The organism is Sphaerochaeta associata (assembly GCF_022869165.1).
GTDB classification, from domain to species: Bacteria; Spirochaetota; Spirochaetia; order Sphaerochaetales; family Sphaerochaetaceae; genus Sphaerochaeta; species Sphaerochaeta associata.
In genome coordinates, this window is the sequence record NZ_CP094929.1 from 1,612,805 (window position 1) to 1,670,475 (window position 57,671).

The 57,671-nt window shown below is 49.4% G+C and carries 55 protein-coding genes, 2 tRNA genes and 1 other RNA gene (2 of these 58 running past the window's edge); 34 read left to right on the plus strand and 24 right to left on the minus strand.

Features of this window, described 5'->3' with window-relative positions; translation table 11 throughout:
• The 10 genes from MUG09_RS07460 to MUG09_RS07505 all read left to right on the plus strand — a co-directional run.
• Positions 1 to 54, plus strand: partial view of an RnfABCDGE type electron transport complex subunit B gene (locus MUG09_RS07460; protein WP_244775028.1) — the 3' end only. Its footprint begins 747 nt before the window's first position; the window shows 54 of its 801 coding nt (coding positions 748-801); its start codon lies off the left edge, out of view; its stop codon occupies positions 52 to 54.
• Positions 55 to 57: 3 nt separating this feature from the next.
• Positions 58 to 1,959, plus strand: a complete 1,902-nt coding sequence (locus MUG09_RS07465) for an alpha-amylase/4-alpha-glucanotransferase domain-containing protein (protein WP_283401293.1) — start codon at positions 58 to 60, stop codon at positions 1,957 to 1,959.
• 21 nt (positions 1,960 to 1,980) lie between these two features.
• Positions 1,981 to 3,085, plus strand: a protein-coding gene (gene prfB, locus MUG09_RS07470) for a peptide chain release factor 2 (RefSeq protein WP_244775032.1) whose coding sequence is annotated in 2 segments (ribosomal slippage) — positions 1,981 to 2,049 and positions 2,051 to 3,085 — 1,104 coding nt in all. Because the reading frame shifts where the segments join, the coding sequence is not laid out codon by codon here.
• A 3-nt stretch (positions 3,086 to 3,088) separates the two neighbouring features.
• On the plus strand, positions 3,089 to 4,351 hold the full coding sequence (locus MUG09_RS07475) for a hypothetical protein (RefSeq protein ID WP_244775035.1): 1,263 nt from the start codon (positions 3,089 to 3,091) through the stop codon (positions 4,349 to 4,351).
• Positions 4,352 to 4,371: 20 nt separating this feature from the next.
• Positions 4,372 to 5,247 carry a signal recognition particle-docking protein FtsY gene (gene ftsY, locus MUG09_RS07480; protein ID WP_244775037.1) on the plus strand — a complete coding sequence of 292 codons (876 nt, stop codon included), beginning with the start codon at positions 4,372 to 4,374 and terminating at the stop codon, positions 5,245 to 5,247.
• Position 5,248: 1 nt separating this feature from the next.
• Positions 5,249 to 6,211 (plus strand): hypothetical protein, encoded by a 963-nt coding sequence (locus MUG09_RS07485; protein WP_244775040.1) that lies wholly within the window; start codon positions 5,249 to 5,251, stop codon positions 6,209 to 6,211.
• A gap of 1 nt (position 6,212) precedes the next feature.
• Complete coding sequence (locus MUG09_RS07490) at positions 6,213 to 7,382, plus strand: ABC transporter permease (protein ID WP_244775042.1); 1,170 nt, start codon at positions 6,213 to 6,215, stop codon at positions 7,380 to 7,382.
• Positions 7,366 to 8,064 carry an ABC transporter ATP-binding protein gene (locus MUG09_RS07495; RefSeq protein ID WP_244775044.1) on the plus strand — a complete coding sequence of 233 codons (699 nt, stop codon included), beginning with the start codon at positions 7,366 to 7,368 and terminating at the stop codon, positions 8,062 to 8,064. The genes MUG09_RS07490 and MUG09_RS07495 overlap by 17 nt, the downstream gene beginning before the upstream one ends.
• Positions 8,061 to 9,233, plus strand: coding sequence for an ABC transporter permease (locus tag MUG09_RS07500; RefSeq protein WP_244775046.1), 1,173 nt, complete (start codon positions 8,061 to 8,063; stop codon positions 9,231 to 9,233). The genes MUG09_RS07495 and MUG09_RS07500 overlap by 4 nt, the downstream gene beginning before the upstream one ends.
• Before the next feature lie 26 nt (positions 9,234 to 9,259).
• Positions 9,260 to 10,183: a ribonuclease Z gene (locus MUG09_RS07505; protein WP_244775047.1), complete on the plus strand. Its 924-nt coding sequence runs from the start codon at positions 9,260 to 9,262 to the stop codon at positions 10,181 to 10,183.
• Here the strand turns inward: MUG09_RS07505 and MUG09_RS07510 are convergent.
• Entirely contained in the window at positions 10,180 to 11,058 is an 879-nt protein-coding gene (locus MUG09_RS07510) for a hypothetical protein (protein WP_244775049.1), read from the minus strand. The genes MUG09_RS07505 and MUG09_RS07510 overlap by 4 nt on opposite strands.
• 74 nt (positions 11,059 to 11,132) lie before the next feature.
• Here MUG09_RS07510 and MUG09_RS07515 point away from each other — a divergent pair, with 74 nt between their 5' ends.
• Positions 11,133 to 11,564, plus strand: coding sequence for a septum formation initiator family protein (locus MUG09_RS07515; protein ID WP_244775051.1), 432 nt, complete (start codon positions 11,133 to 11,135; stop codon positions 11,562 to 11,564).
• Positions 11,545 to 12,147, plus strand: a complete 603-nt coding sequence (locus MUG09_RS07520) for an L-threonylcarbamoyladenylate synthase (RefSeq protein WP_244775053.1) — start codon at positions 11,545 to 11,547, stop codon at positions 12,145 to 12,147. Before MUG09_RS07515 ends, MUG09_RS07520 begins: the two co-directional genes overlap by 20 nt.
• On the opposite strand, the gene MUG09_RS07525 is transcribed toward MUG09_RS07520, so the two are convergent.
• Positions 12,144 to 13,463, minus strand: coding sequence for a DUF1015 domain-containing protein (locus MUG09_RS07525; RefSeq protein WP_244775055.1), 1,320 nt, complete (start codon positions 13,461 to 13,463; stop codon positions 12,144 to 12,146). The two genes, MUG09_RS07520 and MUG09_RS07525, sit on opposite strands and share 4 nt — an antisense overlap.
• Before the next feature lie 78 nt (positions 13,464 to 13,541).
• On the opposite strand from MUG09_RS07525, the gene MUG09_RS07530 reads away from it, so the two are divergent.
• From MUG09_RS07530 to MUG09_RS07565, 8 genes are all read left to right on the plus strand, one after another.
• Positions 13,542 to 14,174 carry a thiamine diphosphokinase gene (locus tag MUG09_RS07530; RefSeq protein ID WP_244775057.1) on the plus strand — a complete coding sequence of 211 codons (633 nt, stop codon included), beginning with the start codon at positions 13,542 to 13,544 and terminating at the stop codon, positions 14,172 to 14,174.
• A 16-nt stretch (positions 14,175 to 14,190) separates the two neighbouring features.
• Positions 14,191 to 14,532: a hypothetical protein gene (locus tag MUG09_RS07535; protein ID WP_244775059.1), complete on the plus strand. Its 342-nt coding sequence runs from the start codon at positions 14,191 to 14,193 to the stop codon at positions 14,530 to 14,532.
• A gap of 12 nt (positions 14,533 to 14,544) precedes the next feature.
• Complete coding sequence (gene aroH, locus MUG09_RS07540; protein WP_244775062.1) at positions 14,545 to 14,916, plus strand: chorismate mutase; 372 nt, start codon at positions 14,545 to 14,547, stop codon at positions 14,914 to 14,916.
• A 209-nt stretch (positions 14,917 to 15,125) separates the two neighbouring features.
• Entirely contained in the window at positions 15,126 to 16,154 is a 1,029-nt protein-coding gene (locus MUG09_RS07545) for a Bug family tripartite tricarboxylate transporter substrate binding protein (protein ID WP_244775064.1), read from the plus strand.
• A gap of 8 nt (positions 16,155 to 16,162) precedes the next feature.
• Positions 16,163 to 16,606 (plus strand): tripartite tricarboxylate transporter TctB family protein, encoded by a 444-nt coding sequence (locus tag MUG09_RS07550; protein ID WP_244775066.1) that lies wholly within the window; start codon positions 16,163 to 16,165, stop codon positions 16,604 to 16,606.
• Positions 16,607 to 16,618: 12 nt separating this feature from the next.
• Positions 16,619 to 18,106, plus strand: coding sequence for a tripartite tricarboxylate transporter permease (locus MUG09_RS07555; protein WP_244775069.1), 1,488 nt, complete (start codon positions 16,619 to 16,621; stop codon positions 18,104 to 18,106).
• Entirely contained in the window at positions 18,103 to 19,401 is a 1,299-nt protein-coding gene (aroA, locus tag MUG09_RS07560) for a 3-phosphoshikimate 1-carboxyvinyltransferase (RefSeq protein ID WP_244775071.1), read from the plus strand. Before MUG09_RS07555 ends, aroA begins: the two co-directional genes overlap by 4 nt.
• Positions 19,398 to 20,456, plus strand: coding sequence for a LacI family DNA-binding transcriptional regulator (locus MUG09_RS07565; protein WP_244775073.1), 1,059 nt, complete (start codon positions 19,398 to 19,400; stop codon positions 20,454 to 20,456). The genes aroA and MUG09_RS07565 overlap by 4 nt, the downstream gene beginning before the upstream one ends.
• Before the next feature lie 41 nt (positions 20,457 to 20,497).
• Here MUG09_RS07565 and MUG09_RS07570 read toward each other — a convergent pair.
• Positions 20,498 to 20,569 (minus strand) — tRNA-Thr (locus tag MUG09_RS07570).
• Positions 20,570 to 20,701: 132 nt separating this feature from the next.
• On the opposite strand from MUG09_RS07570, the gene MUG09_RS07575 reads away from it, so the two are divergent.
• The 8 genes from MUG09_RS07575 to MUG09_RS07610 all read left to right on the plus strand — a co-directional run bounded on the left by MUG09_RS07575 (position 20,702) and on the right by MUG09_RS07610 (position 29,646).
• A tRNA-Tyr gene (locus tag MUG09_RS07575) sits at positions 20,702 to 20,783 on the plus strand.
• A 62-nt stretch (positions 20,784 to 20,845) separates the two neighbouring features.
• Positions 20,846 to 21,286 (plus strand): YkgJ family cysteine cluster protein, encoded by a 441-nt coding sequence (locus MUG09_RS07580; protein ID WP_244775075.1) that lies wholly within the window; start codon positions 20,846 to 20,848, stop codon positions 21,284 to 21,286.
• An 8-nt stretch (positions 21,287 to 21,294) separates the two neighbouring features.
• Positions 21,295 to 23,091: a DNA primase gene (gene dnaG, locus MUG09_RS07585; RefSeq protein ID WP_244775076.1), complete on the plus strand. Its 1,797-nt coding sequence runs from the start codon at positions 21,295 to 21,297 to the stop codon at positions 23,089 to 23,091.
• A 22-nt stretch (positions 23,092 to 23,113) separates the two neighbouring features.
• Positions 23,114 to 25,171: an RNA polymerase sigma factor RpoD gene (gene rpoD / locus MUG09_RS07590; RefSeq protein ID WP_244775077.1), complete on the plus strand. Its 2,058-nt coding sequence runs from the start codon at positions 23,114 to 23,116 to the stop codon at positions 25,169 to 25,171.
• 17 nt (positions 25,172 to 25,188) lie between these two features.
• A complete protein-coding gene (locus MUG09_RS07595) occupies positions 25,189 to 26,007 on the plus strand; it encodes a zinc ribbon domain-containing protein (RefSeq protein ID WP_244775078.1) in 819 nt (272 codons plus the stop codon).
• 8 nt (positions 26,008 to 26,015) lie between these two features.
• Positions 26,016 to 26,356, plus strand: an RNA gene (gene rnpB / locus MUG09_RS07600) — RNase P RNA component class A.
• 27 nt (positions 26,357 to 26,383) lie between these two features.
• Positions 26,384 to 27,151, plus strand: a complete 768-nt coding sequence (locus MUG09_RS07605) for a hypothetical protein (protein WP_244775079.1) — start codon at positions 26,384 to 26,386, stop codon at positions 27,149 to 27,151.
• Positions 27,152 to 27,165: 14 nt separating this feature from the next.
• Complete coding sequence (locus tag MUG09_RS07610) at positions 27,166 to 29,646, plus strand: TIGR03936 family radical SAM-associated protein (protein ID WP_244775080.1); 2,481 nt, start codon at positions 27,166 to 27,168, stop codon at positions 29,644 to 29,646.
• Here the strand turns inward: MUG09_RS07610 and MUG09_RS07615 are convergent.
• Together MUG09_RS07615 and mazG are read right to left on the minus strand one after the other, a co-directional pair.
• The gene (locus MUG09_RS07615) at positions 29,635 to 30,279 is read right to left on the minus strand and encodes a GntR family transcriptional regulator (RefSeq protein ID WP_244775082.1); all 645 of its coding nucleotides are present in this window, start codon (positions 30,277 to 30,279) and stop codon (positions 29,635 to 29,637) included. The two genes, MUG09_RS07610 and MUG09_RS07615, sit on opposite strands and share 12 nt — an antisense overlap.
• A 3-nt stretch (positions 30,280 to 30,282) precedes the next feature.
• Positions 30,283 to 31,119: a nucleoside triphosphate pyrophosphohydrolase gene (gene mazG, locus MUG09_RS07620; RefSeq protein WP_244775084.1), complete on the minus strand. Its 837-nt coding sequence runs from the start codon at positions 31,117 to 31,119 to the stop codon at positions 30,283 to 30,285.
• 106 nt (positions 31,120 to 31,225) lie between these two features.
• Here mazG and MUG09_RS07625 point away from each other — a divergent pair, with 106 nt between their 5' ends.
• From MUG09_RS07625 to glmS, 4 genes are all read left to right on the plus strand, one after another.
• Positions 31,226 to 31,603 (plus strand): GntR family transcriptional regulator, encoded by a 378-nt coding sequence (locus MUG09_RS07625; protein WP_244775087.1) that lies wholly within the window; start codon positions 31,226 to 31,228, stop codon positions 31,601 to 31,603.
• Position 31,604: 1 nt separating this feature from the next.
• Complete coding sequence (locus tag MUG09_RS07630) at positions 31,605 to 32,456, plus strand: ABC transporter ATP-binding protein (RefSeq protein ID WP_244775089.1); 852 nt, start codon at positions 31,605 to 31,607, stop codon at positions 32,454 to 32,456.
• The gene (locus tag MUG09_RS07635; protein ID WP_244775091.1) at positions 32,453 to 33,061 is read left to right on the plus strand and encodes an ABC-2 transporter permease; all 609 of its coding nucleotides are present in this window, start codon (positions 32,453 to 32,455) and stop codon (positions 33,059 to 33,061) included. The genes MUG09_RS07630 and MUG09_RS07635 overlap by 4 nt, the downstream gene beginning before the upstream one ends.
• A gap of 71 nt (positions 33,062 to 33,132) precedes the next feature.
• Positions 33,133 to 34,932, plus strand: coding sequence for a glutamine--fructose-6-phosphate transaminase (isomerizing) (gene glmS / locus MUG09_RS07640; RefSeq protein ID WP_244775093.1), 1,800 nt, complete (start codon positions 33,133 to 33,135; stop codon positions 34,930 to 34,932).
• Positions 34,933 to 35,048: 116 nt separating this feature from the next.
• Here the strand turns inward: glmS and MUG09_RS07645 are convergent, their stop codons facing one another.
• The 10 genes from MUG09_RS07645 to rpe form a co-directional block, all read right to left on the minus strand.
• On the minus strand, positions 35,049 to 35,750 hold the full coding sequence (locus MUG09_RS07645) for a hypothetical protein (protein ID WP_244775096.1): 702 nt from the start codon (positions 35,748 to 35,750) through the stop codon (positions 35,049 to 35,051).
• 53 nt (positions 35,751 to 35,803) lie between these two features.
• Entirely contained in the window at positions 35,804 to 36,493 is a 690-nt protein-coding gene (locus MUG09_RS07650; protein ID WP_244775098.1) for a tetratricopeptide repeat protein, read from the minus strand.
• Between the two features lie 70 nt (positions 36,494 to 36,563).
• Positions 36,564 to 38,279, minus strand: a complete 1,716-nt coding sequence (locus MUG09_RS07655; protein WP_244775101.1) for a S1 RNA-binding domain-containing protein — start codon at positions 38,277 to 38,279, stop codon at positions 36,564 to 36,566.
• Between the two features lie 30 nt (positions 38,280 to 38,309).
• On the minus strand, positions 38,310 to 38,954 hold the full coding sequence (gene cmk / locus MUG09_RS07660; protein ID WP_244775104.1) for a (d)CMP kinase: 645 nt from the start codon (positions 38,952 to 38,954) through the stop codon (positions 38,310 to 38,312).
• Positions 38,948 to 39,700 carry a pseudouridine synthase gene (locus MUG09_RS07665; protein WP_244775106.1) on the minus strand — a complete coding sequence of 251 codons (753 nt, stop codon included), beginning with the start codon at positions 39,698 to 39,700 and terminating at the stop codon, positions 38,948 to 38,950. The genes cmk and MUG09_RS07665 overlap by 7 nt, the downstream gene beginning before the upstream one ends.
• The gene (scpB, locus tag MUG09_RS07670; RefSeq protein ID WP_244775108.1) at positions 39,697 to 40,302 is read right to left on the minus strand and encodes an SMC-Scp complex subunit ScpB; all 606 of its coding nucleotides are present in this window, start codon (positions 40,300 to 40,302) and stop codon (positions 39,697 to 39,699) included. The genes MUG09_RS07665 and scpB overlap by 4 nt, the downstream gene beginning before the upstream one ends.
• An 11-nt stretch (positions 40,303 to 40,313) precedes the next feature.
• A complete protein-coding gene (locus MUG09_RS07675) occupies positions 40,314 to 41,282 on the minus strand; it encodes a segregation and condensation protein A (RefSeq protein ID WP_244775110.1) in 969 nt (322 codons plus the stop codon).
• Positions 41,283 to 41,358: 76 nt separating this feature from the next.
• Positions 41,359 to 42,444, minus strand: coding sequence for a recombinase RecA (gene recA, locus MUG09_RS07680; protein ID WP_244775113.1), 1,086 nt, complete (start codon positions 42,442 to 42,444; stop codon positions 41,359 to 41,361).
• A gap of 67 nt (positions 42,445 to 42,511) precedes the next feature.
• Complete coding sequence (gene dtd, locus MUG09_RS07685) at positions 42,512 to 42,949, minus strand: D-aminoacyl-tRNA deacylase (RefSeq protein ID WP_244775115.1); 438 nt, start codon at positions 42,947 to 42,949, stop codon at positions 42,512 to 42,514.
• Positions 42,946 to 43,614: a ribulose-phosphate 3-epimerase gene (rpe, locus tag MUG09_RS07690; RefSeq protein ID WP_244775118.1), complete on the minus strand. Its 669-nt coding sequence runs from the start codon at positions 43,612 to 43,614 to the stop codon at positions 42,946 to 42,948. Before rpe ends, dtd begins: the two co-directional genes overlap by 4 nt.
• A 227-nt stretch (positions 43,615 to 43,841) precedes the next feature.
• Here rpe and greA point away from each other — a divergent pair, with 227 nt between their 5' ends.
• Complete coding sequence (gene greA, locus MUG09_RS07695) at positions 43,842 to 46,562, plus strand: transcription elongation factor GreA (RefSeq protein WP_244775121.1); 2,721 nt, start codon at positions 43,842 to 43,844, stop codon at positions 46,560 to 46,562.
• 65 nt (positions 46,563 to 46,627) lie between these two features.
• Positions 46,628 to 48,331, plus strand: coding sequence for a glycoside hydrolase family 2 protein (locus MUG09_RS07700; RefSeq protein WP_244775123.1), 1,704 nt, complete (start codon positions 46,628 to 46,630; stop codon positions 48,329 to 48,331).
• Here the strand turns inward: MUG09_RS07700 and murJ are convergent.
• From murJ to truB, 9 genes are all read right to left on the minus strand, one after another.
• On the minus strand, positions 48,266 to 49,855 hold the full coding sequence (murJ, locus tag MUG09_RS07705; protein WP_244775125.1) for a murein biosynthesis integral membrane protein MurJ: 1,590 nt from the start codon (positions 49,853 to 49,855) through the stop codon (positions 48,266 to 48,268). The two genes, MUG09_RS07700 and murJ, sit on opposite strands and share 66 nt — an antisense overlap.
• Positions 49,833 to 50,954, minus strand: coding sequence for a tRNA guanosine(34) transglycosylase Tgt (tgt, locus tag MUG09_RS07710; protein ID WP_244775127.1), 1,122 nt, complete (start codon positions 50,952 to 50,954; stop codon positions 49,833 to 49,835). The genes murJ and tgt overlap by 23 nt, the downstream gene beginning before the upstream one ends.
• 9 nt (positions 50,955 to 50,963) lie before the next feature.
• Positions 50,964 to 52,049 (minus strand): LptF/LptG family permease, encoded by a 1,086-nt coding sequence (locus MUG09_RS07715; protein ID WP_244775130.1) that lies wholly within the window; start codon positions 52,047 to 52,049, stop codon positions 50,964 to 50,966.
• Positions 52,046 to 53,308 (minus strand): LptF/LptG family permease, encoded by a 1,263-nt coding sequence (locus MUG09_RS07720; protein WP_244775132.1) that lies wholly within the window; start codon positions 53,306 to 53,308, stop codon positions 52,046 to 52,048. Before MUG09_RS07720 ends, MUG09_RS07715 begins: the two co-directional genes overlap by 4 nt.
• Positions 53,309 to 53,310: 2 nt before the next feature.
• Positions 53,311 to 53,760 carry a dUTP diphosphatase gene (gene dut / locus MUG09_RS07725; protein ID WP_244775134.1) on the minus strand — a complete coding sequence of 150 codons (450 nt, stop codon included), beginning with the start codon at positions 53,758 to 53,760 and terminating at the stop codon, positions 53,311 to 53,313.
• Between the two features lies 1 nt (position 53,761).
• Positions 53,762 to 55,870, minus strand: coding sequence for a polyribonucleotide nucleotidyltransferase (pnp, locus tag MUG09_RS07730; RefSeq protein WP_244775137.1), 2,109 nt, complete (start codon positions 55,868 to 55,870; stop codon positions 53,762 to 53,764).
• A gap of 120 nt (positions 55,871 to 55,990) precedes the next feature.
• Entirely contained in the window at positions 55,991 to 56,257 is a 267-nt protein-coding gene (rpsO, locus tag MUG09_RS07735; protein ID WP_244775139.1) for a 30S ribosomal protein S15, read from the minus strand.
• Positions 56,254 to 57,090, minus strand: a complete 837-nt coding sequence (locus MUG09_RS07740) for an FAD synthetase family protein (RefSeq protein WP_244775142.1) — start codon at positions 57,088 to 57,090, stop codon at positions 56,254 to 56,256. Before MUG09_RS07740 ends, rpsO begins: the two co-directional genes overlap by 4 nt.
• Positions 57,087 to 57,671, minus strand: partial view of a tRNA pseudouridine(55) synthase TruB gene (truB, locus tag MUG09_RS07745; RefSeq protein WP_244775144.1) — the 3' portion only. 309 nt of this gene lie beyond the right edge of the window; 585 of the gene's 894 nt are visible here — the last part of the coding sequence; the start codon falls outside the window, past its right edge; it ends in the stop codon at positions 57,087 to 57,089. Before truB ends, MUG09_RS07740 begins: the two co-directional genes overlap by 4 nt.

Sequence of the window (57,671 nt, forward strand, 5' to 3'; positions counted from 1 at the left end):
CAGATAGCAGAGGCTGCCCAGGCGTGTCCGACCAAGATAATTATCAAGCGGTAAGGGATGAAAGTACTGATAGGTGCCTACAGTCAACTTAGCCAAGGTGTACCAGTGCCCGCATTCGAGCGGGCACTTACTGCTGTATTCAAGCCTCTTTTGACACTTTTACACCATAGCGAGGGGGCGGTACTTCAATTATCACTGGGAGTACCTGTGCTTGAGTGGCTGGAATTGACCCAACAGCCGGTGAACCTTTTGCTTGCCGATCTTGCAAGAAGAGGCAAGGTGGAGCTGCTTACCGGTTCCTATCACCAAAGCATTCTCAGCCTGCTTTCCCCGAAGGATCGATCCAATCAAATCGAGCTTACCACTACATACTTGCGCAAACGGTATGGACAACGCTCAAAAACATTGTTCAGCTATGCCCAGGTTTTCAATCCACACTACATCAATACGATGAATTTGTGTTGCATTGATTCACTGGTAATCTCTTCATACGATTGCGACAAACCCAAACAACAGTTTACGGAGCCTTTCTCCATGCAGGAGATGGGAAAGTCCATTTCGGTAATTCCGACAAGCTCCACCATCAATTCACTCATTCGCAAGTTTGCCGAGAAAGAGATTGGTTTTGGCAACCTGCTTGATCAAGTACGTTCGATGTTCGAAGCAAAACCCCCATTTGTAATGGCGATGATAAATATCGACCAGCTTTTACAGGGCGGCATTACGGAGGAACAAACAAACCTTTTGTTCACCATGCTCTTGCAGTACGGTTCACAGAGCATCGAGGAAGCCCATTCTTTGGAAGAGCTCCCTCAAAAAGGGTATCTGCAGGCAGGGTGGTACGGCTTCGATTCCACCAAAGCCGATTTATGTTGCATCAACGACCTGTTTGTCAAAGACGAGAGTTTATCGTATCTGTATGGACGATACACCTCCATGGTCGAAATAGCCCGAACGTATAAGAAGGATAAGGATGTCCGTAAGCGTCTGGAGCACTTGATACAGAAGCTTTCAACGGGAACGGTGTATCTTTGTGATGCAAATGCAACCATGCTTCGAAGCTCGGTGAGAAAGCTGTTTTGGAGATACATCAGTGAAGCGGACAGCGTTCTTTCAGCATTGAAGGATTTTTCCTATCCTGTTGTCACCGACTTCGACCACGATGAATTGGATGAGTACCTGGTAATCGGCAAATACCTGAGTTGCGTCATCGATTCCAAGGGGGGAAGCCTTGCCGAGTTGACCTACCTCCCATCGCTTTACAATTATGGAGACACACTTTCCCCGCTTCAGGGATTTGGAAGCAGTCTGCATAATCAGCATCCTGCGCTGCAAGGCAGAAAACAACGCTTGTTCAGCGATGTGTTTCTTCCCTTTGAATCAGTGCTCGATGAATATGCAAAGACCGACGAACAATCCTGTCTTGATATGAGCACGACGGTGTACAACCTTTCTGTGCTCGATCGGAGAAATACAGAATTTCGCGCAATAGCGACCACTGATGCTTCTCCAATCATCGGAGGGGAGGTTGGACTCTCCAAACACTTCAAGATTCGGCAGAATACGGTTCTGCTTGATGTTACCCTGACCAATCTCAGCGAACATCCGGTCAGTTTCCGGTATGGTTGCGAGATACCTCTCTCGATAGCATCGTTCAAGAATCCCATTCCTTTTTTCCAACTCGAAAATAAGAAGAATGTTCTGCATGAGGATGATGAGATTATCCTCAAACAGGTTAAATCCATCCGGATGTATGATGAACCGAACAGCACCTCCCTGACATTGGTAGCCGATACCCGCTTTACCTTACTGAAAGAAGACTATACTATTGAAATCCCCACCGTCCTCGGCGTGGAACAGCTGTATCAACATACGTTGTTCATGACTTCCTGGCCCATCCAATTGGAGAGCGGAGCAGAGAAAAAAATTACCCTTGGACTCAGGGTGGAACGAAAATAACCATCTCTAAGGAGTGAGCCCATGTTTTTCCAGAATAAATCCCTGTTTGAAAGTGTTAAAGAAGAAGCCTATACCGTATGGAGGCGGCTTTGACCCGGATCATATGCTCTCTGAAATCCAGGTCTTGGAAGCAAAAACCCTTGAACCCGGCTTTTGGGATGACCGAAAGGGTGCCGAGCAGTTATTTGCAGAGCTGAACGGCCTTAAGGATTCATACTATCCGTGGAAAGAGTTGATGGATTCCATCTCCGAAATGTCGGAATTACTGGAAATCTATGCAGATGAACCGGAGAATCCTGAGGAAGAAGCTCAGATAGACGAGCAGATCAAGGAACTGAAGGAACAGTACAGCCAACTCAAGCTGAAAACGCTGCTTGACGGCAAGTTTGACAAGAATGATTGCTTTTTGACCATTCACGCCGGAGCAGGGGGGAACGAGGCCAGCGACTGGGCTAATATGTTGATGCGCATGTATCTTCGGTATTGCGAACGCAACGGCTTCAAGAGCCAGGTTCTCGACTTGTTGGAGGATGAGGGTGGTATCAAAAGTGCCACCATCAAGGTATCCGGACCTTATAGTTTCGGGTATCTCAAAGGCGAGGCTGGAGTACATCGCTTGGTCCGCATCAGTCCTTTTGACTCGCAAAAACGCAGACACACCTCTTTTACCAGTGTTTATGCCTCTCCTGTCATCGATGACACCATTGAGATCGACCTCAAGCCAGAGGACTACCGTTTGGACACCTATCGTGCCGGCGGTGCCGGGGGGCAGCACGTCAATAAGACCGACAGTGCGGTGCGTATCACCCACTATGCCACAGGGATTGTGGTTCAGTGTCAGAATGAGCGAAGCCAGGTAATGAACAAGGATGTTGCGTTCAAGATGCTCAAGAGCCGGCTTTACGAGTACTATCGTGAGGAGAAGGAGAAGGAGCACCAGAAGGACGCCATCGAGAAGAAGGAAATTACCTGGGGAAGCCAGATTCGTTCCTATGTGTTCCAGCCCTATACAATGGTCAAGGATCATAGGACCAGTGTAACGGTAGGCAATATCCAGGCGGTTATGGATGGAGAAATCGGGGATTTTATTGAAGGTTATCTCCAATGGGCCCAAAAGGAGGAGTAGCCTATGGCCAGGCGAACAGCCTTGCTGACACTCCTTATAGTAATCATGGTTCCTCTTTTCGGTGTTGGGGAGGCAGGGCCGATCTTTCGCATCGGTCTTGTCCTTCTCGATGAAAATCTGGAGGGTTTGGCCGAGGTGGTCTCCACTTCGGCCGGTACCTATGGTTCATCCATCTATTTGGATGCACGGCAGCAACAAGTTCTCCTGGAAAAAGAGAAGAAAAGCCTGGAACAGAAAAGACTTGATGCAATACATGCTGCGTACGGCAAACAGGACGCCGGTATTCTGAACACGGCTTTGCGTGTAGAGCAGCAAGAGCTTGGCGACGTGCCGAACATCCGCACGTGTGAATACACGATAGAGGCGTATGACGAGGCCCTTGCCGCTCTGGTCCGCTCCGATGAGCAGGCCCTTGTTTGGTTCATGCAACATAGCCTGTACGATGGGCTTTTCTTGATTCAATCCGAAAAGTTGGGTGATCTGCAGCGGATACGGATCGAATTTGTATCCACTGATCGGATATTGTTGCTTGACCGATTGGTACAGTATGGCTCCTACCAGAGCCTGGGCTCTGAGTTGGATGAGCAGATATTTCGTCTGTTTGCGGCTTCCGACCAAGGAGCCCTGCTCTTTGAGAAAGGCATTGGTGCTTTTTCTGTATTCGTTGATGGCGCGAAGGAAGCAGTTGCCGATTCACCTATTTTCCTTGATAGTGGTGCACATGAACTGCTGATCTCAGCTGAAGGGTATGAGACGTCGCTTCTGTCGGTTGTCCTGGAGCCGAAAAAAATCAAGGTCCTGTCCTTTTCCTTGGAAAAAATAAAGCATCCTGTACTGCAGATCAACTCCACCAGTGGCAAAGCCAATTGGTTTGTAGATGGCCGGCAAGCGGGCATCGGTCTCTCCATTTCACTTGCAGACCCGTCATACCCGTTGGTCCTGACAGGTACCAAGGATGGGTTTGCCAACCGGATCATACAGTTGGACACTCCGGTAAAAAAGTTGGAAGTGGCGTTCCAACCTGTGCTTCTCTCCGATGAGGTTCTTGTGTTGGAGAGTCAAAAGGACTTTTATAAACGTCTGAGAAATACTATCTTGTTGTTTGGAGCCTATGTAGGCTGTACTGCGTTGTCCAAGACATTCAATTCCACAGAGCCTCTTTGGCAGGTGGGCTTGGTTGCCACCAGTTCGCTTGCCTTGGTATCCGGTGTGGCCTTGGTGATGGAACTTGCTTCGTATGCAGCCCGATCAGGTTCAAGCTTTTGATGATAGATTAGGAGATTTATATGCTGAAAGGATTTGGAGCGAAACTGAAAGCGCTCTTCGGGATGAATACCTTTGATGAAGGTTACTTCGAGAACCTTGAGGATTTTCTGATAGAAGGAGATTTGGGGGCAAAGCTCGCAACCCAAATCTCTGACGAGGTTCGCAAACTTGCCAAGAGCGAGAAACCAAAAACCCAAAAGGATTTGCAGATATTGGTAAAACGTTTGCTTTCCGATAAGATCCGTATCTTCGATCCGGGTCTGGAAGAAGGGAGCCTGACTGTTTATTTGATTCTCGGAGTGAACGGGGTCGGCAAGACCACTTCGATAGCAAAACTAGCCCAGTATTACAAAAATCAAGGAAAGCAGGTCCTGCTTGCCGCAGCCGATACATTCCGCGCTGCAGCCATCGACCAATTGGAAGTTCACGCCCAGCGGCTTGGCTGCAGGATTGTGAAGCAGAAAAGCGGCAGTGATCCGGGTTCTGTGGTGTTTGATGCCATCACCTCGGCCCAAGCAAGGGGCGAAGATCTAATACTCGTCGATACTGCAGGAAGAATGCACAATAAGGAGAATCTTCTAAGAGAGCTCTCCAAGATCGACAAAATCGTAAAAGGAAGGGGCATCGAGGACGTTCATTACAAGAAGTTCTTGGTCATAGATTCTACCACCGGACAAAATGGGATCAGCCAGGCGGAGCTTTTCAATCAGGCGGTGAAGCTTGATGCCTTGATTCTCACCAAATATGATAGTCTTGCAAAGGGTGGAGCACTTGTGCAGATCGGTGAGAAACAGAATATTCCCATCGCATTTGTCGGGACCGGAGAGACATACAAGGACATCCATCCCTTTGACAAGGATGAGTTCCTTGATACGCTGGTCGGGTTGACCGACTAAGATGAAACGCCTGTTGCTCGCCTGCACGATTCTGTTCTGTCTTTCCGGCCTGCCTGCAATCTCCATGCGGCTATCCAACAGCATCGGGCAGGACAAGGGAGAGTGGACAGGTGAGGGCTCTTTTTATCTTGCACACCTTCCGAATCAGACTCAGCTGCACGGGCCTGAAGGATTGGTCTGGACAAAACAGCTGTTTGAATCCGAAGAGGATCAGATACTGGTAACGCGCTATGCTGACGGTACTGCGGACACGATTGAGGTATTTTCAAATTCGCTCTTGATGCGACTGCAGTCAGAACAGGACGTTACGTATTATCAGTATGCACCAGACGGCCGTCTCATGCAGGCGACCACCGTCATCGACGGCCGACTTTCTCAGGCCAGGCTCTACAGCTACAGCAGTGACTCACTTGCTTCAATCATCACCATCGCCGAAAACCTGAGCGAAATGCGTACCTTCGGCATGTTCAAGGACCAGGCTTACTTCGCCTTTTCAGACAAGGATGGGGGACAGTTGTTTACCACCCTAGCGAATGGAAGAACCATTGGAGAATATTGGATAGGTGATGAAAAGCAGGAACAGGTTTCAGTGACCACCTATGAGGATGGAGGTTTCTCCATCCTGAGAAAGAGTGGAGAGGTACAAACTCTTGAAGAGTATGATCGATCGGCACTGTTGGTTTCCTCCAAAACTCCTTCCTATCTCGTCGAATACCGGTATAATGAACATCGAACAGTTATTGAAGAGCGAATCACAGAAGCGGACGGCAGGATGACCATCAAGACATATGATGAGGGAAAGCTTGTCGTATCTACAGAATCATTTGGGGGACGCGTGGTGAAGACAATCCGGTACAACGAGGACGGAAGCAGCGTACAGACTCTCTACAGCGAGGGAAATCCATATGCTGATGTAACCTATGCCGTTGATGGAAAGCGTGTCCTCTCCATCTCCTATTATTGATATGCAGGTACTTCTTCTGCTTTGCACCCGTTATGCTTTCTCCAAGCAGAATAGGCACAGGGGAACCAGTATCCGTATTACCATCGGTCTGGGCCTTTGCCTGTTCGCCATCATAGCGGTTTTGTCTTTCATGCAAGCCCTTCAACGGGACCAGTTCGACGATATCCGGACATTTGAATCCTTCGACCTGCAGGTTGTTCTCTCCACAAGCGATGAAGCTGCCGCCAGGCATGCTGCAGATGAGATTGAAGCCCTCGCCTCCGTTGATAACGCATTCATCTACGCAGACATACCTGTCATAACGCAGGCGACAGCCGGCGATACGGTTGCCGGAAGAATCAGGGGATTGGAGGCTGAAGGCAGGTTTCTTTCGCAGCTGAACAGTTATCGGGGAGAACTCTTTGTGCCGGGTTTCCTTGCTTCCTCCTACTCAAACAGCAGAACCCATGCCCTCAAGGATGAGGTCAAGGTCACCCTGCTCAAGAAAGGTCGACAGGCGACTGTTATACCAAGCCAGAAAAACATGGTGATAGGCTCCCTCTATTATACAAGCAGCTATGATTTCGATCGGGCGACCTTCCTTTGTGATATAGAGACGCTTCTTTCCTTGAATCCGGACGTTCAGCTGAAGATTGGAATCTTTACACAGAACGATGTCCTTGAGGTAAAACGGCACATCCTTGATCTGGGGTATGAGGAAGTCGCCACCTACAAGGAGTTGAATGCATCGTTGTACGGTGCCATGGAGCTCGAGCAAAAGATGATGACCCTCATGCTTTTTCTGATGGTGTTGGTCATTCTGGTACATATCAGAAGCAGCAGCAGGCGATTGCTTTTGGCCAAGCAACGAGAGATAGCAATGCTCAGGTCGATGGGATTGACAAAAAAACAGGTGCAATCACTCTTTGTCCTGCAATCCCTTTTGGTTACGCTCATCGGTTGCGTGGTTGGCCTGGTGTTCTCCTATTCGGCCGTAGCCCTTTACCCCATGCTCTCCAATGTCGTATACCAATCCATGGGTGTGCACCTGATATTGGAGATCAGAACGTACGAAGTGGTGTTTTTGGTAGTCTCAATCCTGGTATTCAGCATGCTTGCTTCCTTTCAAGGAACGCATAGAATTCTGAAAGCCGATATTATGGAGATGTTTGCGCATGATGAAGTCATCTGAAGTATTATCCCTGAAGCAGGTTTCCAAAAGCTTTCCGGCAACCCTCAGGGGGGGGCAGCCCATCCACATTCTCCAGCAGGTGGATCTTTCACTGTCCGACTCCACCAGTGTCGCTATCACAGGGCGAAGCGGAAGCGGAAAATCGACGCTTCTGCAAATAAGCGCAGGGTTGCTTTCGTGTGACAGCGGGCAGGTGATTTTTGAGAATCGGGAACTCTCGACGCTCGATGACGTGAGGCTGAGCATGCTGCGCTGCAGGCGGATGGGCTTCATCTTCCAAAGCAGCCTCCTGCTTGATGATTTCAATGCCCTTGAGAATGTGCAGATTCCCGCCATGATCGCCGGTTGTTCGGAGAAAGAGGCACAAAAACGTGCATTGAACCTACTGCAAACCGTCGGGCTTGCTGACAGGTTGTACCATACCAGCGACCAGCTTTCAGGAGGTGAGCGCCAGCGGGTAGCCATTGCACGGGCTTTGGTGAATGAACCTGCGGTAATCTTTGCAGATGAACCAACGGGTTCGCTGGATGAACGGAACGCCCAGCTGGTGGAGGACCTCCTGCTCAATTTGGTGGCAGAGCGCAAGGTGGCTCTGATGCTCATCACCCACAACAACGTTTTCGCAGCTCGTTGTGACTTCGTGTACCATCTGCATAACAGAAATCTGGAGGTGGATGCTTGAAAGGTTCCCTCTTTCACCTCATGGTCCTGCGAAAGCTTGGATATCGAGGAAGTCGAGCAGCAAAAAAACGAATACTGTTCAACATTCTGCTGATCAGCTTGGTCGTAGCTTCCTTGGTCTTTGCCCAGATATTTGTCGTGTCCATGAGTCGCGGCATAGCCGACAAGTATGCCCTGCTAGGGAACGGGCACTTGCAGATTCATGAGCATACCGGTCTGGAACTTGGTCCGATTGAAGGCCTTTTGGATACACAACTGGTAGCACAAAGCCATGCGCTCATCTACAGCCCCGAGGCTAACAAGATGGTACGGCTCAAGGGCGTAGGTTCTGAGTATTTCAATGAAATGAGGCTGGAACAGCTCAGTATGGGAACCCCGGAGGCTGGACAAGCAACCAATCTTCCCCAAATCCTGATAAGTACCACCTTGGCCGAAGAATTGGGTGTCACGGTCAATGACCGGGTCGCCCTCATGCTGGTAAGTCAGAACAGCATACGGCCCCAATTGTGCGTGATACACAATCTGTACGACTCCGGATATCAGGAGCTCGATGCCAATCTTGTATTCTGCGACTACGAGCTCGTGCATCGGCTCTTCGGGGGTAAGGAAGAGACGTACTATGAGCTGCTGGTGGAACAATCACGGATGCAGAGCATCAAGGGCGACCTTCAGATGCAGGGATATTCGGTGACTTCCTGGGATGAGGAGAATTACAGTGTGGCAACCAACCTCAATACAAGCCGGCAGGCTGTGTTGGGTGTCATGGTTGTTGTTGCCATTCTTTGCGGTTATTTCATCAGTGAACTGTCCCGGGAACTGGTGGAGGACGATAAGCACAAGATCGCGATGCTTACGCTCCTCGGGGCAAGAAGAGTATTCATCCGCAAGGTCTATTTCTCAACGGTCATGCTGGTCACCTTGGTATCCATCCTTGCAGGAACCATGGCGGGGATGTTGCTTGCAAGCAACCTCGGTCCGTTGCTTTCGTACATCGCTGACAAGTCGATTCCCTCCCTTTCCTACTATCTATTGGATTTTTCCATCTCCATCCCGGCCTCCGACATCCTGTCAATAATTTTGGTATTGCTTTTTGTCAGCATGATTTCAGTGCAGTGGAGCCTCAGAAGGGTAAAGGTAATTGAACCTCTTTCCTGTACACACTTTGACTAACTACGGTTTTCAGCTATACTGACTGCATGAATTTTGAAGTATTTGTTCTGGGGACCAGCGGCATGATGCCTCTTCCCAATAGGTATCTTACCAGCGCGATGGTTCGCCGGGACGGGGAGCTTTTTCTGTTTGACTGCGGAGAGGGAACCCAGGTTTCGCTGAAGATGTTGAATCTCAAATGGAAAAAAATCCACTCCATATTTATCAGTCATATGCATGCAGACCATGTCACCGGCCTTCCAGGAATCCTGATGCTCTCAAGCCAGGTCGACCGTAATGAGCCTCTTACCATTTACGGTCCTGCGAAACTCAAGGAGTATATCGACGCCAATCGGCGCATTCTCGATATGTACATCAATTATGAGATCATCGTGAAGGTTGCAGAGCAGGGAGTCATCCTCGAGACAGAGGATTTCACTGTCTCCGCCTTCCCGTTGCACCATACAAAACCTTGTGTAGGGTATGTCATGCAGGAGAAGGACCGCCCCGGTGAATTCCACCCTGATACGGCGCGGCAACTGGGTGTTCCCATGGGTCCGATGTGGGGCAGGCTGCAAAAGGGCCTTGCGGTAACGCTGGGCGATGGTACGGTCGTAGAAAGTCACCAAGTAATGGGCCAGAAGCGGGAAGGGCGTAAATTCAGCTACGTAACCGATTCAATCTATCTTCCTTCCATCGCAGATCATGTGAGAAAAAGCGACCTGTTGCTTTGCGAGGGCATGTTCACCGCCGATATGGCTGAGACGGCTTTTGAGAAAAAGCATATGACGGCCGAACATGCTGCGAGGATTGCCAAAGAGGCGGAGGTGGCGCAGCTCGGCCTTTTACACTACAGTCCCCGCTACAGCGACCGTGAACTCAAGTACTTGCTCAAGGATGCAAAAAAAGTCTTCGGGCCGTCAATTCTGACCAAAGACCGTATGTGTTTTGATATTCCGCTGAAAAGTTAATTCTCGCTCACGTTGCAGGCGGCCTCAGCTTCATGCAGCAGCTGATTGCTGTCGATCATTCTCCCGTTGCGTGATGCAAATCCAATCTGCAAGGATGAGCCTGAGAACTCCTTCTTGCAACTTTCGATCATGGTGAGGGTGAATGAGCGGGCTTCGTCTGCATTGTAGAAGGGAAGGACCATGGCAATCCTGCCGCCTTCGAGGGTGAAACTGTAAGCAAGTTCCCCGCTTTGCATCATGAGCTTGTTTGCTATCAGGGAAGCCGGTCCCTCGGTGACCTCTATCAACACCAACGTAAGGTCGTAATCCATGTCCTTGGAGTTGTCAAGCTCAACAGAAAGAATTGAAGCGAAGTCTGTCTTGTAGACGATCTGTTCTGCAACGGGTTCTTCTGCTACAGCGGGTTCTACGACTTTTTGAACTTCGATATCCCGTTCAATGCGGGGCATCGCAACGACAGGTTTGATGACCGGTTCTATTTCCAGCTTCTCTTCCTGAATTTCAACCGGTTGTACTTTCTGAGACACTGATTCAACTTTTTGCTGGCCGAATGCAAGTTGATCGCTGTGTAAATGGGCGGGATCGTCATGAGGAAGCGTGTAGAACGGCTTGTCATAGGCATTGGGTGGAAGCTTATCCACCTGATCTGCATAATCCTCATCCCTGCGGCGTGCCACAAGGACACCGATTTCAATCATTACCAGACCGATGAGCAGGGGAAAAAGCTTGACCAAGAGTCCGTACAACATCTCTTGATTGATGTCATACAACGGAAGGAGGAATCGAGATGCCAGATACAGGACTGCAAGCAACAGAAAAACGGTAAGGAACAAACTCAAAATGATTTGCCGTCCATAGTGTTTGTTTTCAGACATCGCAACCTCCAAGCAAACTTTACACCGATACTATAGCTATAGTATCATACTTATTATATAGATTGAAGGATTGCATGACAAGAAAATTCCCGCTGATATTCGCTTTGAGCCTAGCTATATCCTTCCCGTTGCTTCTTTCCGTCTTCGGGGAGGGAGGTTTTCTCCATAACCAGGCCCTGCGCAAGGAAATCGAACGCCTGCGCTATTCACAGCAAGTCCTTTCGTTGCAGGTAGACTCCTTGACCATGCAGCGGGAGCGGATGGGGGAGCGCGATGCAATCCAGGACGCCGCCTTCAAATACGGTTACCAACGTGAGGGCGAGCAAGTCTTTTATTTCGACCTTGGTGATGAGGCTTTGGCCATGGCAGCTCCTGTTACCGCAGGAGAGCCTTACAGCCGCCCATCCTTTGAAGGTTTGCCAACCATCTTCGTTTTCCTTATGGCACTAGCATTATCAACCCTACTTACGATATGCTATGCATTGCTTGAACGTAAACGGAGATAGAATTGTGGGTTGGATGGTTGAGGAAGCGCAGCTGCTCTACAAGACGGTGGATTCCACCATTGATCGGGTGGTGCGGTATTTGCAGGAGGATAATCTCTTGGTTCTCCCCTGTGACACGATATATGGCTTGAGCGGCCGATATGCAACAACTTTTGACAAATTGTGTGCTCTCAAGAAGACTACCGGACAACACCAATTCATCGTGCTTGCCACCTTGGAGCAGGCGCATCAGCTTTGCAAGGTACCGCCGATTCTGGAAAAACACTGGCCTTGTGCACTGACAGTCATTCTGGAAAACCACGAGGGCGGGCAAAGTACCGCCATCAGGGTTCCAAACGACCCATTCATTCAGACGATCCTCACCAAACTCGGCAGGCCCATCTACTCCACCAGTGTCAATGATACTGGCTTCACCATCACCAATATAACCGATATCATCTTTACGTATAAGCAGAAAGTAAAGGCCATAGTCATCGATCCGGATAGAGGAAGGGATACTCCCTCCACCCTGATCGATTGCACGAAAGCGCCCTATGAGCTTGTACGCTGCGGCGCTTACGATGCGTCACAGCTGCTTGTTTAGTTCTGGATGCGTCGAGCCTCCATATAATATCGCTTCTCATGCGCCTCTCCCATGGAGAAGGTTTTCCGCGGAAGCGCATTATCCTTGATGATGGTATCAAAGAAGGTGGCCTTGGAAACATCGGGAAGAATGAGAGCGATGTTTCCTTTTTTCCGCCCGAGATTAGCAGACACATCGACGCCGTGGATATAATCCACAGTTGCAAGCTTGTGTGCAAGCAGCGAATCGATGACAAGCTGCAGTGTGCCTGCGGCAATGGACGCTTTTGGCTGTTGCAGAACGAACACCGAACATCCATCGGCATCACAGTACCCGAATTTTTGCAGACCATCGTTCACATTGATCTGTGCCACCACTTCTTCTTTGGAAGGGACTTTCTTTTCAACATACGAGGTGCATACCTTGGCAATCTCTTGAAGGAACGTCTCCTTGGAGAGATTGAAGAGAACGCGGTGAATTGGTTCAAATTCGAGGCCTGGATCAAAAATGTTTTCCAGTTCCACCAGTGCATACCGGGCAGGATGGTTTTTCAATTCTTCTTCGCTCAAGGGTTGCTTGATGTCCATCCAGCAGCTTTTCGCCGTTGCCAGGCTATGGTTTCCATCGCCCATGGCAAAGAGCAGGGGATTGGAGGGGTCCAAGGCGTCATGCATGGCTTTTACTGCCAGTGCAATGGCTTCAAGGTCCTCCTGCCGGTCGACGACCCATGCGCTGAGATGCCCTCCGCCGGCCATCAATTCAGTATCATATGCTTTTTTCAGCTGCTCGGTTTTCTTTGTCAACGGCTCGATGATCGAACGTTTCTCGTCGTTTATCAACACCATGATATGTGGCAGCTCCAGCGGAGCGTTGCGCCTGATCTCCTTTCTCGGAGGGATGCGGCTCAGAATCGTCCCTTCGGTTGCCCTGATCAAGGTTCTTGAGTCCTTGGCATAGTCGTAGTGTTCCAGATCCAGGGCGACCAGCAACCCCCATCTTCCATTCGGACAATTGTCCGTTGTACGATGGACAAGGAAAAAACAGTTTGGATAGGTGGTGAAAATACCGTTTTTAATATAATCCTGCATCGCAGAATTGATTGATCTGATGCGTTTCTCGGGATCTGCTTCCTCCAGGTAGACTTCCGGGTAGATCAGGTGCAGGGTGGATGGATCGTTTTTTACATATTCGGCTGCTTGTTCCCAATACTCGGGTTCTGAAGTATACTGATCACAAGCAACGACAGCCCATTTGGTCAGGTCGGTTCCTGGTTTAGGAATCATGATATCGGCACATTTGAGTGCATACTGGGCCAAGTGTTGAGCAACGTTGGACATGCTGTAACCTCTTTGATTTATGGATGTGGTAATATACTATTCCAATATTGCCAGATACGCAACATAAAGTGAGAAAATATGAGTAAAGCAATTATATATACAGGTGGCGGTGCTCCAGCATCCATTCCTTTTGGATTGGTGCAGAAGGGTGATTACGTCATCGCCGCCGACAGCGGGTATGATACAGCACGCAAGCTCGGCACGCATGTCGACCTGTGTGTCGGCGATTTTGACTCCACATCCCTTTCAAATGAAATCCAAAACCGGGTCCATGAAAGAAGTCTTCGTGACAAAGACGAAAGCGATACCGAGTTGGCAATCAAGAAAGCGATCAGCATGGGGTATGACTCGTATTGTCTTGTGGGTGGAGGAGGCTTTCGAATGGATCACCTGTTTGCAACATTCAGCCTGTTCGACCGGTTTGGCCCCCCCGATCTTTGGTATACTGGATACGAGGAAGTACATCTGGTGCGCGGGTACCAGCGTTTCGAAGGTCTGAAGGCAGGGCGGCATGTCAGTCTTTTCCCAACCAGTTTCACCAAGGAAGCGTTTATAACCGCAAAGCAGTTGCAATGGCCTTTGGAAAACCATCGATTGTCGATGGATACCCTTTCGCTCTCAAACCGCACCACTGATTCCTTCCTGGATGTATTTGCAAAACAGGGGGGGGTACTGTTTGTCAGCTTCCCGGTTGCAGACAAGCTGCCCTAGATGCTATTCTCTGTGTATGTTGCAGACCAGACGATTGCTGGCATTTTCCAGCCGGGTACACACCTATACACTCCTTTTGTATCTGTTTTTCTTTCTTGTGTACCTGCTAGGCAGTTTTTTTTCAGTAACCGTTGAGTTCGTCACTCTCTTGCAGTTCTTTTTGTATTTGATCAGCTGGACCAGCTTGCTGTTCGGTGTCTGGATATTGGTTTTCTCCTGTATCGTATGGGCAGGCGACCGCGTATTTCCCGTCTCATCAGTGCTCCTTACCATCGCAAGAATGTTCTGCATACTTGCCTTGGGCTTTGTGGTGGCCTTGTTGGAGACGTTGTTCCAGAAGGGGCTGGTGATCAGTTGAATGAGGAGTACTATGCATAAACCAACCATATGTGCCATTCGTGGTGCGATTTGTGTAGCAAAGGATGAACCGCTATACATAGAAGCTGCCGCCTGCAGGCTCTACAAGGCTATTCTTGAGCAAAACAATCTGGATGAAGAGAATGTCGCGAGTCTTCTGATCACCCAAACCAGTGATTTGAAGAGCAGAAATCCAGCAACCGGCCTGAGAAAAGGCGGGTATTGCAGCACCACGCCGTTGTTCTGCATGCAGGAGCTTGAGATTGAAGGGATGCTGGAGCGCGTCATCCGCATGCTTCTCATCCTCAACTTCCATACAGACAAAACCAAGGCGGTGTTCATGGATGGGGCGGAAAGACTTCGTCCTGATTTGCAAAAACAATAATTATAGTGTGCTTGGTATTGTATTCAGGTTTTATTTTGTGCATTTAAATGAAAATTTACAGATTGCGATGTAAAAGAAAACCTTTTCTATTTGTTTATCCACTATAAAATATATTTCTTTATCTGGTTTTTAACGAATAATTATTGCATAAATACTCAAGAAATTGCATACTAAATGGTAATTTACACAATACACTTTAGGAGGCTTCCATGAATCGTCGAATTACCATCGCTCTTATGCTCTTTTGCACCTTTGGATTGTTTGCGGCAGGAGTTGCCGAGCAAACTTCCCCGGTATATCCACAAAAACCCATCACCATGATTGTTCCATACGGAGCGGGTGGGACGACCGACATCAGTGGAAGGCAGTTGGCCATCCAACTGGAAAAGCATCTGGGCAAGAGCATCACGGTGATCAATCAGGGTGGGGCGAGCGGTTCCATCGGGGCACGGACGGTGCTCGATGCAAAAAGCGATGGATATACCGTTCTCTTTACGGCTGAATCATTGGGAACCCAACGTGTCATGGGGCTCAGTGAGATGAGTTATGATGATTTCACCCCCATCATGGTTGCAGTCAACGATCCTAAAGTAATTGTTGTCCATAAGGATTCACCCTATCAAACGCTGCAGGATTTGGTAAACGATATCAAGAGCCGTCCCGGCAAGGTGAAAATGTCCTATACAGGACCTGGTGGTTCTGGGCACGTCCAGGCGCTCATCTACAACAAAATGGGTTTGGACATGGCCTTGACTGCATACCCCGGTGGTGCCGACTGCATTGTAGCCGTTCTTGGCAGACAGGTTGAGTTTACCAATTCCAACTACTCAACGGTGACCGGATATTTGGAAAGCGGGGATCTCAAACTGTTGGGAATCTCTGCACTCCAGAGATTGGAGGCACATCCCGAAGTCCCGACGCTCGATGAGATTCTTCCCGGTTCACAGAAGTATCTGGGCAATCCCTTTACTCCGCTCTCCTTGCTTGTGAAAGCCGATGTTCCTGCCACTGTTGTCCAGATTCTTCGGGAAGCTGCCTCCAAGGCGGTCCAAGAGCAGGCATGGAAGGACTTTGTTGCGAAAAACTCATTGGACAAGCTGTATGAGAAGTACCCGGACGAGGCTTCCATGCGCTCCTTCTTCACCGAGTGGGAATCCCTTGTTTCTTGGTTGTTGTATGACAACGGAGCTGCAAAAATCAGTCCTGAGAAGTTCGGCATCAAGAAGTTGCATTACTAGGAGCTCCAATGACCACGCACCACAAGCACAGTATGACATGCTATGAGGGCATTGCATTTCTCCTGCTCTCCGTCAGTCTTATCGTGTACTCACTAGTCAATCATGCAGAGGCTCAAGTTGAGTGGAAACAGTCACCGTATCTGTTTCCACTGTTGATAGCCGTGTTTTTGCTTCCACTCTCCCTGTCTGTGATAAAACAGGGAGCGAAGCAGTGCCCGCAGGAATCGGGGAAGTTTCAAGGAAAACCAACGCTGGTAATGGTTGCAGCAACCGCTCTTTACATTGCAAGTATGGGCCTGCTTGGATTTTTGGTCAGCACCGCTCTTTTCTTGCTGTTCATCATTCGGTATCTGGGAGAGAAACGATGGGTTGTGACCATCAGCATTGCCATCCTTTTTCCTGTGGTGCTGTATCTGCTATTCGCCATGCTTTTGCATGTGATGCTGCCATAGGAGTTCAATGCAATGGTTGATGTGTTGGGAATTCTTTCGTTCGCCTTTGATTTCAGGTTTGTTCTTCTGGTTTTCGTTGGATCGGTCGCCGGCTTGTTCGTCGGTGCAATCCCCGGTTTATCGGTCTCCATGGCAACGGCCCTGTTGGTCTCCATCACCTATTCGTGGCAGACCACCGATGCGCTTGCCACCATCATGGGTGTGTATGTGGTCGGGGTTTTCTCCGGAGCGCTGTCGGCAATCCTGATCAATATCCCAGGAGCCCCTTCATCGGTGGTTACCACCCTCGACGGCTTCCCCTTGGCAAAACGCGGGCAGTCATACCAGGCGCTGTCGTACGCCATCATGTACTCATTCATTGGGACATTGTTCGGCTTCATAGCTCTATTGCTGGTGGCAAAGCCTATTTCATCCCTTGCCTTGCGGTTCACTCCCATGGATTACTTTTTGCTGGCCTTGTTCGGCCTCACAACAGTCGGTTCGCTGACAAGCAAGCAGTTCTCCAAAGGCTTGATCAGCGCAGCCTTGGGGTTGTTGTTCAGCATGATCGGCATCGACTCGGTCATGGGTACCGCCCGCATGACCTTCGGAATTCGCAATCTGCAGGCCGGTATCAATATTGTTCCGGCACTGGTGGGTTTGTTTGGGTTTTCCGAAGTGCTGATGAGCCTCTCAGTTTCTCTTGAGGACGGGGAAGTAGCCAAAATGTCCAAGACCCCGATACGGCTCAAAGAGTTGCTTCGTCACGCTCCTCTTTCACTCTGGTATGCCACCATCGGCGTTTTTGTCGGGGCACTGCCCGGGGCCGGAGGCCCGGTGGCCGCCTTCTTGGCCTACAGTCAGGCAAAACGAGTGGTCAAGCATCCATCCGTTCCCTTCGGCGAGGGGGCGGTTGAGGGTATCGTCGCAAGTGAAACTGCCAATAATGCCTGTATCGGCGGGGCGATGATACCAATGCTTACGTTGGCTATTCCCGGTGATGCCGTAACGGCGATTATTCTCTCGGTGTTCTATGTGCACGGGTTGCGACCGGGACCCATGTTCATCCAGACCAACAGTGATATGTTCCAGGCGATTCTTGCCGGTGGTTTTGTGGGAAGCTTCTTCCTGTTGTTGCTGGGCTATCTGGCGGCGCCGAGAATCAGCAAGGTGCTTACCATTCCCAAGAGGGTCCTGCTGCCGTTGGTGACCGTTTTGTGCGTCATCGGCTCGTTTGCCGCTAACAACCGGAGCTTCGATGTCCTTTTGATGTTCCTATTCGGAATCCTGGGCTTCTTCATGCGACGTCGTTCCTACTCGGTGGCTCCGATGACACTTGCCATCGTGCTGGGAGGCATGATGGATTCCAATTTCAGAAGGGCAGTGAGTCTGGCATCCAGTGAAGACAACAAGCTTCTTGCTCTTTTCGGCCGGCCGATTACCATGATTCTGCTGCTCCTCTTGTTGATAACCCTTGCTACCAACAGCAATCTTTTCAATCGTCGAAGGAAATCCAAATGAATGTACATGTCAAACCCGGCTTCTTGAAGGGGAGCCTCCAAGTCCCAGGTTCGAAGAGTCATACCATCCGTTCGGTGCTGCTTGCCACCCTTGCCGGTGGCAGGACGTGCATAGAGAATCCTCTTGCAAGCGGCGACGGACTGAGTGCCCTGGCAGCAAGCCGTGCCTTTGGGGCGATTGTCAAGGAAGAAGAGAATCGTTGGGTTGTTCAGGGAAGGGGAGGCATCCTGCAGGTTCCCTCCAATGTGTTGGACACCGGGAACTCGGGGACCACTACCTGTCTGTTTACATCGGTGGCCTCCTTGGTGGACGGCTATACGGTAATCACCGGTGATGAACAGATTCGAAGACGGCCCATCATGCCTTTGGTCGACGCATTGAATGCTTTGGGCGCCACGGCATTTCTTACCAGGGGAGGCCAAGGCTGCCCCCCTGTGGTGGTGAAGGGAGTCCTGCAAGGAGGGACGGTGACCATCGAGGGTAAAAACAGCCAATATGTCTCAAGTCTGCTGTTGTCCGCCCCTCTGGCGAAGCGTACAACGGTGATACAGGTCGTCAACGCCTTGGAAAAACCGTATGTTCAACTTACGCTCGATTGGATGAAACGTCTTGGTATAGAGGTGGCAAATCCAGCGGACTATACGCAATTTGTTGTTGAAGGGGGACAGCAGTATCAATCGGGTGATTTTACAATACCCTCCGACTGGTCTGCAGTCGCCTTTCCGTTGGTTGCTGCTGCGATTACCCGGTCGGATTTGGTGCTTACCGGTCTGGACTTCTCCGATTCCCAAGGGGATAAGCGTGTAGTTGATATTCTCGCCCGATTCGGGGCGAATGTGTACAGGCAGAATGAGAGCGAACTGCACATTGTCGGAGGAGAAAGACTGAAGGGCGGCTTGACCATCGATCTTTCAGACATTCCCGACGCCCTTCCGGCTTTATCCGTTCTTGCGACCCAGGCTGAAGGGCGGACGGTATTTGTCAATTTGGAGCATGTCAGGCAGAAAGAGACTGACCGGGTGGCCGAAATGACTGCAAAATTGAATTCGCTCGGTTGTTCACTGCACATTGAGCAGGACTCTTTGGTGGTGGATGGCCCGACTGCTATTCAGGGTGGAATAGTCTCATCTTCAGGCGATCATCGTATTGCGATGGCATTGGTGGCCGCCGGTCTTGCCGCGGAAGGCGAGGTTGTCATTACTGATGCACAGTGTGCCGATGTCTCTTTTCCGGGATTCTTCTCGAAGTTTGCAGCCTGTGGTGCCGGTCTTTTGATTGAGGAGGCGCAGGATTGAACACGAAGAAAGTAACGATCACCGATGTCGCCAAGGAGGCGGGGCTCTCCATAGCAACCGTCTCCCGGGTTATCAATCATGCACGAAATGTCGATCCTGAATCTGAAAAATTAATTCGTCACGCAATGAAAAAGCTAGGATATGTTCCCGCTGTAAAAAAGCAGAAACTCTCGTTGATGGCCTTGATAGTTCCAAGTCTGGAGAACCACTTTTTTTCGGCGGTTGTCGAAGGCGTGATGAGGGAGGCCAACAAGATGCTTTGTCATGTTGTAGTGTACTCCTCGAATGGAAGCGCCGAGCAGGAGGCCCAGTGTCTCATGCGTGCCGCCTCCCTTGGTATCTCGGCCCTCCTGTTCTGTCCTCTTTCCGATTCTTCGGCTGCTATGCTTCCAGATTTGTTCGACCCGGATTTTCCCCTGGTAATCGTGTATCGGAGAGATTACCTGAAGGGAGCAAGTCATATCTATTACAATAATGTGGAAGGCGGGTACATTGCAGCCAAGTACCTGCTCAGGGGCAATCATCGGCATATTGCCTTCTTTGCCAGTTTCTGGCAGCAACCCAAAGAGAGTATAGCCGACTTGATCGCGTATCTCGACCATCCGAACCGCGGCAGCTACTCATCACTGGACCGCCTCGAAGGATACAGGCGGGCTCTGGCGGAATTTTCGCTTCCTCTCGATCAATCGTTGATTTGCATGACCGGCTATGACTTTCCAAGCGGCTATGCAACAGCGAGGGATTTCCTCTCAAGACTGAGGGATTTCGATGCGATCATTTGCTGCAACGATGCGGTTGCAGCAGGCGTCCTGCAGGCTCTGGATGAACAGCACATCGCCGTTCCCCAGCAGGTTTCCATTCTTGGATACGACGATTCATTTCTTTCAGAAATTGCACGTCCGTCGTTGAGCAGCATTCACCAGGACCCTCAGAAACTGGGAAAGAGGGCGTTTGAGCAACTACAACTCATCCTGGGTGGAAAAAAGTGCGATGATATCATCCTGCAACCGAGTTTGAAAATCCGCAGTTCCTCACGGATGCGTGAACTTGACTGAAAACAATAAAAAAGCATACCAGAATTTCTGATATGCTTGCGAGCCGACTGTCAGGATTGAACTGACGACCCCGAGATTACAAGTCACGTGCTCTACCGCTGAGCTAAGTCGGCTTGGACTGTTGCAATATACCGACAGAAAAACTCTCTGTCAAGCCATGCGAAAAACTCAGTGATGTCAGTTTTTTTCTATCAGCGGTTGACAAAAGATACAATACTTTGTAATGTACGGTTGTCTTTTGGCATGGAGAGGTTCCCGAGCGGCCAAAGGGGGCAGACTGTAAATCTGTTGGTTACACCTTCGAAGGTTCGAATCCTTCTCTCTCCACTTGGAGGCCTTCTTCTTTGAGGAAGGCCTCTTTTCCGTTCTCTATGATGAAAGAGGTGCTGATGCGTTGTTTTTATGAGAAAGGCTTGGCGTTTACCTGTGTTTCCGGTTGCAATTATTGTTGCAGTTGTGAGCCCGGTTATGTGTTCCTTTCCCAAGAGGATCTACAGAGGCTCTGCGCATTCACTTCGATGGACGAAGAACGTTTCATCCGCACCTATTGCCGTTTGGTGAACATGGGCTCATTCAGTATGGTCAGTTTGCTGGAAAAAGAGAATTACGACTGTATTTTCCTTACGAAACAGGGTTGTTCGGTCTACGAAGCGAGACCCAGACAATGTCGCACCTATCCTTTCTGGAGGAGCGTAATGGAAAACGAAGAGAGTTGGGAAGCAGAGAAGGCATCTTGCCCGGGAATCGGTAAAGGAAAGGTCTACTCAAAAACGGAAATCGATGAGATTCTCCGTCAGCAGACCGGACAAGAACCGATTATCCGTTTGTAGGGCATCCTATGGCAAAAGTGTCCGATTCAGTCCTTGAGCAGATCAAGGCACGCATTCCCATCAGTGAAGTCGTCTCAGACTATGTAACCCTCTCATCCAGAGGAGGCAGGCTTTGGGGCCTGTGTCCCTTTCATCAGGAAAAGACGCCTTCATTCTCCGTAGTCGACGACCAAGGCTTCTACTACTGCTTCAGTTGCAAGAAGGGCGGGTCCATGTTCGACTTCGTCATGGAGATGGAGAAGGTCCCGTTCATTGAATCGGTAAAAATCCTTGCAAAGAAGGCCGGCGTCGAACTTGCAGAGGAGAGTCCGGAGGATAAGAAGTCCAGGGATCTGAATGAAACGCTGTACGACCTATACGACAAGATAGCAGGCTCCTTCCATTTTTTGCTTACATCATCACCACAAGGCGAGCATGCCAGGGCGTACCTGCGCGAGCGAAATGTGTCAGAGGCCATGTGGGAAACCTTCAATCTCGGCTATGCTCCACAGGACAGCTCCTGGTTGTATACCTTTCTTACAAAACGGCATTACAGTGACGAACTCTTGGCAAGAAGCGGTCTGTTCAGCCAGAACAATCCAACGTATCCGTTGTTTCGCGACCGGCTGATGTTTCCGATCCGCAGCTGGCAGGGTAAGACGGTGGCCTTCGGAGGCCGGGACCTTACCTTCACTTCAAAAGCAAAATACATCAATACCCCTGAAACAGCAATTTATAGTAAGAAACACCATCTGTTTGGTCTTTATGAGTCGCTCGATACGATAAAAAAAGGGCAAAAAGCCATCCTGTGCGAAGGAAATTTCGATGTGGTGGCTTTGCACCAGAGCGGCTTCACCAATGCCATGGCTCCTTTGGGGACCAGCTTCACCGAAGAGCAGGCCAAGCTGCTGCGCCGTTACTGCACCTCCGTTGAAATTCTCTTTGACAGTGATCGGGCGGGACAGAGTGCAACGGCAAAATCGCTGGTGATCGCCCAGAATATCGGCATGGAGAATTCGGTTCTCACCCTGGGCTCTGCGAAGGATGCATCAGAGTTGGTGCAGCATGAGGGTGAGGAGGCTCTGAAAAGAGCATTACAACAGCCGCAGCAAGGGTTTCGTTATCTTGTAAACAATGCCGTAAACCAGTATGATATACTGACGCCCAAAGGCAAAACCGCGGTATTTAACGCTGTGAGACCATATTTGGACGCTACTGTGTCGTCTATTGAGAAGCAAGATCTGATCAAGGGACTGGCAGCAGTTTTGAATGTTGACGAATCGTCGATACTTGACGATTATTCACGGAATGCTCCTGCCGCAGTGAAAACGGTGGTGGCAACAGGAGAGACGCGGGTCAAACCACTCAATCCTGCAACAATCTCCGTGGATTTGTATGCGATGTTGACATTGGTCAATAATAGGGAGTTATACCTGCAGACACGGTATAAGATTGCTGTTGAGGACTTGGAAGATACAGAAGCAGAAGCACTGTATGACGTATTGGAGGAAGCTGCGAGAGAAGAAGTCGGCAAGCATGATGAATACATCCTGCAAATGATAGATGATGAGCAGCTTCGCAGCGATGTCGCTTCATCCTTTACCATGGAGGAGTTCAAGCTTGCTCCCCAACGAGTGCTCAATGAAGCGGTGAATCGGATTCAATTGAGGACGTACGAGAAAAAGCGGTTGAGTAATAAACGGCTCTTGGATATCAGTCTCTTGGATGGTACCGGGGATGAAGGAATTGAGGAATTGCTTCGGGAAAAGACGGAGATTGATGCAAAGATTGCTCAACTCAAGAGAATTCTCGAGCAGGATATTTAAACAGGGTAGGTAGATAATACAGATGCTTGATGAAAACATTTCGCAGGCCATAGTCAAGGACATGGTGGCGCGTTCAGCAGAGACCGGACATGTGACGAAAGAGGATATCAGAAAGGCTCTTGGTACACAGAATGCCACGGATGAGGCTGTCGATGAAATCATGCAGACCCTCAGTGAATTGGAGATAATCGTTACCGAAAGTGATGAGGCTCCAGCTGCAGGTCTCTACGCCGAAGGACCGTCCGAGGATGAAATCGATACCGACCTGGATGATGAGCCGGACGATGTCGACCTGCTTGAGGACGACCTTGAGGACGATCTTTCCGTTGACGCTCTGATTGATGACTTTTCCGGCCATCACGATGATAAGCCTGAAGCAAAAAAAAGCGGCGGCGAGGAAAGTGATGACGAAGATGAGGAAGATGATGCTGTCCTTGATGATGATGAGGAGCAGTCTCCCTCGATGAAACATGCCTGGAGCGGCATGGGAACCGATGATGATACGGTAGGTGGCAGCGACCACTTTGTAGATATATCCAGTCTTGACGACCACGACGGCGACATCGAACACATCCGTCACAACACCATATTGGGAACCGATAAGAGTGATTCAAGTGGTGATGACCCTATTCGCCTCTATCTGCGTGAGATCGGCAAGGAGAATCTGCTTACTGCAGACCAAGAGGTTGAGCTCAGCAAGAAGATGGAAGACGGTGCCTTGATCATCAAGGAGGTCATTCAGGAAAGCGGGGTTTTAATCACCCGTTTCCATGAGATCGTCAAGACGCTCAATACCAAGATTGAAGGCCAGGAAGAAGAGTACAACGCCAAGGACTACAAGGAGCTTGTCACCAACCAGAAGCGGTTCACCCAATTCTACAAGGAACAGATAAAGGATGTGCAGGCGGGCCTGAAGAACTATATTGCAAAGAAAGAGCAGATGATCAGCAGCGGAGAGGATGTACTGCATGATGAGGCGTTGATCAAGACGCGCATCACGTTGCTGAAGAAACTTGCGAAAGTGGATTTGCAGCCCGAGGAAATCACCTCCTTCACTCACGATTTCGTCGATGCAGAGAATAGGATTCGTTCCTATAAGGAGAAGAAACAGCAGCTTGAGAACAAGTTGCATATTTCTTCGGCCAAGGAATTGAGGCAGCTCGGACGCGATCTGGCAACCCAGTCCCGAAGTGCAAAAATCGAAGAGGAACTCCATCTGTCCAGCGATACCATCAAGGATCTGATCCGTGAACTTCAACTTACAGAGAAGGATTTGAGACAGATTGAGTATCAGTTCGAGGAGACATGCGATAACATCCTGCTACACTCCACCAAGATCAAGTACGGCCAGAAGATGATGAAGGATGCCAAGGACCGATTGATCCGGGCCAACCTCAGGTTGGTCGTATCCATTGCAAAGAAGTACACCAACCGTGGCCTGCACTTCTTTGATTTGGTTCAGGAAGGCAACATCGGCTTGATCAAGGCCGTAGAGAAATTCGAGTACCGCAAGGGCTTCAAGTTCTCCACCTATGCAACCTGGTGGATACGGCAGGCGATCACCCGGTCTATCAGCGACCAAGCCCGTACGATCCGCGTTCCTGTGCATATGATCGAGCAGATCAACAAGGTGGTCAGGGAGTCGAGAATGCTCATGCAATCGCTTGGTCGTGAACCTACCGACGAGGAAGTTGCTGAAAAGCTCGGCTGGACGGAGAGCAAGGTCAAGGCGGTGAAGAACGTCGCCCGTGAACCGATCAGCCTGGAAACCCCGGTGGGCGAAGAGGAAGACTCGTTGCTTTCCGACTTCATCGAGGACAAGGAGGTGGAGAATCCAGCCACTCAGACCGCATACTCGTTGCTTCAGGAACAGCTCAAGGATGTGCTTGCAACCCTTCCTGCACGTGAACAGGAGGTCCTGAAGATGAGATTCGGCCTCGAGGACGGATATTCATTGACACTGGAGGAAGTTGGATTGTATTTTGAGGTGACCAGGGAACGTATCCGCCAGATTGAGGCGAAGGCTCTCAGGAGGCTCAGGCATCCCAAGCGTAGTAGAAAATTGAAGGATTTCATTTGAGATACAGGGAGAAGATGATGGAAGAAGCAGAAGTATTTGCAAAGCTCAGCCAATTGCAGGAGGACCTGACCTTACGGTTTGCCCTTGAGGATGAGATTGTCAAGTTGCCCAGAGATCTGAAAGTCAAGCAGGAACTGCTGGACAAGATCAACTTGGAATATATTGATGAACATGCCAGAAGTGAAACAGCCAAGGATGATCTCAGAAGCCTGCGCATCCAGTATGATGATGCAGTACATGCCCGTGAGAACTCCGAGAAGCAGATGGAGTTGATCTCTACACAGCGCGAGTTTGAAGCGCTCGAGAAAGAAATCAAGGATGCATCTGCAAAGGAGCAGAGTCTGCTCAAGCAACTGCATGTCAAGGAGAAGCAGGTTCACGAATTCAGTGACCGTCTTACCGAGAAAGAGCAGTTGATGATGCTGCAAAAACAGGAAGTGGACAACGAGGCCAGTAAAATCGAAGCCTTGCTCTCCGACAAGAGAAACCAGCTTTCCAAGCTTGAGACCAAGTGCGAGCAGTACATCAGCGGCGATATAACCGAAGACCTGTACAACAAGTTCTGCAATATTGTGAAGAACAAGAAGGGAAAGGGTATTGTTCCCATCCATGGCTTGGTTTGCCAGGGGTGTCACATTGTGCTTCCCATCCAGTTCGTCAATGTTGTTCGTTCGGCAAAGGAGATTGAATTCTGTCCGTATTGCAGCCGAATCCTCTACTATGAAGAGGTTGAGGGTGCCGACGAGCAGTTCCGCAAGAGAATCGAGGATATTGAGATTGAAGAGGGCGGCCTTGCCGACTTTGTCGATTCCAGTGAATTCGACGACCTTCTCTAGGATTTTTACAAGGTGGGCGAGATGATCGCGGGCGGTCGAAAGGCCGCTTGAGGAAAGTCCGGGCTCCATAGGACATGATGCCGGGTAACACCCGGGAGCGGCGACGCTATAGAGAGCACCACAGAAAATATACCGCCGAGCGATCGGTAAGGGTGAAATGGTGGGGTAAGAGCCCACCGCACTTCTGGCAACAGAAGTGGCAGGGTAAGCCTCGTCAGGAGCAAAATCAAGCAGCAGGTTGGGTGGTCCGCCTTGAGCCTGCGGGTAGGTTGCTACAGCGTCTTGGTAACAAGAAGCGTGGATAGATGATCATCAGATACAGAACCCGGCTTATTGCCTGCCTTGTTTTTTTTGCATAGTGATAGGAGAACAGAGGATGATGAGATCGCGTTATTGCACCCTTCTTCTGTTCTCTTTTTGTTTGCTCTTTGCAGGTTGCAGGAAAAACGGTCCTTCGCTTGACCAGCTTGCCCTGCAAGGTGATTTTGAGAAACTCGAGCGTGCAGCCAGCGATGATTTCTCTGCAACCTATCAAAAGAGCTCGCTCTACTATGTTGCATTGGCCCAGGAACGTCTTGGAAAACTTAAGGAAGCTGCATCGAGCCTGCACTTGTATCTGGCCATGACAGGGAAACAGGGTGCTTCGGCAGCGGCTGCACAGCTTGCCGTGCTGTTGGGCAACCGGGTTGGGGATGCCGAACTTGTCATCGACATGGGTCTGCTGCTTGAAGAGAAACAGGCCTTGGATGAGCGGACAGCAAAAGAATTGTATCAGGCGCTGCTTTCCAGGACAAGGACCGATGACGCCCATAGAATCTTTACCACGTATTTGAAGGAGACCATCGACAGCTTCGCCTATGCAACGGTATTAGTGGAAGCCAAGGCCTCTTTCTCGCTGGTAAAACAAGCGTTTTCTTCACTTTCGGACGAGCATGCGGTAACCCTGCTGCAGTATGCCTCCAGCATGGAGAACGGTGTCCAGCGTGCCTATGACTACTTCGTGTTCGCTCTATCGTATGAGAACAGGATTCTTGATGGCACAATGAAGAAAAACCTGTATACTGCCCTTGCCCGGTTCGCCAGCCAAGCCGACCAGCGCGTTCAGGCAAACAAATACCAAAGCTTGGCAAACACATTACCATGAACAAGGATTATGCTATGCAGATTGTAGATACTATCGCCGATGACCTGTTGATGATTCAAAATCCAGCCCGCTATACGGGTGGGGAGTTCCACTATGGAGAGAAAGACCTTTCGAAGGTGAATCTGTATACGGCCATCTGCTTTCCTGACTTGTACGAGATTGGCATGAGCAACAATGCAGTGCGTATTCTTTATGACTTGCTCAACAACATGGAAGAGGTCTACTGTGACAGAGTCTTCTCCGTTGCCCATGACTTTGAAAAGTTGCTTCGACAGAAACAGATCCCCCTGTATACCTTGGATCTTCAGAAGCCGCTTTCCGAGCTCGATATGCTCGGCATCTCCATCGGGTATGAACTCTGTGCCACCAACATTTTGCAGGTTCTCGAACTTGGCTTGATTCCCCTGCACGCCGTCGACCGAACCGACGAGCATCCGATTGTCATCTGCGGCGGACCCGCTGCAACCAATCCACTTCCATTCGCTCCTTTCATGGACTTTGTCTATATCGGGGAAGCGGAGGGTGGACTGGAAGAAGTGGCCGGACTTTTGCTCGAAGCAAAGAAGCAGCATAAGAGCAGAAGTGAGAAGATTGCGTTGCTTAAAGAGCTTCCCTATCTTTGGTACAAGGGCAAAAAGCTGGCATCCCGTTTCATTGATACAACCTTTGCAACACCCGGGAAGCATACCTATCGTCACTATGTGGTTCCCAACTTCAAGGTCGCCCAGGACAACGGGGTTGTGGAAATCATGCGCGGTTGTCCCAACAGCTGCCGTTTCTGCCATGCAGGCCAATACTACAAGCCATATAGGCAGAAGCTGTACAGCACCATGGCCGAGCAGGTCGAACAGCATGTAAGCGATTTCGGCTATCGTGAGGTGACGCTCTCATCACTATCCAGCGGGGACCATCCGTACATAAAGGAGTTGATTGAAACACTCAACACCGAGTACTCACAGAGACATGTCTCTTTCTCACTTCCCAGTCTGAAGGTGAATTCCTTCTCGTTGGGTATTCTGGAACAGCTTTCCGAAGTCCGTAAAAGCGGGCTGACCTTTGCCATCGAAACTCCAAAGGAAGCCTGGCAGCGTGCCATGAATAAGGAGGTTCCTCTTGAGCAGGTCATTGAAATCGCCCGAGAGGCGAAGAGCAGGGGATGGAAGCTTGCCAAGTTCTACTTCATGATAGGGCTTCCCTTCGTCGACCGCGAGGTTGAAAACCAGGCTATCGTCGATTATGTCGGTGCCATCTTCGATGCTACGCGTCTGTCTATGAACATCAACATCGGGACCTTCATCCCCAAGCCACATACACCGTTCCAATGGTGCAGCCAGCTGACGCCCAAGCAGTCATACGAGCAGCTCTCTTCACTGAAGAAAGCAATTAATGAGCGTATCAGAGGGTGCAAGGTGAGTTATCATGAGCCCAATATCAGTTATCTGGAGGGGTTGATAAGTCGCGGTGATGAGCGGTACGCGGAGGTCATAGAATCTGCCTATCGCAAGGGTTGCCGTCTGGATGCATGGGACGAGCATCTGAAGGCAGAGCTGTGGATGGAGGCGATCAAGGAGGCTTCCTACAACCCTGATACCTGCATCTTCGATCCATACGGCTTGGACGAGGACCTTCCCTGGGACTCGGTGAGCATGCGGGTCAGCAAGAAATTCCTCAAGGATGAGTATGAAATGGCCAAGAGCCTGCTCTTGACCGAGCGGTGCTTTGAATCATGCAACCATCTCTGCGGTGTGTGTTCTAAGGTCACCGAAGTCATGGATACCACGCATAAGGACCCGATACTCGAACAGGTCAGGAACAAGACCTTGGCAGTCGAGCCGAAGGTGGAGACGGTGGAGAAGACGGTACAGGCTCTGATCACCTACCGAAGGTTCGGCCGATCGCTCTATATAAGTCACATTCATGCCATGCGCAATTTTGAGATGGCTTTCCAGCGTTCCAAGGTGGGGGTGCAGTTCACCCAGGGATTCAATCCCAAACCCAAGCTTGAATTTGTCAATCCGCTTTCTGTCGGCATCGCAGGAGATGAGGAAGTGATGCTTGCCGAGTTGATTGATTTCGAGGGCCTGACTGAATCTGAAGTCAAGAAGAAACTGAGCTTGGCCCTGAATGCCGGGTATGAGATTAAAGAAGTGATCTTTCTCCGACTCGACAAGAAACAGACGTTGGCGAAGTATCTGAAGGGCAGTCTCTATACCATTGAGACCCGTGCGGATGAAGAGAGCCGTTTGATATTGGAATCGTTCTGCAACCAGGAATTGAAGGATGTGGTTGTGCGCAAGGAAGCCGAAGGTTTGTTCTCCGTCCGTTTGGAAGGTGAGAAGAACTTGGTAAAACTGCTCTTTGGCAGCGAAACTGACAAGTTTGCACTTGCCAGCCGTCTGCGTATAACAAGAAGGGCCCTGTTCGCCGGTTCCTGGGAAGTCTCCTATCCTGCTTTCTTCACTTCGCTCATGAAGGAACAACATTCAATTCAGTAATCGTTCGATATGTGGAAGGGCCTCCTGAGGTCCAACCATCATCAGGATGTCATCGGCCTGCAGGCCGAAATATGGGCCAGGGGAGAGGGTGATTGCACCCTCTCTTCTTACTGCGACCACCGTAGCACCGGTTTCCTGCCAGAAATGCAGCTCACCCAGGGATTTGCCGATAACTGTACTCGATTGATTGACTGTATAGCTGAAGACCGGGAAAGGATTGGACTCTGCAAAGCGGGAATTGATCGTAAACAACTGTTTTGCAAGGGAGAAGAACTCTCTGTCCAAGGCTTCATGTTCATCAAGGAGCGTACGCATGCGCTGCAGCAACTGTTTCGATTCATCGTGCTTGTCATAGGTCTCGATAAATGTCTTTGCTTGTTTGCGGCTTTTTACCTTGACACCGCTATTGTGCATGACTTCCACCACGCCTTGCTCCTCGAGAATGGCGAAGGAGCGCCGAATGGTCTCAGGCGACACTCCGTATTCGCCGCTGAGCAGCGTTCTCCCGGATAATTTCACCCCTTCGGCCAACTCCTCGTTGGCGATTCGTTTGGCGATATCCACAGCAATCCTTTCATAAATGGCGCTCTTTTCCCGTTTGCTGGTACGGTTTGGCTGCAATGGTTCCATCATCGCTCACTCCTCATGCTGTAAACGCCGCTCGGCTTTGATCTCTTCCCAAAGCCGGTCCATCTCAGCAAGGTTCTCTTGGTTCAGCTGCACGCCTTCAGCTTGCGCTCGTTGGTAGAGGGCATTGAACCGACTCCTCATTTTTTGATTCGAGCGGTGCAGGGCCAAGGAAGGATTGAAGCCCAAAAAGCGGCAAAGGTTCACCGCTGAGAAAAGCAGGTCTCCCAATTCCATCTCAAGATCCTCCCTCTCATCGCGGGGATTCCTATATGCTTCAACGACTTCAGCAAGCTCTTCCTGCACCTTGTCGAACACTCCTTGGGCATCGGGCCAGTCGAAGCCTACCTTGCGGATTTTCTTCTGGATTTCATTGGCCATTTCCAAGGGGGGAAGGGAAGGGGGGACACGACTGAAGAAATCATCCTTTTGATGGGTTTTCCCTTCAACATCAACTTTAATGGCATTCCATACATCTATCACTTCACTGCTGTTTGCAACTTTCTGGTCGGAAAAGACATGGGGATGCCTGCGGATCAACTTCTCGCACACCAGATTGAGTGCTTCGATGCCGGCAGCAGGATCTGTTTCCTGATGCATTTCCAATAGCATCATTGCATTGAGAAGTACATCGCCGAGCTCCTCGCTCTGTCCTTCCTTGTCATCGGAAAGCACTGCATCAAGGTATTCATACGTCTCATCGATGAGGTGTGTCGAGACTTGTTTGGGGCTCTGCTCCCTGTCCCAGGGACAGCCTTGCTCGCTGCGAAGCAGGGTGACAATTGCAAACAACTGCATCAGGGCATCCTGAAGGGTGGTTTTCTTTTCATAGGTGAAGTCAATCATGTGTACGAGTATACCTGTTAACGGCAATCTTGAGAACAGAAAAGGCAAAGCCTCTTGACATGATGTTATAACTGTATATACTGTACATATACAGAAGGAGTACAGGGTGGATATTATCCTCTCAAATACCAATCAGGACCCGATTTACGAGCAGATTGCCCATCAGATGCGTACCCAGATAGTGTCTGGCATTCTCAAGGAAGGCGAATTGTTGCCTTCAATCAGAGCTCTTGCCAAGGAACTGCGCATCAGTGTGATAACCACCAAACGTGCGTATGACGAACTTGAACGGGAAGGATACATCGAGACCATCGCTGCTAAAGGAAGCTATGTTGCAGCGCGTAGCCATGAACAACTGAAAGAGGAATACTTGAAAAAAATCGAGGATCATATGCGTTCGATTCATTTGCTTGCCCAGTTCATCGGGCTCAGCGAAGAGGAGCTTGGAATGATGTATCAATTACTTACAGAGGGAGAACGATAAGATGGAGAGCGCAATACACTGTTCGAATCTGAAAAAATCCTACGGGTCATTCACTTTGGATATTAATGATTTGCATATAGCCACTGGAACGGTGCATGGTTTGATTGGAGCGAACGGCTGCGGCAAGACCACCACGATAAAACTGCTGCTCGGCTTGTTGTTTCCTGATTCAGGAGACCTTTCGGTCTTGGGTTCTCATGCGATCGGTCAGGATACAGAGATCCGGCAGAACATTGGTTTCATTGTGGAAGATGCTTCGGTTCCCAGTCTTATGAATGCAAAACAGCTGTCTGATGTATTGAAACAAACCTACCATGGATGGGATCAAGTTCGGTATGACCTGTTGCTTAAGCAGTTCCAGCTTGATGCGAAGAAGCAGTATCGAATGTATTCACGAGGCATGAAAGTGAAACTCCAGCTTGCGGTTGCACTCAGTCATCAGGCCTCTCTCTTGATTCTGGACGAACCAACCAGCGGTCTGGATCCCTTGGCACGAGATGAAATTATCACCATTCTTTCAGAGTTCCGGGAGGATGAGAGCCATACGATTCTTATCAGCAGTCATATCACCAGTGATTTGGAAAAGCTCTGTGATTATGTCACGTTCTTGGAACATGGGCGGATACGGTTCACCCGTGAAAAGGACGAATTGCTCGATGAGTTCCGATTGGTACAGACAACTCATCAGATGGAAGCCGATATTGATAGCGATGCGATTGTGGCAAGGCGCGACGGATCGTTCCAGGTGGAGCTGTTGATGAGAGCACAGGATGTGCCTTCGTTTGTTGAAGCCAGAAGGCTCAACTTGGAAGAATTGATCATTCTTTTGTCCAGGAAAGGAGGCGCTGCATGATGGCTTTGTTGCTCAAGGATGTGTTTCTGATACGCAAGCGCAACTTGATAATGCTTTTTGCGATTGCCATTTTTGTTGTTCTTGCAGGAGTGCAGGGTGGGTTGGTCAATACGGTAATGGCAACCATGATGCCGCTGCTGATGGGTTTTACCACCCTGGCTTATGACCAAAATGACGGTTGGGAAGCCTATGCGTGCGCCCTTCCATTCTCCAGGATCCAAATTGTGAAGAGTAAGTATGTGCTGGCACTTATTTCCATCGTCGTCTCGATACTGCTGGTTTTGATCGTCGGTCTTGCAGCTTCGGTATTGGAACTGAAGACGATGTTGTCGAATGCCGTCACCCAATTCACCTTCGGCTCCTTGTTTGTTGCCATCAATTACCCCTTGATCTTGAAATTTGGTTTTGAGAAGAGCAGGCTGTACTATATTTTGGTCATGATCGGCTTGATGTCCATTGGGTCGGCTCTTTCTACATTCCAGAAAGGTCCTTCTATGCCTGTCTCCCTGGCATTTGCTTTACCGGTTGCAGCGTTGGCGGGTTTGATTGCAAGCTATTTTCTCTCGTGTTCGATTATGAAAAACAAGGAATTTTCTGGTTCATGACGCCAAAACTCTAGCAAAAAGAGCATAAATCATGCTACTACAGCAGTAACCTGTCCTGTTGGGGGTGTTGTATGTGCGGTATTGTGGGGTATGTCGGATCTGAGGAAGCTTCCTCCATTTTGCTGGAAGCACTTCGCAAGCTGGAGTATCGTGGCTATGATTCTGCTGGTATCGCCTTGGTCGATGAGCATAAAAGCCTGCAAATCCGCAAGATTAAGGGACGGCTTTCCAATTTGGAGCTCTTGGTTCAGCAAAAGCCGATTGCCGGTAAGTGCGGTATCGCACATACAAGGTGGGCGACTCATGGGGAGCCTTCCGACCTGAACAGCCATCCACACACCGATGTATCACAGAGCATTGCCGTTGTACACAACGGGATCATTGAGAACCATGCCCAACTGAGGGCTTGGCTTGAAAAACACCAAGTTACGTTTGCTAGCCAGACCGACAGCGAGGTCATCGCTCATTTGATCGACTTCCACTACAACGGCGATTTGCTTCTTGCAGTGACCGAGACGGTAAAAAGGCTGGAAGGTTCATATGCCATCGCGGTTGCGTGCAGCCAACATCCCCAGCTGTTGGTTGTTGCAAGAAAGGATAGTCCCTTGGTGATAGGACGGGCGGAGAATTTCACAATGCTTGCCAGTGATGTTCCTCCGCTTTTGAGTCACACCAGGGGGGTTCAATATCTAGAGGATTTGGAAGTAGCCACGCTCACTCAGCATGAAGTCCACATCTATAATCTTGATGGGGATGAGATCGAGCGGGAGATTCAGACGATCGACTGGGATATGGAAGCTGCAGAGAAATGCGGTTTCGAACACTTCATGCTCAAGGAGATTTGCGAACAGCCCAAAGCACTACGCGATACCTTGCGGGCCAGATATAAGGATGGTTCATTGTCCTTTCCCGTCCAAATCGAAAATCTCTTGGAAAATTGCAAGCATCTTTTAATAACCGGGTGTGGAACCGCCTATCATGCTGCAATGGTTGCTTCCTATGTGATTGAACAGGTTGCCGGCCTGCCGGTGGAAGTGCTTGTAGCCAGTGAACTCAGATATAGGCCCCATATCCGCAAGGAAGGCGAAGTATGTCTGCTTATCAGCCAGAGCGGTGAAACCGCCGATACCATTGCATCTCTTCGTTTGTTGAAGGAGCTGGGTATTCCGACGATCGCCCTGACGAATGTAGTGGGCTGTACGCTCAGCAGAGAAGCCGATTGGGTCCTGTATACCCAAGCCGGTCCGGAAATCGCTGTAGCCTCAACAAAGGCCTTTACAACACAGCTCTTGAGTCTCTTCACCATAGCTTCTTTGATTGCCAAACAGGAACGATCGGGGCTTTTGGAGGCTCTCGATCAACTGCCTGGCAAGACACAGTTGCTCATCGACAGGCAGGAAGATATACAGCGGTTTGCAGCCAGCCAGTTCAACAAAACAAAAGTATTCTTCATGGGACGGCTGGTTGATTTTGCCATAAGTCTTGAGAGCGCCCTCAAGCTCAAGGAGATCAGCTATACACACAGCGAGGCATTTGCCGCCGGCGAACTCAAGCATGGACCTATCGCCTTGGTTGATACTTCTACGCTGGTTGTTGCACTATGCACCCAACCATCCTTGTATGCAAAGATGGATTCCAACATCAAGGAAGTAAAAGCAAGAGGCGCTACAGCGTTGGTAATTACCTTTGAGGATGTCCATACCTTCGATGATACCGCGGATGCCATTTTCAGGCTGCCTCAGACGCATCCATTGTTCAGTCCTGTTCTCAGTGTCATTGTAAGCCAGCTCTATGCATACTACTGTTCAGTCCTTAAGGGAAACGATCCGGACAAGCCAAGAAACCTGGCCAAGTCGGTTACTGTCGAGTAATACCGGATGAATCCAAACAGATTCTGTTTGGTAGGGTTTCTAGTTAACAGAATATATATTATTTACATTTTATACAAAATCACTACTGTAGGAGAGTAGGTACACTATTGAGGTTATTATATAAGCTGAATCGATGCGACAGATTCAAGGCGTGTCCAATATTTATTGGAAAAATCACCTTCTGAGATATTGATGGCAGCATAGACATGAATATATAAAGAGCCTACAGCAGTACTCGATACTACATAGTCTGGGAAATCTGCTACTTCACTCGGTACGGTAATAAAAGATTCTCCATTAAACCTGGTTAACTCTAGGCTTGGATTTGTATAGGAGCCGGAAATCACAGTGAATTGCAATGTATTATTTGAAGTGAGAGATACAGAAAATTGGATGTCAGGATTCAAAGGATTTGTTGCAGTAGAAAAGAAATATGGTGCATTGAATTCATTACTGTTTGAATCCGACAATTTGTATAACGTGTATTCTTTGTTATTTGATGTGGTATTTAAAATTACAGATCCGGAAGAAATCATTCTGCCATCAACAATATTCCTTCTGAATTCTGAATTGAATTTTGTTGAGAGTATAGTAGGATTTGCCGGTTCATCAGTGACAATGTATGCAAGCAAGAGAGAGGGCCCTGTGGATTGCTTGATCCAGCTGAGTATATTATCAGGATTTGTAAATGTGAATGTAGTAGTAATAGAATCGAATGAGTAATCGATTGAGAATACAGTCATTATCCCACACCCCACCAGCATCAACACAAGAAAAAAGACAGACACCATACGAAGAATGTGATTTCTCATCTTCATGGCATCTGTCTCCTCTCTTCACGGTGGGTTCTAAACTACCCTACCCCGTTTACCTACAAAAGTGCAAGTCTATTGGTTGCAATCTTGGCAAACTCAGAAGTTGGGAATTGGTCGGCGAGCTGTTGGAGCGTTGCTTTCGCGAGCTCGGTATTACCGCTCTTCTCCTGCAGGCGAGCCTGACCGAACAAAGCCTTTGGAGCCTCTGCGGCAGACAAGCCAAACTCATCAATGACCTTTGTATAGTACTCGAGAGCCAAGGAATCATTACCAAGTTCCTCAGCACTTACTGCAGCGTTGGTCAGAGCCAGTGATGCAAGGTAGTTCTTTCCTGCATTCGAGTACGTCAAGACAAAGCTGTCAAGCGATTTCTGGTACTCCACTTTCTCAAAAGCCACCATACCCAACAGGTATTGAGCCTTAAGGCTGGGATACTTTTTGCCTTTCACGGAAAGGTCATTCAAGCCGGCAACGAGTTCATCGTACTTTGCCTGATAGCCCTCATCCTCCGAGCCCATGACCTGAAGATCAGAATAAGCAGTCTCCAAAAGGTCAATAGTATTGAACTGCGCCTGCAGATTCTTGTTATTGACCGAGGTGACGATGCCAAGTGTAATCAGACCGATAACTACGACTGCCAAGACAATGATGGCTACCTTCTTGTTACGGGCCAAAAAGCTATTCAATGATCCTTCGATTCTTTCAGTCAAGGTAAGTTCAGCTGAATCCTTCTTATTCTTACTCATCATACATCTCCGTTATCAAGGGTATAAAACACAGGCGGCTGTGTGCCGCCTGGTATGGTGGAACACAACCTTAGTTGTCTTCCCTATCCTCATCCTTGTAACGCATCATGTCTGCAAGGGAGAAGGTATCACTGTCATCATCCTCATGGATGTATTTTGCAATCTCGGACTGCTGGGAACGCTTGACCATCTCCTTGATGGAGAGTGAAAGCTTCTGGGTAGTCGGGTTGCATTCAACAACCATGGCAGTGATGGGATCACCAACGTTGAACTTCTTGAGGGCCTCATCGGTATACTCTTCATCGGGTCCGACCAAGTTGTACTTGCTGATCAGTCCTTCAATGTCACCCATGACCTTCACGAATACGCCAAAGTCAGTCACATTGGTGATGACACCGCTGATGGTGCTGAACTTCGGATAGTCGTGACGAAGAGTCTGCCAGGGATTGCCCTCGAGCTGCTTCACGCCAAGGCGGATTCTGCGGTTGTCCGGTTCGACACGGATTACCACAACGTCGATCACATCACCTTCGGCGCAGAAGGAAGCCATGTTCTTGACTTTCTTGGTCCAGGAAATGTCATCAATGTGCAAAAAGCCGTCGATACCTTCCTCGAGATTTACAAAGGCACCACTGTTGGTGATCTTCACAACCGGCTTGGAAAGTGTCATGCCGACAGGATAGCGCTCCACAATGGTATCCCAGGGGTTTTCCTCAAGCTGCTTGAGACCCAAGGAAACACGCTTCTTGTCCAAGTCATACCCAAGAACCTTTGCCTCGACGACATCGCCGACATCCAGGACGTCCTTGGGGTTGTTGACCCGCTTGGTCCAGGAGAGCTCGGAAATGTGGGCAAGGCCCTCGATGCCGGGCTCGATCTCGATGAATGCACCAAAGGTGGTAATCTTGGTTACCGGTGCCTTGATGGTATCACCGACGTTGTACTTCTGCTCGAAGGTCGTCCAGGGGTCTTCCTGCATGTGCTTGAGCGACAGGTTGATCTTCTGCGTCTCGGGATCGATGTTGATGAGTCTGAGCTGTACAACCTGACCCTTCTTGACAAAATCCTTAGGACGGGTGACATGGCCCCAGCTCATGTCATTGATATGCAACAGTCCATCAAAACCACCAAGGTCAATGAATGCCCCGAAGGAGGTAAAGGACTTAACCACACCTTCGACGACGTCACCGATCTGTACGGTCGAGAAGAACTTCTCTTTATTTTCTTTGATTTTCTGGTCAAGATACTCACGTCTGTTCACCACGCTCTTGAGCTTGGTGCCGCCATGGAACTTGTCGATGATGAAGTAATCAGTTACTCCGATCAATGTTTCCGGTTCCTCGACTCTCACAACGTCAGCCTTGGAGAGGGGGCAGAACCCCTTGTACTCGCCTCCGAGATCGACCTCGAAGCCACCCTTGATTACTTTCTCAAATTTGCCCAAAACGGGAGATCTGCTTTCAGCAGCAGCCTTCAGTTCATCGGTGCGTTCCTTGAAATCGGCGCGCTTCTTGGAAACGACGATCTGACCGCCCTTTCCTTCCTTATTGATGATGACGACTTTTACTTCCTCACCAACTTCGGGAATAGATGCGAACTCATCACGAGAGATGCGACCCTCGCTCTTGTAACCGACATCCACGAATACATACTCGTTGTTTACCTGGACAACAGTACCGGCCACGAGCTGACCGTCTTCGATTCCATCAAGAGATTTAAGATACTCCTCCTGCAGCATATCCTGCATTTTGGTCTTCTTTTCATCCATTTCTTGTTCTTCAGCCACTTGATTTCTCCTGATCCTAAATTTACCTATTTACTTCGCCTTAAGCGTAAAAATAGCAGATAACACTTTCTCACAAACTTGCACCATAGTCAAGTACGAGGTATCGATGTACAGCGCTCCATCGGCCACTTGCAAAGCCCCTACAGGCTTTGTTCTATCGATGTGGTCTCGCTCCTTGATCTCTTTGAGCACCGTCTCATAGGAAGGGCCGTCTGGATGCTGTTTGAACCTGCGTTCTGCCCGGACTTCAGCCTTGGCATCAAAGTAGCACTTCAGCTCGGCATCGGGGAACACAACCGTAGTAATATCCCTGCCTTCGACGACCACATCCAAGTCTTTGGAAATTCTTCTGAGTTGCTCGTTCACATGCTCGCGCAGTGGAGGATACGCGGAGATTTTCGCAACATACCGGTCAACCTCATTGGTATGGAGCTTGTCCTCCACATCCTCTCCTCCCACACAGATACGCCCATCCCCCACAGTAAGGACATGCTGTTTCGCAGTCTCAAGGACGGAAGGAAAATCCATCGGATCTTTGCCCAGTTGAATATGCAGGTAGGTATAGGCACGGTAAAACGAGCCGGAATTCAAATAATAAAAATCACAGGACCGAGCAATCATTTTTGCAATGGTGCTCTTGCCCACCCCCGCTGGTCCATCGATTGCAACTACCATGAGACTTTCCTCTTCTTTACAGGTTCTGTCTCCCCTTTGAGCATGGCCTCGATTTCAGAGGGGAATACTGCACGATACTGACCCGGCTGCATGTCGCCAAGTTCGATGCAGCCGATTCTCATGCGCACAAGCTGTTTGACATCGTAGCCGTAGTAGCTGAAAATCTTACGGATTTCACGATTCTTGCCTTCAGTAAGAATGATCTTCACCCACTTCTTGGAAAGAATTTCAAATCGCTTGATGCGGTACGGCTGGGGAATATCGATATAGATTCCCTTCAAAGCTTCTTCCAGGTCTTCCCTTCTCACCTCGGTAGAACAACTTACCAGGTACTCCTTCTCGATTTCCCGGGACGGGTGCATCACCTTCTGGGCGACATCTCCGTCGTTGGTGAAGAGAATCAGGCCGCTGGACTCCTTGTCCAGCCTTCCGATATGGAAAAGCAGGTTCTTGTCGGCGATGTCGATGAGGTCGCGGGCATACAGCTTCTCGTTGGGGTCGTAGTTTGTGCAGACATATCCGCGCGGTTTGTAGAGGGCGTAGTAATACGTCCTGTCGGCGGGTTCGACCAGCTGGTCATCGACCATGACTACATCTTCCTCATTGACCTTGGTACCAAGCTCGGTCACCCGCTTGGTATTGATCGTAACTCTGCCTGCGGTAATCAAGGTTTCGCAAAACCTTCTTGAACCACAACCGCTCTTGGCCATATAGGCCTGTAGACGAATCGGATATTCCAATTTCATTCTGTTTCAATCTCCTGTGTCGTCTCCGTTTCAAACCGCAAACGGTCAATATCCGAAAGCTTGGGTAGAGCGCTTATGCTGCTCAGGTTGAATTCGAAGAGGAACTTTCTTGACGTTCCATACAGACAAGGATGACCGGGAACGTCCTTTCGGCCAACCACTTTGATATACTCACGCTCTCTCAGCAACCTGATGATGGTGTCACTGGCCACCCCACGGATATTGTCTATTTCCCTGCGGGTAATCGGCTGACTGTAGGCAACAATGGAGAGAGTTTCCAAGGCTGCACGCGAAAGACGCCTGTCGACACGCTTGCCGTAACAAGAGCGCAACTTATCGTGTAAATCGGAGGATGGAAGGAAATGATACGAACCTTGGCTCTCAACAAGATCAAGCCCATGGAGAAAGAGTGCATAATGCTCCTTGATTTGTGCAAGAGCAGCCTTGGCTGTCTCCTCACTGAAGGATGTCATTTTCATCAATTTTTCCAAGCTCACCGGTTCATTCTCCAAAAAGAGAATGATTTCCACCAAACGGGCCTCTGTACTCAAGAGGGGGCCTTGACCCAGCAAATCATTGCCGGTTTGCCTCTTCTTATCCACCACCAACGCTCCTATTCATCATCGTCAAGGAAGATTTGCTCCTCCTCACTTTCATCATCATACAGAAAAACCCGACCGGCGTCAGTAGTTGTACAATCAGATTCTGCATCTTGCTCGGAATCTTCTGTAAAAAATTCCAGTTCTTCATCGTCTGTTATCGCAGCAGCGGGAAGTTCCTCAAAATCCAAGTCGGAATCCTCGTCATAAAACTGGTCGAAATCAATCGCAAAGGCCTCATCACGACGACGAATCATGATGGGTCCGAAAGGTTGGGTCTGCACCAAGGTGATCATGCGAAGCTTGCATGCATCAAGAATGGCCATGAAGGAGCAGATGATGTGCAACGGTGTATCCAGGTGGATGATGATATCCTCGATGCTGATATACTCCTTGGTCTCAAACAACTCCTGCATCAAGGCAATCTTCTCATTGACGGTAACCGATTCATATACATTGAACACCTTGTTCGGTGTAATAGTGGTCATCAATCGTGAAAATGTTGCGAGCAAATCCTGCAGCGATACCTCGGCAAACAACTCCTCGTCACCGAAAGGCAACCTGAATTGAGAGCTTTTGCGACTGATGAACAGTTCCCCCGAACCAGAGGTATTGGTCAACAAGTCGGTGTATTTTCGGAATTTCTGATACTCCAGCAAGCGCTCGACCAATTCCTGTCTGGGGTCCTGGTACTCTTCGTCGAACTCCAAATCCACAGGCAGCAACATTCGACTTTTAATGTACAGGAGATCGGCAGCCATTTTATAAAACTGAGTAAGATCGCCCAGTTCCATGAACGCTTCCTGTTTCAAGAAGGCAAGGAACTGGTCGGTTATGGCACTGATGGGAATGTCATAAATATTGATTTCACTCTTTTGAATCAAAAAGAGCAGAAGGTCCAAAGGACCATCAAAGATGGGGGTATGAAATGTCTTCCCACCCCCGGTATTCTCTTTTTGATTATCTTGATTCAACACTGCCATCACCCTTGCAATGAGTATACCCAAGCAGGGGCTCCATGACAAGGAAGCGCTCAATAAGAGCGCTTGTGCGGGTCACTTATACCGACGAATCCTTTTCCTTCGTGGCTTCCTTCCCGTTTTTTGGTTCTTTCACTTTCTTAGGGAACATAAGAGCACGGAGCTTCACATCCAGATCAGCAACGATATCAGGATTATCTTTAAGGAAATCGAGGGTTTTGTCCCTGCCCTGCCCGATTTTTTCACCGTTGTAGGAGTACCAGGATCCACTCTTCTCCAACATCTCATACTTGAGTGCAGCATCGAGCACACTGGAAATGTAACTGATGCCCTCGCCGAACATAAGATCCAGTTCCACCTTCTTGAAAGGAGGAGAAACCTTGTTCTTGACGACCTTGATACGGATCCTATTACCTATGATATCATCAGCGCCCTTGCTCAGCGATTCAATCTTTCGCACTTCAATGCGGACCGAGGCATAAAACTTCAAGGCATTACCACCGGTGGTCGTCTCGGGATTGCCGAACATTACCCCGATCTTCATGCGAATCTGATTGATGAAAATTATGGTAGTATTGCTCTTGGAGAGCAGTCCTGTCAGCTTTCTGAGGGCCTGGCTCATAAGACGAGCTTGCAGACCCATATGGCTGTCGCCCATATCCCCGTCGATTTCCGCCTGCGGGGTCAGTGCGGCAACAGAGTCGACAACGATGACATCCACCGCACCACTGCGAACCAATGACTCGGCAATTTCAAGGGCCTGTTCACCGCTGTCAGGCTGGCTGATCCACAACTCATCGATGTTCACCCCAAGCTTCTTGGCATAACTGGGGTCCATCGCATGCTCGGCATCGATGAAGGCGGCAATCCCCCCCGCTTTTTGACTTTCAGCAATGGCATGAAGCGCCAAGGTTGTTTTACCACTGCTTTCAGGGCCGTAGATTTCGATGACCCTACCCTTAGGGTATCCCCCTATTCCAAGGGCTTCATCAAGCAACAGGGACCCTGAGGAAATGTATCCGATGTCCAAGGACTCCTCGCTGTCACCCAACTTCATCAACGAACCCTTGCCGAACTGCTTGTCGATCTGGATCCTTGCTGCCTCCAAAGCCTCACGCTTCTGGTTGAGGTCTATCGGAAACGACGCTTCTTTATTCTTTGCCATAGTTTGCTCCTCAGGCTCTATCAGCCCTTTCCCTTATAAGGGTAGGCCAAGTCGTAATTGCTTCACATCATGCTTCCAACACAAAGGTAACCGGTCCGTCATTCATATACGAAACGTCCATATGCGCACCAAAGCGGCCGGCGGCCACTGAATATCCCATCGATTTGAAGAGTAGGAGAGCTTCTTCATACAAGGCCTCTGCCTCCTTTGGGTCGGCCGCATCATCATATGAGGGGCGATTTCCCTTGCGAAGGTTGGCAAGCAAGGTGAATTGGCTGACTACCAAAAGTTGTCCACCAACTTCATCCAACGCCTTGTTCATTTTGCCCATCTCATCGGAAAAAACACGAAGCTTGACAATTTTTCGGCACAACCAGGATAGGTTCTGCTTCGAATCTCCCTTGCCTATCCCCAAATACACCAACAAGCCATGGTCGATGCAGCCCACCACTTCCCGATCAACGACAACCTGAGCATGCTTTACCCGTTGGATAACAGCTTTCATACCCTTGCGTGTTCCACCATCGCCTGGACAAAAGAAAAACGGTCCTGTTCACAGAAAAAGGCACTGCCGCAGACAGCCACATCAGCTCCCAGTCTTGCAATGGTTCCCACCGTCGACAGATTGATGCCGCCGTCGACGCTGATCAAATAGTCGTATCCTTTCTTCTCCCTGATTGAAGCCAGTTCGCTGATTTTCTCCAAGGTTGAAGGAATCAGGCTCTGGCCGCCGAATCCGGGGTTGACAGTCATGATGAGGATAAGGTCGACCATGTCCAGGACCGGAAGAATCGACGTGACCGAGGAGGAAGGGATAAGCGATACGCCGGCTTTGCATCCGCTGTCCTTGATCATCTGCAACGTCCTGTGAAGATGCACCGAAGCCTCGGCATGCACGGTAATGTAATCACTGCCGCTCTGCGCAAAGTGGGCAACATATCGTTCAGGTTCATTGACCATCAGATGGGTGTCAAAAACCAGATCGGAGTGAGGACGCAAGTCTTTGATGAACTTGGGGCCGAAGGTGATGTTGGGTACAAACATGCCGTCCATGACATCGAGATGAACCCATTGAGCACCACTTTTGTTGATGCTTTCCACTTCCTCGGCGGTACGGGAAAAATCAGATGAAAGCATGCTTGGTGCGATAATCAGGGATGTTTTTTCCATACTCCAGTTATAGCAGGTAGAAAGAGGTTTTGCAATGTCATTTATCGCATAAATACTATATATCTGTTAATATGTTTTTTGCCTTTCTGAAAATCAATTGCTAGTTTTTTCAAAGCATGGTATAGTAATGTAAGTTGATTGAAATGACAAACCCGAGCAGACTATGACCCGGTCTGCCCGGTTTCTTTTACGTCTGAGAATATGGATAAATATGTTTGGAGGAAGCCATGGGATTCCAGGAGATTGAGAACTTACTGAAAGAAGAGCAGTGGACAAGAACTACGGTGCAAACCTATACGGTCAACAGCTTTCAGACTCTTGATGCCCAAATCAAAGAGTTGGATGAGGAGCAGAAGACCGAGGCTAAAAACCTATGTGACAAGCACCTCGCTGAGCGGGAGCGCAACAGCATCATTGCAATGTACATCAGTGGTTCCATCCAATTGGAACGAAAAGGTGCTGATGACTATCTCCAGCTTCTCAATCTGATTGAGATGTTTATGGAGAACAAGAAGTGGAACGTGGTTGAGATGCTGTGCGCCAAGATCTTGAGCCGCAGTGAAAACAAGCACGCCCTTCGCCTTCTCTCCTCCAGTTATGAACAGACTGGCAGGGAGGATGAGAAATTCGCCCTTTGGGAACGATTGGTGAAAGTCGACTACGAGGAAGTGGACATCGTCCGCTATCTGGCAGTCCATGCCAACCAAAAAGGTTCCAAGGACAAGGCGATCGGTTTTTACAAGAAGGCCGTGCATCGTTTGATCAAGCGAAAGGACGTATCGTCGGTGCGCAGCCTGTTTGCGGCAATGCTCGAGCTTGAAGGGGAGAATTTCGGATACTTCATGTCTGTAGCCGACCAAGTGTCGGTCATCAGCAAGAGTACCGCAATCGCCTTGCTGCGCGACCTTGAGCTTGCAAACAAGGATGACATCGACCGCCAGATTGAATGTCAGAAGAAAATGCTTTTTCTCGATCGCGAGGACACCTTTGCCCGCGAGAACCTGATCAGAAGCTACAAGACAAAGTACAAGACCCATTCACGATTGAAGAATTGCCTGGAAAGCAGTGCCTTGACCAGTAATTTCACCCGGGATGTACTTCACAGCATTGAAGATTTCGAGACCAACATCGCATTTGACAAGGGGACCTTCGTCTTTCAGAACAGTACCAACCGTATCGGCAGAATCCGATTTATCGATGAGAATGATGTAATCGTTGATTTTGCAGGCCAGAGTACCAAGGAAGGATCAAGACTCTCAACCTCCATGGCTTTCAAGAGCCTTCAGGCCCTTCCCAAGAGTCATATCTGGGTTCTCAAGAGTGCTCTGCCTCGTGAAAAGCTGAATAAGAAAATTCAGGAAGACATCACGTGGACGCTGAACACCTTGATGGCCAGCAACGGCGGGAAAATAAGCCTCAAGGAGATGAAAAACGAACTGGTTCCTTCCATTCTGGATGCCAAGGAGTGGACTCCCTGGCTTAATCAGGCAAAGAAGGTATTGATGACCAATCCCCTCTTCGACCTTTCCAACAACGAAACGGATACCTATCTGTTGCGCTCCACACCCGTCAGTTACGAGGAGAAGCAGCTCTCTGTGTTCAGAGGAGAGAAGGACTTCTACGATAAAATAAAGAGCCTTAAGGATTTCATCGCGAGCAAAGGTGATGTTGAAAGTGACTTCTTCTTTGAGATGGTAAAGTATTTCAGTGATATGTTCCTTGAGGAGAATGGTGCGTTCAAACCTATTGTGATTGCAAACGATATGACCTTCAGCTCATTCCTCCTGCTTGAGGACTTGGTTAAGAAGCAGAACATGAATTTCATCAACAAGCCTGAGAACCTGACATTTGCCATGCTCTATGAGAGAGTTGAAAACATCGAGAGTTGTTTTGCAGCAATCAAGGACGCTGAGCTGAAAAAGAGCTTCATCGACCATGTCGTGGATGAAGTCGCCAATTGGCCGAAGGTGTTGGCACAGCTTTTCCCCTACTATCTGACTGGATATATCCCAGATATTTTCAGACAGAACAAGAAGACGAATGATTTTATCAGAATCTATAAGGATGCTGTCGAAAACTTCAAAGAGAAAGGCAATACCCTACTCTATCTACTGAAGAACGGAGAGGCCAAGTTGTGGGCCAAGGCCGGGATAAGTGAGGAGCAACTGCTCTTCACCAAACTGCAGTTGCTCGACTATACCAACCGTTGCATCGATAACAAGAAGGACGTCCAGGAGAATCGCAAGAATGCAAAGACCTTGATGGGTCTGCTCTTCGATGAGAAGGACATTTTCAAGTACATCGAGCAGGGCAAGGAAGAAAATGCCCAGAAGATATACAGCCTTGTAGCAAATGTATTCGACCTGCCCGGCGGCAAAAAGATTGAGATCAAGCATGCCATCAGCGAGAAGTATCCCTCCTTCAAGTTCTTTGACGAATTGATGCCCATCGACAAGGAATCGGTTGTTCCAACCGGGCTCTTCTGCACGGCGGCCTCCTTGGACGCCAAGAAGAAGGAGCTGGAGTACATCCAGCACGTAGAGCTGCCTGAAGTCGCCCGTGAAATCGGGATGGCGCGTGAAATGGGTGATCTCAGGGAGAACAGCGAGTACAAGTACGGTAAGGAAAAGCAAAGCCTTCTGAACAATACGTTGCGTCGACTTGCCGAGGAGATTGACCGGGCAACGGTCATCACCAAGGATAAGGTCGATCCTGAAAAGATTGGCTTCGGCACCAAGGTTGTGCTCTTCGACCACACCAAGGATCAGGAGATAGCCTATACGATCATGGGACCGTGGGAGTCGAACCCCGATGAGAACATCATCAACCTTTCAGCCCCGTTTGGAAGAGCCTTGCTCAACCGGCAAAAGGGTGAACGGTTCTCGTTTGTCCTCAACGAGCAGAGTTACGATTTCACCGTAAAGGAACTTACCGTTCTGGACTTCTAGCCGATTCAAGGCCCCGGTTGAAAAAAAGACTGGGGCCTTTGTATTGTCCATGGTAGTATGATTGCATGCAAAACCGCTATCCCATTGATGCCGATCACCTATTGCCTGAATACCCCCGACCGCAAATGGTACGTGCTTCCTACGTTTCCCTCAATGGGATGTGGGAGTGTGCTATAACGGACGATCCGGGAATCCCAGACTTTTTCCCCTACTCAATATTGGTACCCTTCTCCCCTGAAACCAGGCTTTCCGGCATGGAAAGGGGCGTTGGCGTCAACCAGACGTTGACCTATCGAAGAACCTTCCGTTTGTCACTGGAAACAGACAAACGAACGCTGTTACATTTCGAGGCCGTAGACCACAGCTGCACTGTCTATCTCAATGGTGTTTGCGTCGGCAGCCATCGCGGGGGATACCTCCCCTTCCACTTTGACATCACCGTAGCGGTGAAGCAGGACAATGAATTGATCGTGCAGGTCAACGATCCCTGTGACAGCCAAAGCATCATCCGTGGGAAACAGGCCCAGGAGGCCTCGGGAATCTTTTACAGCGGACAAAGCGGCATCCACCAAAGTGTTTGGCTTGAACAGGTGAGCCGGCACTACATCAAAGGGTTGGTCATCGCAAGCAATCTCGAACAACGATGTTGGCATGTAACCGTAGAAGCCGACCAATCCGGGCTTGAGGTTGTTGTCTCATACCTTGATGGATCAAGAAAGGTGAAGGGATTGAGCGGCCAGCGTCTCAACTGCCAGGTGGATGAAGTCCATCCTTGGAGCCCCGAGGATCCGTATTTATACACCTTCACCGTCACCATGGCCGATGATTGCGTTCATAGCTATGTAGGCCTTCGCAGTTTTTCGGTCACAGATGGTCGATTGTACCTGAACGGCAAACCGTACTATCATCATGGCATCCTCGACCAAGGGTATTGGCCTTACAGTCTCTATACGCCTCCTTCAGACCAAGCCATGATCGACGATCTGTTGTTGATCAAAAAGTTGGGTTTCAACATGGTACGCAAGCATGCCAAGGTCGAAAACCTTCGTTGGTATCACCACTGCGACAGACTGGGTTTGCTCGTATGGCAGGACATGGTAAGCGGAGGGCGAAAACCGTTCCAACCGATTATGAGCGGTCCCCTCTTCCTGAAAAGATTCTCAGTCCCCGATTCTCTCTATCCTTTATTGGGAAGTCAGGATGAGCAGTATCGAAAGGATTTTGAAGAACAATTGACACAGATGATTCAAACCCTCTCCAACTGCGTCAGTATAGCCATGTGGGTCATTTTCAATGAAGGATGGGGCCAGTTCGATACGCAACGAATGCTGGATTTGGTGCAGTCTCTGGACAGCTCTCGTACCATAGATCCTGCAAGCGGATGGTATGATCAAAAAATCGGCGGTTTCTGCTCACGCCACGTCTACTTCAAAGCCTATCGTCATACTCCCGACTCCAACGGCAGGGCTGTCATCCTTTCTGAATTCGGTGGATACGTATACCGTGAAATCGGACACGATGAGCAGACAAAAATCTTCGGCTACAAGAAATTCTCCGACCGCAAAGCCTTTGGAGAAGCGTTCTTCGACCTCTATGCCAATCAGATTGTTCCAGCCAAGCAACAAGGCCTTGCCGCTTCCGTATACACGCAATTTTCCGATGTACAGCAGGAACTGAACGGCTTGGTGACCTTCGACCGGCTCTCAGTCAAGGTGGATGAGGTTGTCGCCTTGCAGGTTGCCGCCATGCTTCTTGGAACGCAACAGTGACAGCAGGGGAATGCGTGCAATTTTGTAGGAGAGGAGCATTATCCCCAGGGCGGCCGATCCAATGAGCATCAGATATGCAAGGTTTGCAAAGCTTGAACCGCTTTCATGCCATTGCAATCCCAGATTTTTATAGAAGATACAAAATGCAAGAACCGGTAGATTTGCCAATACGATTCTGAGAAGCCCCTTGAAAAACCGGGCTTCCTTTGTAAGCGGGAACAAGTCACGCAAAAGAAAGAACAATATGAACAAGCCAAGGGTGTAGGCGATGCCGTTGGCAAGCGGCAGCGATACTATGTCCAAACCAAGCTTGAGGAAAACCCACATCAAGGCGATATCCAGCAGATTCTGCAAAAAAACAATTCGAGTCATAAGCGCGTGACGATTTGCACTATACCCAAGACGCAGCATCAAGGCATACCATGCGCTGAATACCATGAAAACCAGATAAGGCCTGAGCACCAAGGCTGTCAGCGTTGCATCGGCGAGTGTATAGTTGCCAGTCTGCAGGACTACACTGACACTTTCCCGGCTGAGAAAGAAGAGAATGATGGAGCTGGGCAGCAAAAGCGCCAACAGGCTGAGCAGTGAGTTTCGTGTATAGGTTCTCAATAAAGGAGCATTGTTGGAAGCGGCTGCCCGGCTCATCAAGGGAAGGCTTACCGCACTGATGGCATTGAAGAAAATCCCATACGGTGTTTGATAGAAAATCGTGGAATTTGTAAAGGCCGTAACGCTGCCTTCGCTCAAATGGGAAGCGAATAAGAAACTTACCATCTGGGTGATAATCTGCATCCCCATACCCAGGGAGACCAAAGCCCATGCAACCAAGACTTCCTTGAAAGGAGCGTTTTGCGGTCTCAGCATCGGTTTGAACCGATATTCGTAGCGCCTGACCATCAGGTATGAATAACTACCCTGTAAAAGCCCTCCGCCAAGTACGGAATAGGCCATGCTCATCGCACCGTACCGATCAGATAGAAACCATACCCCGAATATGACACAAATCGAAAAGAGCAACGGAGAGAGGTAGGCATGCAGGAAATTCTCGTGCGCCTGCAATACTCCGTTGAAGATGGAAGCAAGACTTATGGTGGCCAGGTATACCATGAAGAAGGGAAGCAACCTTCCTCCCAATCGAACCTGGTTCGCATCGAAGTCGCTGAGAAATGCTATCAAGCCATCACCATAGAAATAGGATACCAGCACCAGTGGGATGAGCAAAAGGCTCTGGAATGTACACAACAGTGCAAACAGTCGGACACAACGATGTTTCTCATTTCGACCCAATAGGGAGGAGAAAGCAGGGATCAAGGCGGCATTGACAGCCCCTTCGGCAAAAAGTTTGCGAAAATTGTTGGGAATATTGAAGGTGAAGTTTATTACATCTGCAATCGCAGTGGCCCCGAACACCGAGCCGAGCACCCGTGCTTTGATGATTCCCAATAGTCTGCTGAGCAAAGTGCAGACCATGATCAGCAGACTGTTTCTCGCCGTCCTTCTACTTTGCGTAGAATCGTGCAAGGTAGTCTCTCTTGAAGGATGCAAATCTGTTCTCCCTGATCGCCTGCCTGACTTGTTGCATGAGGCGGTAAAAGTAGGTAAGGTTGTGTTCGGTGGCAAGCATGCCGCCGAGCATCTCTCCTGTCTTGACCATGTGGTGCATATAGGCACGGCTGTACTGGGTGCATGCACGGCAATTACAACGCTCCTCGATGGGACGCTGGTCGAACTTATGCATCGCCTTTTTAAGCGTCACTACCCCGTCATCGGTGAATACGGCACCATTGCGGGCCATACGGGTAGCCAACACACAGTCGAACATGTCAATGCCGTTCTCCACAGCCTCCAGAATATAGTCGGGACTGCCGATGCCCATCACATACCTGGGTTTTTCACGGGTGACCAAATCGGCGGTGTACTGCAGATAATGAACGAATTGCTCGCTTGTCTCCCCTACACTTAATCCACCGATTGCGATGCCAGGAAAGTCCATCTCATTGAAAAATTCGGCACTTTGTTTTCTCAGATCTTCATAGAAGTTGCCTTGTACGATGCCGAACAGATTGCCTTTGAACGATTCTCCCAGCTCCTTCCGATGAGTCAATGCCCGTTTCGCCCAGGAATGGGTGATATGCATCGCCTCGGTCGCTGCACGATGATTGATCTCTGGTGGAGTACAGACATCGAGGCACATGGCAATGTCCGATCCGATGATTTTCTGCGTATCGACTACACTTTCAGGGGTGAATACATGTTTGGACCCATCGATATGGCTTTGGAAGGTTACTCCCTTCTCCCCGATTTTTCTAAGTCCTGAAAGACTGAACACCTGAAATCCGCCGCTGTCGGTCAAAAGATTGCCATCCCAGTTGGAAAAGGAGTGCAGTCCTCCGAATTGTGAGAGTACTTCGAGGCCGGGTCTCAAATACAGGTGGTAGGTATTTCCCAGGATCAAGGAGTACCCGATTTTCTTGACATCCTCATGAAACATGCCCTTTACCGTCCCATTTGTGCCTACCGGCATAAAAACAGGTGTTTCCACCTGGCCGTGTCCGAGTGTTAAAAGACCTAGACGGGCTTTGCTGGTGGTGTCCTGGTGCAACTGTTGAAATATCTTCATAGCTATCCTCTATCGTATTGCGGCTCGTTCTGCCAGCGCAATGCATACTATCACAATCATGGGGATTACCATACCCCACAAAGGGCCGATAACCGCCTGCTTGGCCATGATCAGCGTGACCATTTGCACTACATAGTAGATTACCGCCAAACCCAGGCTCGTGATGATGGAGAAGAGCAACACATTCTTCTTGTATTTATAACTGATTGCGCATGCAATGAACAACATGACCAGCGGAGTGAGCGAGTCCAAAATACGCTTGGCAAAGTCTGTGGCAAGCTCGGGATACCGATTGGGATCCAGGTCTGCGATTCTTGCAAGGTAGTGGTATGCCGTCCTCAGTTCCATGGTCTTGATGTCATTGGAGAGATTCCTGAAGTATGAAGGATGGAGGGTGAACGCATCGACATACAACGCAGGGTGATCGGTTTGGTTGACGAGCATGCTCGATTCATCAATCGCCTGTTCTCGAGCCTGCTCCAATCTCCACAGGCCCTTCTCCTCTTCCCAATAGGCCCATGGGGCATCGATGCGTGATTGCAGCGAGCCCTTCTCATCAATAAGCACCAGCATGACTTGAGCCAGACGCTTTTCCTTTTCGCTGTATTGACGGGCATGGACGACATACGTTCCTTCTGGATCACGCAAGGTGATATTGCGATTATCATAGGTGCTTCTTAGGCCGAAGAGTGCATCCTCCTGTGCTTCCCGTTCCTTGCTGAGTGGAATATGGACATATTCTGAGAAACCGAACTGGAGGGCGGAGAACATAATGCCGAGAAGCAGAATGGGAATGACGATTCTCTTGTAGGAGTGTCCGCTGCCGAGCAGGCAGATCATTTCGTTGTTGGCCTGCAATTGAGAGAGGAAAAAGGAGGCTGAAAACAAAAGAGACGGACCAAGTGCAAAAAGTACCGCCTCAGGCGCATAGAGGAGCGTCAATTTGGCAATAACCGGATAGGGAATGCTACGGGTAAGGTAAGAGTCCAGGTTTGCAAAAAGATCGACGCTGAGCAACATCAAGGTACAGAGCAGCAAGGTGATTGATGCAACCAAGGCAATGGTACGGATTATGTATCGATCGATGAGTTTCATAAACGCCTCGCATGCAGCAAAAGCAATAATCCGCTGATGAACATGATGAGATTGGGCGACCAAATCAGGAAGGCTGGAGTTACTGAGATGGAGAAAATCTGCATCTGTGCAAAAAACAAGAGATACCAGTAGAGCACTGCAACCAACATGGATAAACCGAAGCCGATAAGTCTGCCATGTTTGACACGAAAGAAGGAGAGAGAGAATGTAAGGAAGACGAGCATGAAACAAGCAGCGCTCAAGGCGAACTTCTTATGCAGTTCCGCACGATAGTACTGATAATAGAAGTTGATGGGTTTTTGGGCTTCCAATCGCTCCAATTCTAGTTGCAGCTCCGCGATCCGGGAGACAGGAACGAGGGAATCCATTTTTGATTGTTCGACCAATTCTGCAAGAGAGAGTTCGGCTTGTCTGATTTTTTCCTCATACCGCTTCTTCTCCTCATCAAGGGCAAGCTTGTGCGTCTGGATGTTCTGTCTCAGCTCATTGACGGAAAGCTGTGAAGGGAGAGCTGAAGCGATGCTGGCGATCTGACCGGAGAAGTTGAGAAAAAACTGGGCTGATTCAGCCTTGGAGAGGGCCCAGCCACTTTGTGACTCGCTCTTGAGAATCAAAGGGTCATCGAGCTTGAGCTGATAGATGAAGGACTGTAGATCGTACAGGGAGACTTCTGCCTTCGGTGCACTGAGAATCTGTCCTTGTCGTGCCGAGGATGTTTCAAAGAGAACGATGTCATGGACTGTATTCCCCTCCACTTCTTTGTTGACCATGACTGTATCGGCTATGGTATTGGTGCTGTTGGCCCTCAGCTCCAGCGTAGGAAGGTCGCGCATCAGCTCGGTGTACAACTCACGGTACTTCTTCGTACTCCAAGGCAGTGCTTTATCAGCGGTAAAGAAGGTTACAAGGGAGAAACCCAAGGAAATGACAATGATGGGGATGAATACATGCTTGAGGGAGATACCGCTGCTTCGAATGGCTAGAATCTCGTTGTTGCCTGAAAGGTCTCCTATGACCATGCTGCTCGCAGTCAGCGAGCTGAAGGGAAAGGTGTACAATAAAAATTGCGGGATGGAAAGCATGACAAGCTGTAGTACTGCAAGGTAATCCACCTGCTTGAGCAGGATGCGTTGGGCTATGAGCAGAATCTGGTTGATGAAAAAAATAAAAAAGAAGAAAAAGAACGCCACAAGAAAAGAGAGCAGATACTCCCTTCCTATGTGGCGGTATACTAGCGAAAAACGAGCGGATGAAGCCAAAGCTATACTCCCGTCGAACCAAAGCCTCCACTTCCCCGTTCTGTTGCATCCAAGCTGATCGATTCAGAGAAGGTTGCTTGTTCACATCGTGCAATAACCATCTGGGCGATACGGTCACCGTGATGGATACGCACCTCCTGCCTGCCATGGTTTATGAGAAGTACACAGACCTCACCACGGTAATCAGCATCGATGGTGCCCGGGCTGTTCAACACAGTCAAACCATGCTTTGCAGCCAAGCCGCTTCGCGGTCTCACCTGCGCCTCGTACCCCTGCGGTAGTTGAATGCTCAAGCCGGTGGGTACTTTTGCATAGGAACCGCTGCCGAGCACCAAATCCTCATCAAGGCAGGCGGCGAGGTCGGCACCGGCACTCAGTTCAGTACCATAGACCGGAAGCAGTGCTTCCGGTCTTACCTTGACTACATGAACCTTGATTGAACCAGTATCCATCTTACTTCGATTTTGTCTCGATTGCATCGATGTAACTGAGGTTCAAGCGGTTCTGACGGTCAATCTCCATGAGTTTTACCGGAACAACCTGTCCTACCTTCAATACATCCTCTACATTCTGGACTCGAGTCTTTGCAAGTTTGGAAATATGGCAGAGGCCTTCCTTACCCGGCAGGATTTCAATAAAGGCACCAAAGTCCATGATTCGCTTCACTGTCCCTTCATAAATGCGGCCGACTTCCGGTTCCTCGACGATGGATTTCACCAGTTCCTTCGCCAACTGTGCAGAAGCATTATTTCTTCCATAGATGGTGACGGTTCCATCATCAGCAATATTCACCTCAGCCCCACTCTGGCTTGCAATGGCTTTGATCGTTTTTCCACCCGTTCCGATGACAGCTCCGATCTTCTCTTCATCCACCTTCATGGTGAGTATCTTGGGGGCATACTCGCTGATTTCCTCGCGTGAGCTGCTCAAGGCGCCTTCCATGATGGAAAGAATATGCATTCTGCCCTGTTTAGCCTGCTCAAGAGCCTTCTTCATGATCTCAGGAGTGACTCCTGCAATCTTGATATCCATCTGGAACGCGGTGATACCATCGCGACTGCCGGCAACCTTGAAGTCCATGTCGCCGAGGTGATCCTCCTCGCCGAGGATATCACTGAGCACAACGTACTTCGAATAATCGGCGCCTTCGGTGATCAGTCCCATTGCAATGCCTGCAACAGGCTTCTTGATGGGAACGCCTGCATCCATGAGGGAGAGACAACCACCGCAAACCGATGCCATGGAAGAGGAACCATTCGATTCCATAATCTCACTGACGACGCGCACGGTATACGGGAAGGACTCCTTTGCAGGAACAATTGCCTCAAGAGCACGCTGGGCCAAGTGACCATGGCCGATTTCGCGGCGACCGGTACTGAGCCTTCCACACTCACCTACGCTGTACGGAGGGAAGTTGTAGTGGAGCATGAAGGAGCTGAAACTCTTCTCTCCATCAATGGTGTCGAACATCTGCTCGTCACTTGCTGTACCGAGGGTGGTTACAGCCAATGCCTGGGTCTCCCCACGAGTGAACAATGCTGAACCATGGGTGCGATCAAGCAAGCCTACTTCACAGGTGATGGGGCGGATCTGGTCTACTGCGCGCCCGTCGGTTCTTTTGCCGTCGTTGAGAATTGATGCACGCAGGATCTCATACTCGAGGTCCTCGAACAACGATGAAAGCTGGCCGTCGCGCTTTGCATCCTCATTGATCAAATCCTCGAATTTTTCACGCACCTGAGCCTGGACCTTGGCAAGAGCTGCATAGCGCTCCATCTTTCCTTTGACAAAGGAAGCTTCCTTGATCAAGGGATGGGCATACTCGCGGACCGGACCAATCCAGGAAAGGTCGACGGTGGGAGTGAGGACAGGCAGCTTCTCCTTGCCCGCAATCTTTTTAAGCTCAAGCTGTGCATCACAAAGCTTGGTGATGAAGGGTTGAGCAGTAGCAATTGCCTCAAGCATCACTTCCTCGCTCACTTCCTTTGCACCACCCTCGACCATGGTGATGCCGTCGCGGGTTCCTGCAACGACGATATCCAAGGTGGAGCGCTCGATCTGACTGAATGTAGGATTGACGACATATGCTCCGTCCACCATGGAGATGCGAACCGCAGCGATAGGTCCGTTGAAGGGAATGTCGCTGATGGTCACCGCAGCACTGGCGGCATTGATGGCGATGATGTCGGGAGTGTTGTTCATATCAGAGGAGACAACGGTGGGAACCACTTGAATCTCACGGCCGAAAGCCTTGTCGAACAAGGGGCGCATCGGACGGTCGATGAGGCGGCTTACCAGAATTTCCTTATCCTTGGGGCGGGCTTCCCTCTTGAGAAAACCACCGGGGATTTTGCCTGCGGCATAATATTTTTCATTATATTCTACGCTCAAGGGTACATAATCCAGAGCTTCATTGGGCTCCTTTCCGCAACAGACGGTGGCGATAACGGCACTACCCTCATAATGAGCATACACGGTACCACTGGTCTGCTTGGCGATTTTCCCGGTTTCAAACACCAGGTCGGATTCGCCGATCCGTACAGATACTTTCTTAACTTCCATACTTCTTGTTCCTTTCTTTGTTCTTTTAGTTCTTTCTACACGTTATATAAACAAAATAGCTCCAACGGCCTGAAAAGCCATCGGAGCTATTCATACTATGTTACGAATGCGACACCACGACTACTTTCTCAGGCCGAGTTCGGCAATCAGAGAACGGTAGGCTTCGATATCGGTATTCCTCAGGTACTTGAGGAGCCGTCTGCGCTGACCAACCATCAGAAGCAAGCCTCTGGTTCCTGCATGGTCCTTCGGATTTCTCTTGAAGTGGGGCTGCAGGTCGTTGATGCGAGCGGTAAGCAAGGCAATCTGAGCCTTGGTCGAACCGGTGTTCTTTTCGTCACCGCCAAACTTGGCAATGATTTCTTGTTTCTGTTCCTTAGAGATCATGAAATACTCCTCTTAGCCTGAAAGCTAAGTCTTTTTGTACGAACAGCAACCCAATCCCACATCGCCTTATCAGGTACTATCAAGAGTTCATCCTCACCAAGGCGGGCATGAACCTCCACGACAGAACCATCTGAAAGCAAAAGCAAGGCATCATACACGCCACTTGGAGGCAGCAATTGCATGAAGGATGCAGTTCGATACAGCAAACCTTCTTCAATGAACTTGGATGGATACGCCACCAAATCCAACTCATAGGGTCTGCCGAGCATACTTTGGACTTCTTCCAAAGCGCCCTCAAGAAGTTTTTTACGCACCAGGCTGCTTGAAGTAATTTCTCCATTCGTTGTTAATACAAACGGGGGAATCTCAACAAGGGCTCCCGGTGACAATCGGGCTAGATATTCCTGCAGCTGAACAGGTCCGGCACTCGAAGCCGGGGCACCGCAGCGGAAATCCTCTCCGACAACCATCACTTTGACTTGGCAAAAAGCACATACCAAAGTGAGGAACTCCTCAGCTGTGAGTTTACTGAAATCAGCAGAAAAGTCAATGACAACAAGATGGTCAACCCCAATATTTTCAAGTAATTCATCAATTTGAGCATCACTGGCCAATTTTGAATGGTAGGGTTGTGTTTTCATCAGCATCTTGGGATTCTTATCGAAGGTGATGACCATGCTTTGCAAGTCCTGCTTTTTGGCAAGGTCGACGCATCGTTTGATGATAGCCTGATGACCGCTATGCAATCCATCAAATACACCTATGCAGACAGACATGCTCTGTTGCCATAATACAGGATACGCCGAAAGATGCATGAAATCGTATCGTTTCATCCTACTATCTCCTTGCGATACGGATGTATTTGTGCAATGATCCGTCCTTCCTTCATATCAGCTACAGCACGGAGTACTCCATCTTTACTGTACAGTGCACCATACACTTCATGTTCGCTTTGACGCCTTACTTTCACAGCGCGTGGAAACGAGCCGTTGGCAATACGAAAGAGTTCCTCGTCGGCCACTTCAAAGATGCTTACCGATTCAACACGCTTCAGCCGCTCATCGGTCTGTGCGACCGAAGCAACAAGGCTCTCGGTAAGTTTGGCATCGACGGCTTCGCTCAGCGAAAAGGGGCCGATGCTTGTTCGTTCCAAGCCTATCAAGTGTGCACGGCTTTTAGTGGCAATTCCCAAATCACGAGCCAAGGAACGGATGTACGTACCTTTGGAAACATGGATGTCGGCAACCAGAAGACCATTATCATACGAAACCGGCTCGAAGCTGTATACCGTGATGGGACGTTTTGCCATCTCCACCTCTTTTCCGCTGCGTGCAAGGTCGCTGGCCCTCTTCCCATTGATATGCAACGCGCTGTATTGCGGCGGCTGTTGCTCGATGGACCCTAGAAAGGAGGG

Bases quoted from the DNA above. Each gene is read 5' to 3' on its own strand.
- MUG09_RS07605 (WP_244775079.1), top strand. From the start codon at position 26,384: ATGATGAGATCGCGTTATTGCACCCTTCTTCTGTTCTCTTTTTGTTTG.
- MUG09_RS07475 (WP_244775035.1), top strand. From the start codon at position 3,089: ATGGCCAGGCGAACAGCCTTGCTGACACTCCTTATAGTAATCATGGTT.
- MUG09_RS07555 (WP_244775069.1), top strand. From the start codon at position 16,619: ATGGTTGATGTGTTGGGAATTCTTTCGTTCGCCTTTGATTTCAGGTTT.
- MUG09_RS07630 (WP_244775089.1), top strand. From the start codon at position 31,605: ATGGAGAGCGCAATACACTGTTCGAATCTGAAAAAATCCTACGGGTCA.
- MUG09_RS07615 (WP_244775082.1), bottom strand. From the start codon at position 30,279: ATGATGGAACCATTGCAGCCAAACCGTACCAGCAAACGGGAAAAGAGC.
- MUG09_RS07525 (WP_244775055.1), bottom strand. From the start codon at position 13,463: ATGTCCAACGTTGCTCAACACTTGGCCCAGTATGCACTCAAATGTGCC.
- MUG09_RS07515 (WP_244775051.1), top strand. From the start codon at position 11,133: ATGACAAGAAAATTCCCGCTGATATTCGCTTTGAGCCTAGCTATATCC.
- cmk (WP_244775104.1), bottom strand. From the start codon at position 38,954: ATGGTAGTTGCAATCGATGGACCAGCGGGGGTGGGCAAGAGCACCATT.
- ftsY (WP_244775037.1), top strand. From the start codon at position 4,372: ATGCTGAAAGGATTTGGAGCGAAACTGAAAGCGCTCTTCGGGATGAAT.
- rpsO (WP_244775139.1), bottom strand. From the start codon at position 56,257: ATGATCTCTAAGGAACAGAAACAAGAAATCATTGCCAAGTTTGGCGGT.
- MUG09_RS07545 (WP_244775064.1), top strand. From the start codon at position 15,126: ATGAATCGTCGAATTACCATCGCTCTTATGCTCTTTTGCACCTTTGGA.
- mazG (WP_244775084.1), bottom strand. From the start codon at position 31,119: ATGATTGACTTCACCTATGAAAAGAAAACCACCCTTCAGGATGCCCTG.
- MUG09_RS07465 (WP_283401293.1), top strand. From the start codon at position 58: ATGAAAGTACTGATAGGTGCCTACAGTCAACTTAGCCAAGGTGTACCA.
- glmS (WP_244775093.1), top strand. From the start codon at position 33,133: ATGTGCGGTATTGTGGGGTATGTCGGATCTGAGGAAGCTTCCTCCATT.
- aroH (WP_244775062.1), top strand. From the start codon at position 14,545: ATGCATAAACCAACCATATGTGCCATTCGTGGTGCGATTTGTGTAGCA.
- dtd (WP_244775115.1), bottom strand. From the start codon at position 42,949: ATGAAAGCTGTTATCCAACGGGTAAAGCATGCTCAGGTTGTCGTTGAT.
- greA (WP_244775121.1), top strand. From the start codon at position 43,842: ATGGGATTCCAGGAGATTGAGAACTTACTGAAAGAAGAGCAGTGGACA.
- MUG09_RS07645 (WP_244775096.1), bottom strand. From the start codon at position 35,750: ATGAAGATGAGAAATCACATTCTTCGTATGGTGTCTGTCTTTTTTCTT.
- aroA (WP_244775071.1), top strand. From the start codon at position 18,103: ATGAATGTACATGTCAAACCCGGCTTCTTGAAGGGGAGCCTCCAAGTC.
- MUG09_RS07610 (WP_244775080.1), top strand. From the start codon at position 27,166: ATGCAGATTGTAGATACTATCGCCGATGACCTGTTGATGATTCAAAAT.
- dut (WP_244775134.1), bottom strand. From the start codon at position 53,760: ATGGATACTGGTTCAATCAAGGTTCATGTAGTCAAGGTAAGACCGGAA.
- tgt (WP_244775127.1), bottom strand. From the start codon at position 50,954: ATGAAGATATTTCAACAGTTGCACCAGGACACCACCAGCAAAGCCCGT.
- MUG09_RS07650 (WP_244775098.1), bottom strand. From the start codon at position 36,493: ATGAGTAAGAATAAGAAGGATTCAGCTGAACTTACCTTGACTGAAAGA.
- recA (WP_244775113.1), bottom strand. From the start codon at position 42,444: ATGGCAAAGAATAAAGAAGCGTCGTTTCCGATAGACCTCAACCAGAAG.
- MUG09_RS07740 (WP_244775142.1), bottom strand. From the start codon at position 57,090: ATGAAACGATACGATTTCATGCATCTTTCGGCGTATCCTGTATTATGG.
- rpoD (WP_244775077.1), top strand. From the start codon at position 23,114: ATGCTTGATGAAAACATTTCGCAGGCCATAGTCAAGGACATGGTGGCG.
- MUG09_RS07530 (WP_244775057.1), top strand. From the start codon at position 13,542: ATGAGTAAAGCAATTATATATACAGGTGGCGGTGCTCCAGCATCCATT.
- rpe (WP_244775118.1), bottom strand. From the start codon at position 43,614: ATGGAAAAAACATCCCTGATTATCGCACCAAGCATGCTTTCATCTGAT.
- MUG09_RS07490 (WP_244775042.1), top strand. From the start codon at position 6,213: ATGCAGGTACTTCTTCTGCTTTGCACCCGTTATGCTTTCTCCAAGCAG.
- MUG09_RS07715 (WP_244775130.1), bottom strand. From the start codon at position 52,049: ATGAAACTCATCGATCGATACATAATCCGTACCATTGCCTTGGTTGCA.
- pnp (WP_244775137.1), bottom strand. From the start codon at position 55,870: ATGGAAGTTAAGAAAGTATCTGTACGGATCGGCGAATCCGACCTGGTG.
- MUG09_RS07700 (WP_244775123.1), top strand. From the start codon at position 46,628: ATGCAAAACCGCTATCCCATTGATGCCGATCACCTATTGCCTGAATAC.
- MUG09_RS07595 (WP_244775078.1), top strand. From the start codon at position 25,189: ATGGAAGAAGCAGAAGTATTTGCAAAGCTCAGCCAATTGCAGGAGGAC.
- MUG09_RS07665 (WP_244775106.1), bottom strand. From the start codon at position 39,700: ATGAAATTGGAATATCCGATTCGTCTACAGGCCTATATGGCCAAGAGC.
- dnaG (WP_244775076.1), top strand. From the start codon at position 21,295: ATGGCAAAAGTGTCCGATTCAGTCCTTGAGCAGATCAAGGCACGCATT.
- MUG09_RS07635 (WP_244775091.1), top strand. From the start codon at position 32,453: ATGATGGCTTTGTTGCTCAAGGATGTGTTTCTGATACGCAAGCGCAAC.
- MUG09_RS07550 (WP_244775066.1), top strand. From the start codon at position 16,163: ATGACCACGCACCACAAGCACAGTATGACATGCTATGAGGGCATTGCA.
- MUG09_RS07675 (WP_244775110.1), bottom strand. From the start codon at position 41,282: ATGGCAGTGTTGAATCAAGATAATCAAAAAGAGAATACCGGGGGTGGG.
- MUG09_RS07485 (WP_244775040.1), top strand. From the start codon at position 5,249: ATGAAACGCCTGTTGCTCGCCTGCACGATTCTGTTCTGTCTTTCCGGC.
- MUG09_RS07495 (WP_244775044.1), top strand. From the start codon at position 7,366: ATGATGAAGTCATCTGAAGTATTATCCCTGAAGCAGGTTTCCAAAAGC.
- MUG09_RS07580 (WP_244775075.1), top strand. From the start codon at position 20,846: ATGCGTTGTTTTTATGAGAAAGGCTTGGCGTTTACCTGTGTTTCCGGT.
- MUG09_RS07535 (WP_244775059.1), top strand. From the start codon at position 14,191: ATGTTGCAGACCAGACGATTGCTGGCATTTTCCAGCCGGGTACACACC.
- MUG09_RS07510 (WP_244775049.1), bottom strand. From the start codon at position 11,058: ATGTCTGAAAACAAACACTATGGACGGCAAATCATTTTGAGTTTGTTC.
- MUG09_RS07505 (WP_244775047.1), top strand. From the start codon at position 9,260: ATGAATTTTGAAGTATTTGTTCTGGGGACCAGCGGCATGATGCCTCTT.